Here is a 56638-nt window from a genome sequence, read left to right on the forward strand (position 1 = left end):
AGGTGGGCCGGACGGCCTGTGCGCAGGGACAGCGGGGGCCGCGATCGTGGTCGCAGGCATATGGTCGCCGCGATCCGCGGTGGGCACGGGCTCCGCCCAGGTCGGGGTGGGTGAGGACATGCGTCTGCCCTCCCGGTCGTGGGGTGGGAGGGCAGAGGGGGGAGCGGGTCAGCCGTTGCGCGGGCTGGGGAAGGCGGTGGGTCTTGCCTCGTCGCGGAGGGTGGGGCTGCCCGCGGTGGGCTGGGTCGGCATGGAGCGGGCCGCGGGAACCGTCGGAACCGTCGGAACCGTGGGGATGCCGGTGTTGACACTGACCGTGCGGGCCCCCGACGTCTCCGTGGCCCGCTCGGCGTCGGCAGTCGCCTGGGCCGCGGCGCGGCGGGCGCCGTAACGGCGGTGGACCGCCTGCTTGGTGACGCCGAGGGCGGAGCCCACCGCGTCCCACGAGAAGCCGAGCGAGCGGTCGAAGTCGACCGCGGCCGTCACCAGGGTCTCGACGCTGTCCCGCAGTTCCTGCGCGAGACGGACCGTGGGGGCGGGGGCGCGTCCGTAGACGACGAAGCCCGTGGAGGGGCCGGAGCGGCGCGGGCGGTAGACGTTGCCCAACTGGGCCGTCAGGGTGCGCAGTGCGTCCACCTGCCGGCGGACCCGCTCGATGTCCCGCACCAGCAAGTGCAGGCTGGCCCGAGCCTGGGCGTCGTGAGTTGCGTGGTCGGCCATGAACAAGCCTCTCGAACCGGCGTTGAAAAAGGATGGGGCCGTGATCGCGGCCCGTTGTGGTCAACTCTTTCTTGACCAACGCGTTTACGCTCCGCTGGTCACGCAGTGGGGGCGTACCGGCATATGCGTGCGCCGGGTGGGGGGGGTTCGCGCCTTGGTCGGGAACAGGGCCTCGCCGGTGGGGTCCCTCTCCGGCCGTGCGGCGGTCGGTGCTCGCCATAGAATTGTGCGCTGCCCGTCATCACCCGTCCGAGTCACCCCGTCCGAGAGGCCCTGTCCACCCATGAAGCTCGTCTTCGCCGGTACCCCCGAGGTCGCCGTTCCCGCTCTGGACGCTCTCATCGCCTCCGGGCGGCATGAGGTCGCCGCCGTCGTCACGCGGCCGGACGCGCCGGCCGGGCGGGGGCGCAGGATGGTCGCGAGCCCGGTCGCGGAGCGGGCCGAGGAGGCGGGGATCGAGGTGCTGAAGCCCGTCAAGCCGCGGGATCCGGAGTTCCTCGAGCGGCTTCGTGAGATCGCCCCGGACTGCTGCCCCGTCGTCGCCTACGGCGCCCTTCTGCCCCGAGTCGCCCTCGACATCCCCGCCCACGGCTGGGTCAACCTGCACTTCTCGCTGCTGCCCGCCTGGCGTGGGGCCGCTCCTGTGCAGCACTCGATCATGGCGGGCGACGAGATCACGGGAGCTTCGACCTTCCTCATCGAGGAGGGGCTCGACTCCGGGCCCGTCTATGGCACCGTCACGGAGGAGATCCGGCACACCGACACCAGTGGTGACCTGCTGACCCGGCTCGCCTTCGCCGGTGCGGGGCTGTTGGGCGCGACCATGGACGGCATCGCCGACGGCACGCTGAAGGCGGTACCGCAGCCGTCGGAGGGCATCACCGTCGCGCCGAAGATCACCGTGGAGGACGCGCGGGTCGACTGGACCGCGCCTGCCCTGCGGGTGGACCGGATCGTGCGGGGGTGTCACCCCTCGCCCGGCGCCTGGACGACCTTCCGCGGCGAGCGGCTCAAGCTCATCCAGGTCCAGCCGGTTCCCGGCCGGACGGATCTCGCCCCGGGCGCCCTCGCCGTCGGCAAGAACAGCGTCCACGTCGGAACCGGGTCGTACGGCGTCGAGCTGCTGTGGGTGCAGGCACAGGGGAAGAAGCCGATGAAGGCCGCGGACTGGGCGCGGGGCGTCAGGATCTCGGACGGGGAGACCCTCGGCGGGTGACGCGCCGGCGACGGCGTGGCTGGGCTGCCGACAGTGGCCGGTCCCTGGCTGGCGACGGCGACTACGAGTCGCAGGGCGCCGGTCTCCGGCACGGTCCGGTGGCGCCGGACGACCGTGGTCAGGACGGCGAGCGTGAGGGCGGGATGCCGGAAGGCGAGCCTGCCGGTCGGGTGGCGTCGGTCGTCGGAAAGCCGGGGGCCGGGCTCCTGGCGGTGGGCGGTGGTCGGCGGATCGGTGGGTGGTCGCGTCGGCGGCTGGTGGTGTGTGTCCTGGGGATGCTCGAGTCTTTTGCAGGTCGTGCGGGCAGGAGGCCTGGGTCGCGGGGGGTCGGTTGTGGGAGTGCCGGGGCCGGTCGGCGGTGGTCGGCGGTTTGGTGAGTGGTCGCGTCGGCGGCCGGTGGCCCGGCCCATCGGGGTGCCTGTGTCCGGCAGGTCGTGCGGGCGGGAGGCCGGAGTCCCCGTTGTCGGAGTGCCGCGGCCTGGCTCCGCCGCATGGCGGTGGTCGGTGGGATCGGGTGCGTGCCCGGCTCCGGCATGTGATGTCCCGCCTCGGGATCAGCCGGGGCCTCGAACGGTGACGTCGCCTCCCGCGGACGTACGCTTGGGGCGTCACCAGACCTTGAACCCGGAGCACCTTTTTCGTGAGCGACCAGCCCCGTCGGCCCCACAAAACCGGCAAGCCCTACCGTCGGCCCCAGAAGGACCCCGTCCGCATCCTCGCCTTCGAGGCGCTGCGGGCCGTGGACGAGCGGGACGCGTACGCCAACCTCGTCCTGCCGCCGCTGTTGCGGAAAGCGCGGGAGAAGGGCGGCTTCGAGGCGCGGGACGCTGCGCTCGCCACTGAGCTCGTGTACGGGACACTGCGCCGGCAGGGGACGTACGACGCGATCATCGCCGCGTGTGTCGACCGGCCGCTCCGCGAGGTCGATCCGCCGGTGCTCGACGTGCTGAGCCTCGGGGCGCATCAGCTGCTCGGGACGCGCATCCCGACGCACGCCGCCGTGTCCGCCTCCGTCGAACTCGCGCGGGTCGTACTCGGTGACGGACGCGCCAAGTTCGTCAACGCCGTACTGCGGAAGATCGCGCAGGAAGACCTCGACGGGTGGATCGCCAAAGTGGCTCCGCCCTACGACGACGATCCCGAGGACCATCTCGCCGTCGTCCACTCCCACCCCCGCTGGGTCGTCTCCGCGCTGTGGGACTCCCTCGGCGGCGGGCGAGCCGGCATCGAGCGGCTGCTGGTGGCCGACAACGAGCGGCCCGAGGTGACCCTCGTCGCCCGGCCGGGGCGGTCCACCGCCGAGGAACTGCTCCGCGAGGAGTCCGCTGTGGCGGGGCGCTGGTCGCCGTATGCCGTACGGCTGTCCGAGGGCGGTGAGCCCGGTGCCGTCGACGCCGTACGGGAAGGCCGGGCCGGGGTGCAGGACGAGGGGAGTCAGCTTGTCGCGCTGGCCCTCGCGAACGCGCCTGTCGAGGGCCGGGACGAGAAGTGGCTCGACGGGTGCGCGGGGCCCGGTGGCAAGGCCGCGCTGCTCGCCGCACTCGCCGCCGAGCGGGGGGCCATGCTGCTCGCCTCCGAGAAGCAGCCGCACCGGGCCGGACTCGTCGCCAAGGCGCTCGCCGGGAATCCCGGGCCGTACCAGGTCATCGCCGCGGACGGGACGCGGCCGCCGTGGCAGCCGGGGAGTTTCGACCGGGTGCTGATGGATGTGCCGTGCACGGGACTCGGGGCGTTGCGGCGTCGGCCGGAGGCAAGGTGGCGGCGTCGGCCCGAGGATCTGGAGGGGTTCGGGCCGTTGCAGCGGGAGTTGTTGAGCACCGCACTGGACTCCGTCCGGGTCGGCGGGGTCGTCGGGTACGCCACTTGTTCGCCCCACCTTGCGGAGACGCGGGCCGTGGTGGAGGACGTGCTCAAACAGTGGCCGTCCGCCGAACTGGTCGATGCGCGGCCGTTGTTCCCCGGCGTGCCGGAGCTGGGGGAGGGGCCGGACGTTCAGTTGTGGCCGCATGTGCACGGCACGGATGCGATGTATCTGGCGGTCATCCGTAGGACGGGGTGATCTAGTCGGGTGTCCGCCGCGCCGTCGTGGCCGGTCGCGCAGTTCCCCGCGCCTCTGGGGCGGTCGGCCCACCGTTGGCCAGTTTGCTGGGCCACCACACCTTCTCGCCCACGTCCAGGAACAGGGATGTGACCAGCACCGACCGCACGATGAACGTGTCCAGCAGGACGCCCAGCGCCACCGTGAAGCCGATCTCCGCGAAGGCGACCATCGGCAGGGTGCCGAGGGCGGCGAAGGTGCCGGCCAGGACCAGGCCGGCGGAGGTGATGACGGCGCCGGTCGCGGCCAGACCCGTGATCACGCCCGCGCGGGTGCCTCCGTGGGCCGCCTCCTCGCGGATGCGGGTGGTCAGGAAGATGTTGTAGTCGATGCCGAGGGCCACCAGGAAGACGAAGACGAACAGCGGGAAGTCCGTGGACTCGCCCGCGTAGTCGAACACGTGGCGGAAGGCCAGGGCGCTGAGGCCCAGGGCCGCCGCGAAGGACAGGATCACCGTCCCGATCAGCAGCAGCGGGGCGATCAGGGCGCGCAGCAGGCCGCACAGGATCAGCAGGACGACCGCGAGCACCAGCGGGATGATCAGGATGTTGTCGTGCGTGGTCGCCTTGTCCATGTCGAGCAGGGCGGCCGTACCGCCGCCTACCTGGGCGTCGGCGTCCGGGACGGCGTGGACGGCGTCCCGGACCCGTTCCACCGTCTGTTTTGCGGCCTCGCTGTCGGCCGGGGCGGTCATCGTCGCCTCGAAGAGGACCTTGCCCTCGTGCGACGGTTTCGTGCCCGGTGGCAGGCCGAGGGACGTGGGCACGACTCCCCGGGTTCCCGCGACCGCCTCGCCGACCTGCCGTGCCTGGGCCTGGTTGCTGACGACGACCAGGGGATCGCCGCTGCCCGCCGGGAAGTACTGCGCGGACACCTCCTGGCCGGTGATCGAGTCCGGTTTCCCGGTGAACGCGTCCGCGTTGCTGATGCCTTCGGCACGCAGCTGGATCAGGCCGAGCGAGCAGATCACGAGGGCCGCGGCCGTGGCGCTCCAGACCATCCGGGGGCGCAGGGCCATACGGCGGCCGGCGCGGGCCCAGAGGCCGGTCTCGATGCGGTCGGGGTCGCCGAAGTGCGGGATGGCCGGCCAGAAGATCCAGCGGCCGAAGATCACCAGCAGGGCCGGGAACAGGGTCGTCATCGCCAGCAGGGCGACCGCGACACCGATCGCGGCGACCGGGCCGAGGCCCCGGGTCGAGTTCATCTCGGCGGTCAGCAGGACCAGCATGCTCAGGACGACGGTCGCGCCGGAGGCGAGCACTGCCGGGCCCGCGCGGTGCAGGGCGAGGGCCATCGCCTCGTGGCGGTCCTCGTGGTGGTGCAGTTCCTCCCGGTAGCGGGCGACCAGCAACAGGGCATAGTCGGTCCCCGCGCCGAAGACGAGCACGGTCAGAATGCCCGCGCTCTGGCCGTTGACCGTCAGTCCCGCGTGCTCGGCGAGCAGGTAGATGAAGGCCTGCGCGGTGAACAGCGCGGCGACCACGGAGAGCAGCGGGACCAGGAGCAGGGTGGGGCTGCGGAAGGTGATGAGCAGCATGACGATGACGACGGCCATCGCCGACAGCAGCAGAGTCGAGTCGATGCCCTCGAAGGCCTCGGAGAAGTCCGCGGACGTGCCGCCGGGGCCGGTGATGTGCACGGCGAGGCCGTCGCCGCCCTTGCCCACGACGTCACGGATGGAGTCGACGGCGGGCGAGATCTCCTCCCAGCCCTTCTCGTCCATGGTGATCGGGACGAGGATCTGGGCCGCGCGCGGGTCGCTTTGCCGGTCGTAGATCGGGCCCCGGGTCTCCGAGCCGCGGATGCCGTGTGCGGTGAGCTGTTTGATCTCGGCCGTGTCCTTGGCGATCGCGGCCCGCTCCTGCGGTGTGAGGCCGCTCTCGCGCGCGTAGACGACGACCGCGGGGATCTGTTCCGGCCGGAAGTCCTCGGAGAGCTGGAGGACCTGGGTCGACTCCGCGGAGCCGGGCAGCCAGGAGGCCGCGTCGTTGTCCTGGGCGTCGGTGAGCTTGGAGGCGAGGGGCGCCGTCAGGAACAGCACCACCAGCCACAGCGCCAGCACTACCCACTTGGCACGTCGTCCGCAGACGACGTGCGCGATGCCTCGATTCCCGGTCATGGCCACCCCCGGCGCCACCAGTCGAGCCGATCAGCCGCCCAGCATGACACGCACAGGTCGTCCACAACATCCGATGAACGGCTTAGGTCTGGACCGGCGCGCTCCTTCGCGCCCCGGCATGGGAGGCTTGGGGCATGGCCGCGCAGATCAATCCCAGCATCCTGTCCGCCGACTTCGCCCGCCTCGCGGACGAGGCGAAGGCGGTCGAGGGAGCCGACTGGCTCCACGTAGACGTCATGGACAACCATTTCGTCCCGAACCTCACGCTCGGGGTGCCGGTCGTAGAGTCTCTGGCCCGTGCGACGGACACCCCGCTGGACTGCCATCTGATGATCGAGGCCCCCGATCGCTGGGCGCCCCAGTACGTAGAGGCGGGGGCTTCCTCCGTCACCTTCCATGTGGAGGCTGCCGCCGCTCCGGTCCGGCTCGCCCGGGAGATCCGGGCCAAGGGCGCCCGCGCCTCCATGGCGCTGAAGCCCGCGACGCCCATCGAGCCGTACGAGGACCTGCTCCCCGAGCTCGACATGCTGCTGATCATGACGGTCGAACCCGGTTTCGGGGGACAGGCCTTCCTCGACATCATGCTCCCGAAGATTCGCCGGACCCGCGAGTTGATCAGCAAGCACGGGCTTGAGCTGTGGCTCCAGGTCGACGGTGGCGTCTCGGCCGCCACCATCGAGCGCTGCGCGGACGCGGGCGCCGATGTCTTCGTCGCCGGGTCCGCGGTCTACGGGGCGTCCGACCCCGCCGAGGCGGTACGTGTATTGCGCAACCAGGCGGAGGGGGCGACCGCTAAGGCTTCGTGGGCGTGCGACCACTGAGCCAAGGGAACGTGAACGGCTTCGATCAGGGCTGATCAAGTGCGCCGGATCTGCAAGGATGAACGGCGAATCCAGAGTGTGAACAGCAGTGAGGAGATCGCCGTGTCGGGTATGTCGGCTGGCCGGTCAGCCATGCGGATGGGACCCGCTGAGCTGGTGCAGGCGGCGGCCATGGCCCGCCGCTTCTACCTCGAGGGCAAGTCCAAGATCCAGATCGCGGAGGAGTTCGGCGTCAGCCGCTTCAAGGTGGCCCGGGTCCTGGAGACCGCTCTCGAACGGGATCTCGTACGCATCGAGATCCGTGTGCCGGCCGAGCTGGACGCCGAGCGCTCAGACGCGCTCCGCGCCCGCTACGGCCTCAGGCACGCCGTCGTGGTCGAGTCCCCGGCCGAGGCCCAGGACTCGCCCGACCCCGAGAACCTGGGAGAAGTGGCCGCCGACCTGCTCGGCGAACTGGTCGACGAGGGCGACATCCTGGGCCTGGCCTGGGGTCGTTCCACCATCCACATGGCGGCCGCCCTCGACCGGCTGCCACCGTGCACGGTGGTGCAGTTGACGGGTGTCTACGACGCCGGGACCGCCGAGCGCGGTTCGGTGGAGGCGGTGCGGCGGGCCGCCCAGGTGTCCGGCGGGGACGCCCACCCCATCTACGCGCCGATGCTGCTGCCGGACGCGGCCACCGCGGCCGCGTTGCGCAACCAGACAGGGATCGCCCGGGCCTTCGAGTACTTCGACAAGGTCACGGTCGCCTGTGTCTCCATCGGTTCCTGGGAGCCGGGCATCTCGACGGTGCACGACATGCTCAGCGACGAGGAGCGCGGCCACTACGCCTCGCTCGGGGTCGCCGCCGAGATGTCCGCGCACCTCTTCGACGCGGAGGGGCGCAGGGTCGGGCGGGACCTGGGCGAGCGGTGCATCACCGTCAAGGCCGACCAGCTCCGCCGTATCCCCGAGGTCGTCGCGATCGCCGGGGGACAGCGCAAGGCGGCGGCGATCGACGCGGTGCTGCGGTCCGGACTCGTCACCAGCCTGGTGACGGACACCTCCGCCGCGGACTACCTGATGACGGCGGGGACGACTCCGAAGCCGGCACTCAACAGGTCGGACCCGGACGGGCCCTGACGGAAGGTCATGCGGGACGGCCGTGGCAGCATCGGGCGCATGCTGCTGCGGTTCGTCTCCCGAATGCTCCTGTGTGTCCTGGTCCTGACGGGGTGTTCGGCCACCGACCACGATCCCTCGCGGGGCGGCGGCCCGGCCACCGTCCAGGAGTCGAAGCTCCCGGCCGAGGCCCGGCAGACCCTCGAACTCATCGACAGGGGCGGGCCGTTCCCGTACGCCAAGGACGGCTCGGTGTTCGGGAACTTCGAGCGGCTGCTGCCCGCGCACCAGCGCGGTTACTACCACGAGTACACCGTCCCCACGCCGGGCTCGCGCGATCGCGGGGCCCGGCGCATCGTCACCGGGCAGGGCGGGGAGATCTACTACACCGATGATCACTACGACTCGTTCAGGGCGGTACTGAGATGACGGCACGCGTGGTCACGCTGGACCTCGACGGGGTCGCGGACAAGGCGGGCCTGATGGACCGCTGCGTCCGGGACCTGCGGCTGCCGGACTGGTTCGGCAGCAACTGGGACGCGCTGGCCGACGTCCTGTCCGACCCGGGCCTGTGGTCCGGGGACGGCTCCGAGGACGCCGGCGAAGAGGAGACCGTCGTCGTCGTACGGAACTGGGACCGGTACGCCGGGGCGCGGCCGGACGAGTGGGCGACCGCGCGCGAGGTGTTCTCGCAGGCGTCCGCCCTCACCGTGGCGCTCGCTCTTGGAGGTTCGTCCTAAGGCCCCTCCGGCCGGTCTGGACGATTCGCCCTTGGGTGGCGTTCCGCCCGGCATGGGACAATGAAGTACGTGCTCTTTCCCCCTGGCTGTCCTGTCCGGGGGCCGCCTCCGATCGACTGGGATGTGCAGCACGTGCGTTTCCTCAACGACATCCAGCCCCCGTACGACCTGACGTACGACGACGTCTTCATGGTCCCGAGCCGTAGCGCCGTCGGCTCGCGGCAGGGCGTGGACCTCAGCTCCCCGGACGGCACGGGCACCACGATCCCGCTGGTCGTCGCCAACATGACCGCCATCGCCGGGCGTCGCATGGCGGAGACCATGGCCCGCCGCGGTGGCCTCGTGGTGATCCCGCAGGACATCCCGATCGAGGTCGTCACCGAGGTCGTCTCCTGGGTGAAGAGCCGCCACCACGTCCTGGACACCCCGATCGTGCTGGCCCCGCACCAGACCGTCGCCGACGCGCTGGCCCTGCTGCCCAAGCGCGCGCACAACGCCGGTGTGGTCGTCGACGAGGACGGCCGGCCCGTCGGTGTCGTCACCGACCGGGACCTGACCGGGGTCGACCGATTCACGCAGCTCGCCGAAGTCATGTCGCGCGATCTGCTGCTCCTCGACGCGGACATCGACCCCCGTGAGGCCTTCAACCGCCTCGACGCGGCCAACCGCCGTTACGCCCCCGCCGTCGACCGGGAAGGCCGCCTCGCCGGCATCCTCACCCGCAAGGGCGCCCTGCGGGCCACGCTGTACACCCCGGCCGTCGACGCGAACGGCAAGCTGCGCATCGCCGCCGCCGTGGGCGTCAACGGCGACTTCGCGGAGAAGGCCAAGCAGCTGCTCGACGCGGGCGTCGACACCCTCGTCATCGACACCGCGCACGGCCACCAGGAGTCGATGATCACCGCGATCAGGACGGTGAGGGCGCTCGACCCGCAGGTCCCGATCGTGGCAGGCAACATCGTGGCCGCCGAGGGTGTGCGGGACCTGATCGAGGCCGGCGCGGACATCGTCAAGGTCGGTGTGGGGCCCGGCGCCATGTGCACCACGCGCATGATGACCGGCGTCGGCCGGCCGCAGTTCTCGGCGGTCCTGGAGTGCGCGGCCGAGGCGCGGAAGTACGGCAAGCACGTGTGGGCCGACGGCGGTGTCCGGCACCCGCGCGACGTCGCCATGGCGCTGGCCGCCGGCGCGTCCAACGTGATGATCGGGTCCTGGTTCGCGGGCACCTACGAGTCGCCGGGCGACCTCCAGCAGGATGCCAGCGGACGGCTCTACAAGGAGTCCTTCGGCATGGCGTCCGCGCGGGCGGTGCGCAACCGTACGTCGGAGGAGTCGGCGTACGACCGGGCCCGCAAGGCGCTGTTCGAGGAGGGCATCTCCACCTCCCGGATGTTCCTCGACCCGGCCCGCCCGGGTGTCGAGGACCTGATCGACTCGATCATCGCGGGCGTCCGCTCCTCCTGCACCTACGCCGGTGCGGGCTCCCTGGAGGAGTTCGCCGAGAAGGCCGTCGTCGGTATCCAGAGCGCGGCCGGCTACGCCGAGGGCAAGCCGCTGCACGCCAGCTGGAGCTGAGTCCGGCCGTTGTGCAGAGCCCCCGCCTGAAAATCGGGGGCCGTCCGCCTTCCCGGTCCGTACGGTCGTCGTATGGAGATCAGCGTCTGCCGGAGCGGCGATGTCGCGCTGCTGGACCGGTACATGGGATCGCCCGGAGCCACGTCCTTCCACGCCCGGCGGTTCGCGCGGCAGGAGGCGGGGGAGTGCACGTATCTCGTCGCCTGGCTGCGGGGGCGGCCCGTGGGGCACGCGGAGATGCGCTGGATCGGGTGTGCCGCACCCGAGGTCGCCCAGGACTGCCCCGAGATCGGCGGCCTCGCGGTCTGGCCCGAGGACCTGCGCTCACGCGGGATCGGCACCGCGCTGATCCGGGCCGCCGAGGAACTGGCCCGGGAGCGGGGTCTGACGACCGTGGGCATCGGGGTCGGGCAGGACAACCCGCGCGCGGCGGGCCTGTACGCACGGCTCGGCTACCGGCCGGTGACGAACTACCTGGACCGCTACTCGTACCAGGACCACGACGGCACGACCCGTGAGTGTGTCGACGCCTGCACGTTCCTCGTCCGAGAACTCTCGTCAGGCCACCTTGACGTCAAGCCTGCTTGACGCAAGCCTGGGGGCATGACGACACCCGAGAGCATCGAGCCGCAGTACACCCTGCTGACCGCCGTCTCCCGGCTCGACGAGCTGCGCATGCGGGAGGCGCTGGGCGGGGCCACGGACACCCCCGACCGGGCCGAACTGCTCGAACTCCTCGCCCTGAGCGAGGTCGTGGCCCGCAAGGCGTCCTACGGCCGTCAGCTGACCGTGCGCGCGGCCCGCGAGGCCGGCGCCTCCTGGTCGCAGATCGGGGCCGCGACGGGCACCAGCAAGCAGGCCGCGTGGGAGGCCCACACACGGTGGATCGACGCCCAGCGGGAGGCGTACGGCAAGCCCGGCCAGATGGGGTTCGACGAGGCGGACGTGGCCGAGGCGAGGGCCGTGGCCGGGGAGCCGGAGGACCGCTGACGAGGGCTGACGGGTGCCGGGCGGGGGCACGCGCAACGAACGCCCGCCCATCGGCCCGGAACGCAACGATCTTGCGACTGCGTGCAAGGTTGCTGCATTACGACTGTGACGTCCGGGCTCGTAGGGTGCTGCGCTGTACTCACCTGCAGCGACGAAGGAGTCAGCGCGTGCTCGACCAAGGTGCACCCACGCACCACCGCACCCAAGAAGCCCCCACGTCCCCGGGGCTCGGCGCGCGTCTCATGCGGCGCAAACCCGTGGAACGCCTGGTCGCGGAGGGCGGCCAGGGCGAGGGAGGGGCCCTCAGGCGCTCCCTCGGACTGTGGCAGCTGACGATGATCAGCATCGGCGCCACCCTCGGCACCGGCATTTTCGTCGTGCTGGGCGAGGCCGTGCCGAAGGCAGGTCCCGCCGTCACGCTCTCCTTCGTGATCGCCGGCCTCACGGCCCTCTTCTCGGCCATCTCCTACGCCGAGCTCGCGGGCACCATCCCGGTCGCCGGGTCCTCGTACTCGTACGCGTACGCAACCATGGGCGAACTGATCGCCTGGATCTGCGGCTGGTGCCTGGTCCTGGAGTACGGCGTCTCGGTCGCCGCCGTGGCCGTCGGCTGGGGCGAATACCTGAACGAGCTCCTCGACGGGACCATCGGTTTCACCGTCCCGGACGCGCTGTCCGCCCCGCCCGGCGACGGCGGTGTCTTCAACCTCCCGGCGCTGATCGTCGTCCTGCTCGCCATGGCCTTCCTGCTGGGCGGGGCCCGCGAGTCCGCCCGCGCCAACACCGTCATGGTCGTCGTGAAGATCGCCGCGCTGGTGCTGTTCTGCGCGATCGGCATCCAGGGCTTCCGCTCCGGCAACTACGCGCACTTCATGCCGCTGGGGATGGCCGGGGTCAGCGCGGCCGGTGCCACGCTCTTCTTCTCGTACATCGGCTTCGACGCCGCTTCCACGGCCGGTGAGGAGGCGAAGAACGCCCAGCGCGACCTGCCCCGCGCGATCATGCTGTCGCTGGTCATCGTGACCGCGCTGTACGTGCTGGTCGCCGCCGTCGCGGTGGGCGCGAAGCCCTGGCGGCACTTCAACGACTCCGAGGCCGCCCTCGCCCAGATCATGCGCGAGGTCACCGGGCAGAGCTTCTGGGGCACCCTGCTGGCGTTCTGCGCGGTCATCGCCATCGCGAGCGTCGTCCTGACCGTGCTCTACGGCCAGACCCGCATCCTGTTCGCGATGTCCCGGGACGGACTCGCACCGAAGGTGTTCGGCCGGGTCCACCCGAAGACCGGCGCGCCCCGGGCGAACACGGTGATCGTGTCCCTGTTCTGCGGGGTGCTGGCGGCGGCCATCCCGCTCGGCCAACTCGCGGACGCCACCAGCATCGGCACGCTCTTCGCCTTCGCCCTGGTCAACATCGCCGTCGTGGTGCTGCGCCGGACCCGCCCCGACATGCCCCGCACCTTCCGCGTCCCGCTCTCGCCGGTCTTCCCGGCGCTGGGCTTCGGCTTCTGCGTCTGGATGATGGGCAGCCTGTGCACCGTCACCTGGGTGGTCTTCGGCGTCTGGATGGCCGTGGGGCTCGTGTTCTACTTCCTGTACGGCCATCGCCGTTCCCGACTCGCAACACCCGAAGGCTGATCCACCCACCGTGCTGAACGATCTCGACGAACGCATCGTGCACGCCCTCGCCGAGGACGCCCGCCGCTCCTACGCGGACATCGGGCAGATCGTCGGCCTGTCCGCGCCCGCCGTGAAACGCCGCGTGGACCGGCTGCGCGCCACCGGGGCCATCACCGGATTCACCGTACGGGTGGATCCGGCGGCCCTCGGCTGGGAGACCGAGGGGTTCGTCGAGATCTACTGCCGGCGCAACACCTCCCCGGAGACCATCCAGCGGGGTCTGGAGCGCTACCAGGAGGTGGTGGCCGCCTCCACCGTCACCGGAGAGGCCGACGCGGTCGTCCAGGTCTTCGCCTCCGACATGCGGCACTTCGAACGGGTCCTGGAGCGGATCGCGGGGGAGCCGTTCGTGGAGCGCACCAAGTCGGTCCTGGTTCTCTCCCCGTTGCTGCGCCGCTTCTCCTCGGGCTCGCCTACCTGACCTGCTCGGCACGGCGCCGGACCGCCGCCAGCAGCCGCCCGGTGAGCAGGGCGTGCGCGCCGGAGGAGATGACCAGCAGCCGGTAGAGGGCACCGCCTGGTCCGGGAAACCGGGCCCGGGTCTCGGCCCGCAGCCGGGTGCGCCCCGGGGTGGCCTCCTCCAGGCGGAAGACCAGGGCGTACGTCGAGAAGTGGTGTCGTCCGACGAGGACCAGCTCCCGTCCCCGGGCCGCGTGGGCCACCCGGAACCCGGGGAAGACCGACCCCGCGGCGAGGGGCCGGGGCCCGGACGCCGTACGGTCGGCGACTCCGACGAGACGGGCGTAGCGGGTGGAGCGGGGTCGGCCGAAGGACTGTTCCAGGGTCTCGCCGAGCGCATCCCAGACCTCGACGGCCGTCGCCGAGGCGATCACCGCATGCTCGTCGACCGGAGGCAACATACCGATGTCCAACGGAACCTCCTCTCGGGCGGGAACCCTACTCCGCTGTCTTCCGCGCCAGCGCGTTGTTGCCGATCGAGTTGTGCACGCTGAAGCTCACCGCGTCCGAACGGTAGCGGTCGTCCGACCACTCGACCGGGCGTCCTTCACGGGTGGTGGTCACCCGGCGGACCCTCAGCAGCGGGCTCGTGCGGCGGACTTCCAGCAGCTCCGCGTCCTGCGCTCCCGCCGCCACGGCGTCGATGACGTGTTCCCCGTAGGCGAAGACCAACCCCGTGTCGTCGTACAGGCGTTGGGTGACCGAAGGGCACTCGGGCTCGATGGACTCGACGGTCGGGGAGATCCAGTCGGCGTACACCGTCCGCTCCAGCAACACCGGTTCGCCGTCCAGTCCGCGCACCCGTAGGACATGCAACACCGGTGTACCCATGGCCAGTTGGAGGCGCACCGAGTCCTCCTTCGTGGCCGGCCGGTACTCCTGTGCCACCACCCGGCCGGTCGCCGCACGGCCCATCGCGCGGGCCCATTCGGCGAAACTCCTGAGCTCCGCGAAGCTCTGGCTGCGACGGCTGGCCAGGACCACGCGACGGGCCCCCTGCCGGGAGCCGATCAGGCCCTCCGTGGTCAGCGCCGCGACCGCCTGGCGGACCGTCCCGCGCGAGACGCCGTAGTGCGCCGCGAGTTCCGTCTCGGCGGGCAGCAGACTGCCGACGGTGTACTCCTCGCGGTCGATCGCCCGACGCAGTTCGTCGGCGATCTCCTCGTGTCGCGCCCCCATGCTTCCCCTCTGAGTCGGTCTCTGTGCACAGCGTGACCAGGGTAGTCGACATTCCGTGGCATCCGGAGAGGGCTCAGATTGTGCGGGAATTCGGGGTCAGCGTTTCGCCAGTGTTTACCGGCGCGACACCAGCGGCAGCCTTACTGAGGCCAACTTGTTCAGACAAGTTATCCCTCTTGGCTCCTGCACCCTCGCGCGTCCCCTGGAGAAGCCGTGACCGTGTCCCTCCCGAGAACAGCCGCCCTCGGTGTCCTCGCCGCCCTCGCCCTGAGCGCGTGCGGCGCAGCTCCCGACAACGCGTCGACCACCGCCGACGGCAAGAACGCCGCCACCGCCACCTCGGCCGCCGACTTCGGCGGTATGGACAAGCTGGTCGCCGCGGCGAAGAAGGAGGGCACGCTCAACGCCATCGCGCTGCCCCGCGACTGGGCCAACTACGGTGCCCTCATCGACGGCTTCACGAAGAAGTACGGCATCAAGGTCTCCGTCGAGAACCCCGACGGCTCCAGCCAGGACGAGATCAACGCCGTGACCTCGCGCAAGGGGCAGACCCGGGCGCCCGACGTCCTCGACCTCGGCAGCTCCTTCGCCCTCAGCGCCGCCCAGCAGGGCCTGCTCGCGCCGTACAAGGTGGCGTCCTACGGCGACATCCCCACCGGGCAGAAGGACCCGCAGGCCCGCTGGTACAACGACTACGGCGGCTACATCTCCATCGGCTGCGACGCGAAGCGGGTCAAGACCTGCCCCACCACCTTCGCCGACCTGCTCAAGCCGCAGTACAGGGGCCAGGTCGCCCTCAACGGCAACCCCACCAAGTCCGGTTCGGCCTTCGGCGGCGTCTACGCGGCCTCGCTCGCCAGCGGCGGTTCCTTCGACGACATCCAGCCCGGCCTCGACTTCTTCGCCAAGATCAAGAAGAACGGCAACTACACACCCGTCGAGTCGACCCCGGCCACCGTCGAGAAGGGCGAGACGCCGATCAGCATCGACTGGGACTACCTGAACGCCGGGTACGCCGACGAGTTCAAGTCCAAGGGCGTCGACTGGAAGGTGTCGGTGCCCAGCGACGGCCAGTTCTCGCAGTACTACTCCCAGGCCGTCAACAAGGACGCGCCGCACCCCGCGGCCGCCCGCCTGTGGCAGGAGTACCTCTACAGCACCGAGGGCCAGAACCTGTGGCTCAAGGGATACGCCCGCCCGGCCCTGATGACCGCCATGGAGAAGGCCGGCACCCTCGACAAGACGGCCGCCGCCAAGCTGCCCAAGGTCTCCGGAACCCCGTCCTTCCCGACCGAGGCCCAGCAGGACAAGGCCAAGACGGTCCTCGGACAGGGCTGGGCGAAGGCCGTCTCCGGATGACGGCCACCGCCGTACGGGTGGACACGGCGCCCGCCGCTCAGGTGAAGCGGCGGCGCCGGTCCCTCGGCTGGATCGCCGTCGTCCCGCTGCTCGCGTTCGTCGCGGTCGCCTTCGGGCTGCCCGCGATCGCCATGCTGGACGGCGCGTTCACCGCCAAGGACCCGGCCACCGGAGCGACTTCGTACACCGTCGACAATCTGACGGCCTCCCTCAAGGGCGCGTATCTCACCGCGCTGCTCGGCAGCGTGAAGCTGTCGGCCGTGTCCGCCGCCCTGGCGACTGCTTTCGGTCTGCCGCTGGCCCAGGCCGTGGTGTCCTCCCGCTTCCGCGGGCTGCGCGAGGCGGTGCTCACCGCGTCCGGGGTCCTGGCCAACTTCGGTGGAGTCCCGCTGGCCTTCGCCTTCGTCGCCACGCTCGGCAACGCCGGCGTGCTGACCCGGCAGCTGGGCCTCACGGACAAGGGCTGGGACCTCTACAGCTTCTGGGGCCTCGTCATCGTCTACCTGTACTTCCTGATCCCGCTCATGGTGCTCACGATCACTCCCGCCCTGGACGGGCTGCGCACCCAGTGGCGCGAGGCGGCGCAGAACAACGGGGCAACGGGCGTGCAGTACTGGCGCTTTGTCGCCCTGCCCGTCCTGCTGCCCACACTTCTCGGCGGGTTCGTGCTGCTCTTCGGCAGCGCCTTCGCCGCGTACGCCACCGCCGCCGCGATGGTGGGCAGCTCCATCCCGCTGGTCACCCTCCAGATCGCCGACGCGATCTCCGGCAACGTGCTCGTCGGCCAGGAGAACGTGGCGCTCGCCCTCAGCCTCGACATGGTCCTGGTCGCGGGCCTGGTCATGGCCGTGTACCTGCCCCTGCAGCGGAGGAGTGCGCGATGGCTCGCCTGAACCTGTGGCGGTGGGGCGTGCTCGGCCTCGCCGGGCTGTACTTCCTGGTGCCGCTCGCCGCGTCCGTCGTCTTCACCGTCGACGTGCCCGGCCAGGGGATCACCTTCGACGCCTACACACAGATCTTCTCCACCGACGGTTTCGTCTCCAGCCTGCTGCTCTCGCTGGAGCTGGCCCTCGCCACCATCGCCGTCGTCCTGCTGCTGATGGTGCCCGCGATGGTCGCGCTGCGGCTCGGCGCGCCCCGGCTCAGGCCGTTCGTCGAGGTGGTGTGCTCGCTGCCGCTGGTCGTCCCGCCGATCGCGTTCGTCGCCGGCCTCGGCACGGTTCTCAAGTGGGGGCCCGACCACCTCTCCCGCACCCCGCTGTTCGAGACCTTCGTGGCGATCCAGAACCCGGACTTCCCCTTCGTCCTGGTCCTGGCCTACGTCGTGATGGCGCTGCCGTTCGTGTACCGGGCACTGGACGCCGGGCTCCGCGCCGTCGACATCCGCACCCTCGTGGAGGCCGCCCGCAGCTGCGGTGCCGGCTGGCCGCAGGCCCTCGTCCAGGCCGTGCTGCCCAATCTGCGCGGCGCCCTGCTCAACGCCTCCTTCCTCACGCTGGCCCTGGTGCTCGGCGAGTTCACCGTGGCCCAGCTCCTGGGCTTCCGGCCCTTCGCCGTGTGGATCGTCAACGTCAGCGGCTCGCAGGCCCAGTTGTCCGTCGCCGTGTCCGTGCTCAGCCTGCTCGTGACGTGGGTGCTGCTCCTCGTCCTGGCCGGCTTCGGCGGCCGTACCCGTACTACTTCCCGGGGATGATCCATGCTTGATACAGCGGCAACCGTCGAATTCCGTGGGATCAGGCGGGAGTTCGGCCCGACCGTCGCCCTCGACGGCCTCGACCTGACCGTCCAGCCCGGTGAGCTCGTCGCCCTGCTCGGTCCGTCCGGCTGCGGCAAGACCACCGCGCTCAGGATGCTCGCCGGCTTCGAACACCCCGACTCGGGGGAAGTGCTGGTGGACGGCGAGGACGTCACCCGGGTCCCGGCCCACCGCCGGGACGCCGGGATGGTCTTCCAGTCGTACAGCCTCTTCCCGCATCTCGACGCGCTCGACAATGTGGCCTTCGGACTGCGGATGCGCAAGGTCCGGACGGCCGAACGACGGTCCCGGGCCGCCGAGTTGCTGGACCTGGTCGGTCTCGCCGAGAAGGGCGGGCAGTTTCCGCACCAGCTCTCCGGCGGTCAGCAGCAGCGGGTCGCGCTCGCCCGGGCGCTCGCCCTGCGCCCTCGCGTGCTGCTGCTCGACGAGCCGTTGTCGGCGCTGGACGCCAAGGTGCGGCTCACCCTGCGCGAGGAGATCCGGCGGCTCCAGCAGGAGCTCGGCATCACCACACTGTTCGTCACCCACGACCAGGAGGAGGCCCTGTCCATGGCGGACCGGGTCGCCGTGATGCACGCCGGGAAGCTCGAACAGTGCGCGGCGCCGAGCGAGTTGTACGGCCGCCCCGCCACCGCCTTCGTCGCCGAGTTCGTCGGCACGATGAGCCGGATCCCGGGACGCCTCGCCGACGGCACGGTCGACGTGCTCGGGCAGCGGCTGCCGGTCGACGGCCCGGTGCCGTCCGCGACCGAGATCGACGTGCTGGTACGGCCGGAAGCCGTGCGCGTACGGGCCGAGGCCGACGGGAAGTCACGCGTGGTCGCCACGTCCTTCCTGGGCGCGGCCGTCCGCGTCACCGTCCGGCTCGCCGACGGCTCCGCCGTGAAGGCCGATCTGCCCGCGCACGAGGCCGCCGAGCTCACAGCGGGCGCCGCGGTGAGCGTGTCGCTGCCGGAACGGCCGGTGCTCGTGGCCGAACGTACGTCCTGATCTTCCAGAAAGAGGCACCCGTGAACCGACTCCCGCTCCAGGCCGTCCTGTTCGACATGGACGGCACGCTCGTCGACACCGAGCGGCTGTGGTGGGAGGCGGTGGAGCAGGTCGCCGGACGGGCCCTGACCGAGGCCGACCGGCCCGAGGTGCTCGGCCGCCCGGTCGAGTACACCGCCGCCTGGCTGGCCGCGATCACGGGCACGGTGGCCGCGGACCTCGCCGAGACCCTCCACCGGGAGTTCGCGGACCGCGTCCGCACCGGCATCGTGCCCCGCCCCGGCGCCCTCGCCCTGCTCGACGCCCTGGCCCGCGAGGGCGTCCCCACGGCTCTGGTGACCGCGTCCCCCCGGGCCGTCGCCGACACCGTGCTCGACGCGCTCGGCGCCGAGCGCTTCGCGGTCTCCGTCACCGCCGACGACACGCCCCACACCAAGCCGGCCCCCGACCCCTACCTCGCCGCGTGCCGGGCGCTCGGCGTCGATCCGGCGGTCTGCGTGGCCGTGGAGGACACGGAGACCGGCGTCGCCTCGGCGGAAGCGGCGGGCTGCGCGGTGCTCGCGGTGCCCTCGCTCGCCCCCATCGAGGCCGCGCCCGGCCGGACCGTACTGGCCAGCCTGGAGGGCGTCACCGTCGACAGGCTCCGCTCCCTGCTGCCGTACCGGCTCCGCGTGATGACCTGGAACCTCTGGTACGGCGGCACCAAGGTCCGCGACCACCGGGCCAAGCAGCTCAAGGCCATCGCGGAGACCGACGTGGACGTGGTCGGGCTCCAGGAGACGTACGGCGCCGCCGCCGGGGAACTCGCCGAGGCGCTCGGCTGGCACCACCACAGCGCGGGACCGAACCTCGGCATCATCAGCCGGCTCCCGATCACGGCCGTGCTGGGCGACCCGGACGTCGGCTTCTACGGGGCCGCCGGGGCCCGGATCGCCGTAGGGGATCAGGAGGTCGAGGTCTGGACGGCCCACCTCGACGCCGAGCACTACGGGCCCTACGAGTCCGAGCCGCTCGCCCATGAGGAGGTGCGCACCGGGCAGATGCGGGACACCCTGCGCCGGATCTCGGACGCGGTGCCCGTCGTCCTCGTCGGCGACTTCAACAGCCCCTCCCACGTGGATCGGCCGGATGTCGCGTGGCCGGTGACGAAGGCGGCGGAGGAGGCGGGCCTCGGGGACTCCTTCCGGCAGGCCCGTCCCGATGCCGTACGGGACCCGGGCCACACCTGGTCGCCGGTGCACGCGCACCCGGAGCCGCAGGACCGGATCGACTTCGTCCTGCACCGCGGCCTGCGGGTGCTCCACTCCCGCACGTACGTCAGCGGCACCCCGCGGACCTGGCCGGACGTCGAGGACAACGACTGGCCGTCCGACCACGCCGCGGTGATCACCACATTTTCGCTGGGCAGCGGGCCCGGGACTGTCTAACATCGGTGCCATGACCTGGCGACATTGATCCACCAGCCGTGCCTCCCGAGGGCCGCCTCGGACGCCGTACCGACGACGTCCGAACCGCCCTTCCGGGAAGGCCTCATGACACTCTCACCCGCACGTGTGCCCGCGACCGGCGTCCGCCGGCTGACGACCACGCTGTACGGCTACGCGTTCCTCGACGACCTCGTCCTGCTCTACCCGGTGTACGCGCTGCTGTTCGCCGACACCGGCCTGCCGCTCTGGCAGATCTCCTCGCTCTTCGCCCTGTGGTCGATCACGGCCGTCGTCCTCGAGGTGCCCTCCGGCGCCTGGGCCGACACCGTCTCGCGACGCAGACTGCTGTGGATCGGCCCGCTGCTCACGGCCGTCGGCTTCACGCTGTGGGTGAGCGTCCCGTCGTACGGGGCCTTCGCGGTGGGCTTCATGCTGTGGGGTGCCGGAGGCGCGCTCGGGTCCGGCGCCCTGGAAGCCCTCGTGTACGACGAGCTGGAGCGGCTCGGGGCCGCCGAGCGGTACGCGCGCGTGATGGGGCGGACCCGGGCCGCCCGTCTGCTGGCCACGGTCGTGGCGATGGGTCTCGCCGGGCCGGTCCTCGCGCTGGGCGGTTACGAGGCCGTGGGCGCGGCCAGCGTCCTGGCCTGTCTGCTGGCCGCGGTGACGGCGACCCGGCTGCCGGAACACCGGGTGCCGGCCGAGAAGGGCAGCACGCGCTGGGCGGCGACCCTGCGGGCCGGGGCCGCCGAGGCCCGTGGGGACCGGGCCGTCCGGGGCGCCCTGCTGCTGGTCCCGGCCGTCGCCGCGGTGTGGGGCGCGCTCGACGAGTACGTCTCGCTGCTGATCCGCGACCTCGGCGTGGCCGACGCGACCGTGCCCTACCTGGTCCTGCTGGTCTGGGCGATCGTCACCGTCGGCAGCCTGTTCGCCGGGCCGGCCGAGCGCCTGGGCACCCGGGGCCTCGCCGCCCTGATCGCGGCCGCCGCACTCGCCCTGGCCGTGGGCGCCGGGGTCCGCACCCCGCCGGCATCGTCCTCGTGGGCCTCGCCTTCGCGGGCTTCCAGCTGGCCGAGGTGCTCGCCGACGTCCGGCTCCAGCACCGCATCGACGACGCCCGCCGGGCCACGCTGACCTCGGTGGCGAGCCTGGGCACGGAACTGGTCACGGTCGCCGTGTTCGGTGTGTACACCCTGCTCGGGGCGTCCCTGGCGCACAGCACGGTGTTCGTGATCCTCTCGCTGCCGTACCTCGTGACGGCGCTGATGCTGGGCCGGGGCGGCGGCGCGCGCAACGAATCGCCGGGGGACCGCCCACGCACGCAATGAAACGCTTACCGGCGCGCAACGGCTCCTCCTTGTCCGCCCCGGTGAGCCGCCCGTACCGTCTAGGTGGCCCCTCTCTGTGGCCCCCACAACCACCTTCCGCCCCGGTGAGGATCACGCATGCGCACCGCCCTGCTCCAGAGCTCCGGCCGCCCCGGCTCCGTCGAGGGGAACCTCAAGGTCCTCGACGAGGCCGCGGGCCGGGCCGCCGCCGCGGGCGCCGCGCTGCTGGCCGCGCCGGAGATGTTCCTCACCGGGTACGCGATCGGCGACGACATCGCCCGCCTCGCCGAACCGGCCGACGGCGACTCCGCGGACACGGTCGCGGAGATCGCCGAGCGGCACGGGATCGCGATCGCGTACGGCTATCCCGAACGCGTCTCCGACGTGGTCCACAACTCCGCCCAGCTGATCTCCGCCGACGGTGTCCGTCTCGCGAACTACCGCAAGACCCACCTCTTCGGCTGCTTCGAGCGCGACCACTTCGAGCCCGGTGAACAGCCGGTGGTCCAGGCGGAGCTGGGCGGACTCACCGTCGGCCTCATGATCTGCTACGACGTCGAGTTCCCGGAGAACGTCCGCGCCCACGCCCTGGCCGGCACCGACCTCCTCCTCGTGCCGACGGCCCAGATGCACCCGTTCCAGTTCGTCGCCGAGTCCCTCGTGCCGGTGCGGGCCTGGGAGAGCCAGATGTACGTCGCCTACGTCAACCGGGTCGGTCAGGAAGGGGAGTTCGACTTCGTCGGGCTCTCCACGCTGGCCGGCCCCGACGGGGTGGCCCGGGCCCGCGCCGGACACGGCGAGGAGCTGGTGTTCGCCGACGCCGACCCCGTCCTGCTGGCCGCCTCCCGTGCGGCGAACCCGTATCTGACGGACCGTCGGCCCGGCCTCTACGGGTCCCTCGTCTGACGCTCGAACCACCCTCATCGCTTCACCCTCGTCGCTTCAAGGAGTCCGTACCCCATGACGTCCACCGTGCCCAACGCCGTCGAGCACGCAGACGCGCAGCAGCCGCCGATCACCATGTTCGGGCCGGACTTCCCGTACGCCTACGACGACTTCCTCGCCCACCCGGCGGGCCTCGGTCAGATACCGGCGACCGAGCACGGCACCGAGGTCGCGGTGATCGGCGGCGGTCTCTCCGGCATCGTGGCCGCGTACGAGCTGATGAAGATGGGTCTCAAGCCGGTGGTGTACGAGGCCGACCGGATCGGCGGGCGGCTGCGGACCGTCGGCTTCGAGGGCCAGGGCACCCAGGGACTCACCGCCGAGATGGGCGCGATGCGCTTCCCGCCCTCCTCGACGGCGCTCCAGCACTACATCGACCTCGTCGGCCTGGAGACCCGTCCCTTCCCCAACCCCCTCGCGGAGGCGACCCCCTCGACGGTCGTCGACCTCAAGGGCGAGTCCCACTACGCCGAGACGATCGCCGATCTCCCGCAGGTCTACCGCGATGTCGCCGAGGCCTGGAACAGGTGCCTCGAAGAGGGCGCCGACTTCACCGACATGAACCGGGCCCTGCGCGAGCGGGACGTGCCGCGCATCCGCGAGATCTGGGCACGGCTCGTCGAGAAGCTCGACAACCAGACCTTCTACGGCTTCCTCTGCGACTCCGAGGCGTTCAGGTCCTTCCGCCACCGCGAGATCTTCGGCCAGGTCGGCTTCGGCACCGGCGGCTGGGACACCGACTTCCCCAACTCCATCCTGGAGATCCTGCGCGTCGTCTACACCGAGGCCGACGACCACCACCGGGGCATCGTCGGCGGCTCCCAGCAGCTCCCGCTGCGCCTGTGGGCGCGGGAGCCGGAGAAGATCGTGCACTGGGCCCAGGGCACCTCGCTCGCGACACTGCACCAGGACGGCGAGCCCCGCCCGGCGGTCACCCGTCTGCACCGCACGGCCGGCAACCGGATCACCGTGACGGACGCGCGAGGCGACATCCGCACCTACGCGGCGGCGATCTTCACCGCCCAGTCCTGGATGCTGCTCTCCAAGATCGCCTGCGACGACTCGCTGTTCCCTATCGACCACTGGACGGCGATCGAGCGCACCCACTACATGGAGTCGTCGAAGCTCTTCGTGCCGGTCGACCGCCCGTTCTGGCTGGACAAGGACGAGGTCACCGGACGTGACGTCATGTCGATGACCCTCACCGACCGTATGACGCGCGGAACCTACCTCCTCGACGACGGCCCGGACCGGCCCGCCGTCATCTGCCTTTCCTACACCTGGTGCGACGACAGCCTGAAGTGGCTCCCGCTGTCCGCGAACGAGCGGATGGAGGTCATGCTGAAGTCGCTCGGCGAGATCTATCCCAAGGTCGACATCAGGAAGCACGTCATCGGCAACCCGGTGACCGTCTCCTGGGAGAACGAGCCCTACTTCATGGGCGCGTTCAAGGCCAACCTGCCCGGCCACTACCGTTACCAGCGGCGCCTGTTCACGCACTTCATGCAGGACGGCCTGCCCGAGGACAAGCGGGGCATCTTCCTCGCAGGCGACGACATCTCCTGGACGGCCGGCTGGGCCGAGGGCGCGATCCAGACCGCGCTGAACGCGGTCTGGGGCGTCATGCACCACTTCGGCGGCGAGACCGACGCGACCAACCCGGGTCCGGGGGACGTGTACGACGAGATCGCGCCGGTCGAACTCCCCGAGGACTAGACCCCGGCGGCGCGTGCCTGCTCGTACAGCTCGGCGGCGACGTCCTTGAGCTCCTGGGCGTCCCGTGTCCCGCCCTGGAGGTCGAAGAAGAACTCCTCGAGACCGATTCCGGCATGTGCGACGAGGTCCTCCACCATCTGATCGACGCTGCCCTGGAAGGGGGCCCGGTCCGGGCCGTCGTACGCCTTCGGGGTGTACTGCGCGTTCACCCGGACCGATGTCCGGATCGGTCGGGTACGGCCGCGCTCGGCGGCGAGGTCGCGCAACTGGCTCCACTCCTGGGCGAGTTGCCGATGCCCGGCCATGGCGATGGGCATCCAGCCGTCGGCCCGGTCGACCAGCCGGAGCATCGCCTTCTGGCTGAAGGAGGGCAGCAGGACCGGGATGGGACGGGCCGGCTTGGGGCCCACCGCGGCCGAGGCGATCCGCGTGTGGCGGCCCTCGTACCGCACCGGGTCCGGGCCCCAGACGGCCCGGCAGACGTCGATGATCTCGTCCAGGATCCGGCCGCGCTCGGCGAAGGGGCCCACGCCTGCGGCCGCGTACTCGTCCGTCGACCAGCCCGTGCCGAGGCCCGCCACGATCCGGCCGCCGCTCGCCGCGTCCAACGTGGCGAGGGCCTTGGCCAGGTGGAACGGGCCGTGCAGCGGGGCCACCAGGACACTGGTGCCGAGCTCCGCCCGCTCGGTCGCTGTGACGGCCAGCGTCAGTGTGACCAGGGGCTCCGGGACAGCGCGGTAGTGGTCGGGCCAGGGGACTCCCTCCATGCCGCCGAGGCCCTGCGTCGGGGGATCCGGGAACAGCGCGCGTTCGTAGCCCAGAGACTCTCGTAGCCGATCCGCTCGGCGGTGCGCGCCACGTCGGGCACGTCACGTCCGAGGTCGTACTGCCGTGCTTGGGGAAGGCTCAGGCCCAGTCGGATGGCCATGCGTACGCTCCTTTGCGTCGGGTCGCATCGAGCGGTTCACCGGCCAACGTAACCCGGGCGCACGTGAGTTGGGTCAGTCCGGCAACGGAGTGAGCAGCATGCGTCCCGCGAATCCCACCGCCGTGTCCAAGCGCTCGGTGAACTCCTCCGCCACGTCGGGCAGTCCGCGCAGCGCCCACAGGGCCCGCGCCGCGGTCCAGGTGGCCTCGCGGGCGCGCTCCAGGCTCCAGGCGCCGAGCAGATGCGTGAGCGGATCGGCGATCTGCAGGAGGTCGGGGCCCGGCATCAGATCTTCGCGGATGCGCTCCTCCAGCGAGACGAGGAGATCACCCACGCGGTCGAACTCGTCCTCCACGTCGGCTGGTTCGCAGTCGAGGCTACGACAGGTGTCCACGACGGCGAGCGCCAGGTCGTGGCCGATGTGCGCGTTGATGCCCGCGAGCGCGAACTGCAGTGGTCGTACGCCGGGATGACGGCGGAACTGGAACAGGGGCCGCCAGCAGGCCGGCGGACGGCGTTCGCGGGCGGCCGCGTCCACCGCCGCGAGATAACGCTCGGCGAACCGCACGTCCAGCGTGATTGCGGCCCGGGCGTCCGGGAACCGGCCTGAGTCGACGCACCGGTCGACCGCCTCGGTGACGGCGAGGTAGACGCGGTTGAAGACCGCTACGCCGTCCCGGTCGGGCAGGTCCTCCTCCAGGGCGCGCATACGGGAGACGACCGCGTCGAGGGGAGTGGTGAACTGTTCCAATTGCGCCATAACGGCAGGGTCCCAGTCCTAGGCTGGCCGGGGTGCCGGCGGGCCCGACGCTTCCCCATAACGGGGGAACGTGCCCGCCGCGTGAGGGGGACGACAGGGTGTCAGGCCTACGTGCCCAGCGACTGGCCGCACGCCGGGCCGCACGCAGGCGCGCCCTGGGTCGCGGCGTGATGGTCGCGGCGGCCTCCGTGGTGGTCGCCGTCGGCACCGCGACCGGGATGCTCTCCGCGCTCGACGACCGCGGCGGCTCCGACGAGGCACGGCCGGGGCTCGTCAGCGGCTCCCCCAGCCCGGACTCGCTGCCCGTCGTGCCCTCGGGGTCCGAGCCGGCCGCGCCCTCCGCCGCCGTCTCGCCCTCGGCGAAGGTGACCGCGTCCCCGTCCCCCAGGAAGGCGAGCCCCGGTCCGACGAAGGCCCGGCCCACCACCGCCACCCGCCTCTACCGTTATCCCTCCTCCCAGGTGCTCGACTGGGTGCAGGACAACCCGCGCGACCGGCGTGCCGCTGTCATAGAGTCCCGCATCGCCGACCGGCCGGCCGCGGTCTGGTTCGCCGACTACGCCCCGGCGACCATCACGTCCAGGGTCCGCGCGGTCACGTCGGGCGGTGCCGCGCAGGACCGGGTCCCGGTGGTCGTGGCGTACGCGATCCCGGACCGTGACTGCGGTGGCGCCTCCCAGGGCGGGGCGCCGGACCTCGGGGCATACGACGCCTGGATCGACAGGTTCGCGGCGGGGCTCGGCTCCGGCGAGGTCGTCGTGGTCCTGGAGCCCGACTCGATCGCTCAGTCGGAGTGCCTCTCGGCCGCTCAGAGGGCTGACCGCTTCGCCTCGCTGGCCCGCGCGGGCCGGGTCCTGAAGGCCGCGAACCCCGAGGCACGCGTCTACTACGACGCCGGTCACTCCGGCTGGCGTCCGGCGGCCGAGCAGGCGGCCCTGCTGAAGCAGGCGGGCGCCGCCTCGGCCACCTCCTCCGACGGGATCTTCAGCAACGTCTCCAACTTCCACACCACGGCTGCCGAGATCGCCTACGACCGTCAGATCCTCGACGCCCTGGACGGACCTCCCGGCCTGGGCGCCGTCATCGACACCAGCCGCAACGGCAACGGTGCCCCGCCCGACGGCGAGTGGTGCGACCCGGCCGGCCGGAAGATCGGCCGGGCACCGACCCTGAACACCGGCGAGCCGAGGATCGACGCCTACCTGTGGGTGAAGCTGCCGGGGGAATCGGACGGCTGCAAGGGCACACCGGGCACGTTCAGCCCGTCGTACGCCTATGACCTGGCCTCGCCGTAGACCTTCAGGACCGCCGGTCGGGAAGTGCCGCGGCCGTGGGGCTCAGCTTCGGTCGGTCGCGGTCCCCGGCGCGCAGAACGCCCGCGAAGGCGACGAGGCCGCCGGCCAGGACGGTCACCAGGACGAAGGAGACCGTCAGGTTGGTGGCCTGGGCCACCCCGCCCAGCAGGCTCGGCGCGATGAGCCCCGAGGTGTAGGTGATGGTCGCGACGCCCGCGATCGCCTGGCTCGGATTGGGCCCGCTGCGCCCCGCCGCCGCGAAGCACAGCGGCACGACCACCGCGATGCCGAGACCCATCAGGGCGAAGCCGGTCATCGCCACCGCCGGATGGTCCGCGACGACGATGAGCAGCCCGCCGCCGGCGGCCAGGACACCGCCCAGGCGGACCGTGCGGACCGACCCGAAGCGGTTGACCACGGCGTCGCCCACGATCCGGGCCACCGCCATGGTGAGCATGAAGCCGGTCGTGCAGGCGGCGGCCAGTCCCGCCGAGGTGTCCAGCCGGTCCTTGAGATAGACGGCCGACCAGTCCAGGCTCGCCCCCTCCGCGAACACCGCGCAGAAACCGACCGTACCGATCAACAGGGCCGACTTCGGGGGCAGTGCGAACCGGGGCGGCGGCTCCTCGTCCGCACCGGCCTGCACGTCGAGGACCCACCGGCAGGCCAGCACGCCGAGCACGGTGAGGCAGGCCGTCGCCAGCGCGAAGTGCACGCGTGCGTCCGCGCCCAGATGCGCGGCGAGCGTGCCGCCCGCCGAGCCGACAAGCGCACCCGCGCTCCACATGCCGTGCAACCCGGACATGATCGACTTGCCCAGCAGGTTCTCCACCTCGACACCCAGCGCGTTCATGACCACGTCGGCCATACCGGCGCTCGCGCCGTACACGAACATCGCCAGGCACAACGTGTAGAGATTGGGCGCGAGCGCGGGCAGAACCAGGGACAGCGTCCACATCACGATCAGCCCGCGCAGTGCGGCCCGGCTGCCGAAGCGGTGGCTGACCCGGGCGGCCAACGGCATCGCGCAGGACGCGCCGAACGCCGTGAAGGCCAGGGCGAAGCCCAGTTGACCCGCGCCCACCGAGGCATGGTCCTGGATCCACGGCACCCGCGTCGCGAACGAACCGGTCACGGCCCCGTGCACGGCGAACACGGCGGCCACGGCGTACCGGGCCCGCCGTACCTCTGCCGACGCGTGCACCACATCGCTCATTGTCGGGCCCCTCCCCGGATCCTCGTCGTCCCGATGCTGCCGCCGTAAACTATCAGGGACCCTGCCTGATAGATAGCGTACTTTCGGCACCGCGGATCTGAGAGGATGCCCGGCATGCCCGCATCCCCGAGCACCGCCCGGGCCATCAACGACCGGCTCGCCCTGCGTCTGCTCCAGCAGGAAGGCCCGCTGACGGCAGGGCAGTTGAAGCAGCTCACCGGACTGTCCAGGCCGAGCGTCGCCGACCTCGTCGAGCGCCTCGCCGCCGCCGGACTGATCCATGTGGTCGGGGAGTCGGGGGAGCAGCGCCGCGGCCCCAACGCCAGGCTGTACGGCATCGTCGCCGACCAGGCCCATCTCGCGGCTCTCGACGTCCGCACCGAGGGTGTCTCCGTCATCGTCTCCGACCTGCTGGGCCGGGTGCTGGCCGAGGCGTCGGTGCCCATCGGAGGGGACACGGGGACCGGGCCCGCGGTCGAGCGGGCGGTCGCGCTGGTCGAACGCGCGGCGAAGGAGGCGGGGGTGCCGGAGCTCCACACCGTCGGCATCGGCGCTCCCGGCCTCATCGACCCGGCCACCGGCGAACTCCGCGACTCCGGCGGCCTGCCCGAATGGCACCGGCGACTGGTGCTGGCGTTGCAGGAGCGGCTCCCGAAGACGCGCATCCACGTCGAGAACGAGACCAACCTCGCGGCGCTGGCGGAACAGCGCGAGGGTGCGGCGCAGGACCGGGACACCTTCGTCCTGCTGTGGCTCGGCCACGGCACGGGCGCGGCGGTGGTCCTGGACGGCGCTCTGCGCCGGGGCGCGTCGGGCGGCACCGGGGAGATCGGTTTCCTGCCGGTGCCGGGGACGGTGGGGCTGCCGTCCGCGGTGGACTGTGAGGGGGGCTTCCACTCCCTCGCGGGGTCGGCGGCGATCGTGAGACTGGCGGAGCGGCACGGGCCGGCGGTCGAGGTGGACGGGCACGAGCCGCCGGCCGCGCGCGTGGTGCGGGAGGCCGTGGCCGGGGGTGCGGCGGACTTCCTCGACGCCCTCGCGGACCGACTGGCCATAGGGGTCGCGTCGGTCGTGGCCATTCTCGACCCGGGCTGTCTGGTCCTGGGCGGCGAGGTGGGCCGGGCCGGCGGGGCGGACCTCGCGGCCCGGGTGGAGAGCCGGGTCCGCCGTATGTCACCTCTGGCCACGGAGGTGAGAGCGAGCACGCTGGGCGGAGAAGCGGTCCTGCGGGGAGCCCTGCTCACGGCGAGAGACAGGGTTCAGGACGACTTGTTCGCACCCCGCTAGGGTCGCGGGGCCCGCAGGTGGTTCCGTCGTCGCAGGCGAAGACCCGGCGGCGGGCAAGGGCCGTCGTCACCGCCGCCGGGCCCGTCTCTGCGGGTGTCCACGCAGGGCGACCCTAAAAAGGACTAGACCATTAGTCAATGCATCTGCGCCATCGGCCACTCGGGGTGAGCCGGACATGTCCATCGGTACTGCCTGTGAGCCACCCCACACCCTGCGCCCATATGGACGTCGATCAGGCGTGGCACACTGGCTCTGTACCAGAAGCAGCGCACTCCGGGGTCGGTGAAAGTCCGAACCGGCGGTTACAGTCCGCGACCCGACCGCTTCCAGCGGCCGGTTGACCAGGTGAAATTCCTGGACCGACGGTTAAAGTCCGGATGGGAGGCAGTGCGCGGCGGGCGGGCATTCGTGCGCGCCGCCGTATCGGTCCGTCCTCCGGGACGGGTGCGTCCGGCGTCGCCCCCGGTGTCCCTGCTCGTTCATTCTGTCGTCATCGACAGCCCCGGAGTCCGTGCCCAACGAGGCAGGGAGGACCCGGGAAGTGTTCACCGGAATCGTCGAAGAGCTGGGCGAGATCACCGCCGTCGAGAACCTCGGCGACGCCTGTCGCTTCCGACTGCGCGGCCCCGTCGTCACCGAGGGCGCGAAACACGGGGACTCCATCGCCGTCAACGGCGTCTGCCTCACCGTCGTCGACCACGAGGGCGACGAGTTCACCGCCGACGTCATGGCCGAGACCCTCGACCGGTCGAGCCTCGGCGCCCTGGGCGTCGGCTCCCGCGTCAACCTCGAGCGTCCCACCGCCGTGGGCGCGCGCCTCGGTGGGCACATCGTGCAGGGGCACGTGGACGGCACCGGCGAGGTCCTGGAGCGCAAGCCCTCCGAGAACTGGGAGATCATCAAGATCTCGCTGCCCGCGGACCTCGCGCGCTATGTCGTGGAGAAGGGCTCCATCACGGTCGACGGCATCAGCCTCACCGTCGTGGACGCCGGTCCGGACTACTTCACCGTCAGCCTCATCCCCACCACCCTCGCCCTGACCACGCTCGGCCTCAAGCAGCCCGGCGCCCCGGTCAACCTCGAGGTCGACGTCGTCGCCAAGTACGTCGAGCGCCTGCTCGCGAGCAGTCAGGGGGCGGGGAAGTGAACTCCCTCAACACCGAGGCCTTCACCCTGTTCGGCCAGCACATCCTCTGGTCGGACATGATCGGCAACATCCTCGGCCTCATCGCCCTCGCCCTCGGCTGGCGGCGCAACCTGTGGAGCTGGCCGGTGCAGTTCGCCTCCGGCCTCATCCTCTTCGGCGCCTTCTACGGCCACCTCACCGGCAGCGCCGGCAAGCAGGCCGTCGTCATGGTCGTCGCGCTGTACGGCTGGTGGCAGTGGAACCGCAACAAGGGCAAGTCCGGGGACGGCCACATCGCCCCGCGCTTCGCCACCTGGCGCGAGCGGGCCGCCCTGATCGGCGCCGCCGCCGTCGGCACCGTCGCGGTCGCCCTGCTCTTCAAGGCCTACCCGACCCTGTCCTGGGACCCCTGGCCGGACGCCTACATCTTCGTCGGCACCGTCGTCGCCATGTACGCCCAGGCCCGCGGCATGGTCGAGTTCTGGTTCGCCTGGCTCCTCGTCGACCTCGTCGGCGTCCCGCTGAACTTCGCCAACGGCTACGCCTTCTCCGGCTTCGTCTACGTCATCTACGGCGCGCTCGTCCTGTGGGGCATGCGCGACTGGTGGCTGCGCTCCCGTGAGTCCGAGCAGCCCGCCCTGGAAGGAGCGCCGGCATGACCGCCGCACCCATTCTCTACAGCACCGACGGCTTCGAGGACTTCGCGCTGGACCCGGTCGAGCAGGCCATCGCCGACATCGCGGCCGGCCGCCCCATCGTGGTCGTCGACGACGAGGACCGCGAGAACGAGGGCGACCTGGTCGTCGCCGCCGAGAAGGTCACCCCCGAGATCGTCGCCTTCATGATGAGCGAGTGCCGCGGCCTGATCTGCGCCCCCATGGAGGGCGACGAACTGGACCGGCTCAAGCTGCCGCAGATGGTCGACGACAACACCGAGTCGATGAAGACCGCGTTCACCGTCTCCGTGGACGCATCCGGTGCTCACGGTGTGACCACCGGGATCTCGGCCTCCGACCGCGCGACCACGCTCCAGCTCCTCGCGAGCGGCGCCGCCGAGCCCACCGACTTCGTCCGGCCCGGCCACATCTTCCCGCTGCGCGCCAAGGACGGCGGCGTCCTCACCCGCAACGGCCACACCGAGGCCGCCGTCGACCTCGCCCGGCTCGCGGGACTGCGCCCGGCCGGAGCGATCGTCGAGATCGCCGGCGAGGACGGCCGGATGCTCCGGCTGCCCGAGCTGATCCCCTTTGCCCGCAAGCACGGACTGACGATCATCTCCATCGAGGACCTGATCGCCTACCGCCGGACCAGCGAGCCCACCGTCCGCCGCGAGGCCGAGACCCGGCTGCCCACCGCCCACGGCACCTTCAGGGCGTACGGCTACCGCTCCACCGTCGACGGCGTCGAGCACGTCGCCCTGGTGCACGGCGAGATCGGCGACGGCGAGGACGTCCTGGTCCGCGTCCACTCCGAGTGCCTCACCGGCGACATCTTCAGCTCCCTGCGCTGCGACTGCGGCCCCCAGCTGGACGCCTCCCTGGAGCGCATCCAGGCCGAGGGCAGGGGAGTGGTGGTCTACCTGCGCGGCCACGAGGGGCGCGGCATCGGCCTGCTCTCCAAGCTGCGGGCGTACGAACTCCAGGAACAGGGCCACGACACCCTCGACGCCAACCTGGAACTCGGCCTGCCCGCCGACGCCCGCGACTACGGCGCCGGCGCGCAGATCCTGGAGGACCTCGGCGTCCACAGCCTGCGCCTGATGACCAACAACCCCGACAAGTCCGACGCCCTCCTGCGGCACGGACTCAAGGTCACGGGACGGGAGCCGATGCCCGTACAGGCGGGCGAGCACAACCTCCGCTACCTGCGCACCAAGCGGGACCGGATGGGCCACGACCTGCCCTGGCTGGACACCACCCCCGTGTCCACCTGCAGCAACCAGTAGCACAAGCACTCCGAGGAGACTGAAGAACGTGAGCGGCAAGGGCGCACCGGAGCTGTCCGTACGCAACGTGGGTGACCTGCGGGTCGCCGTCATCGCGGCGCAGTGGCACGAGAAGGTGATGGACGGACTGGTGGACGGCGCTCTGCGCGCCCTGCACGACCTGGGCATCGACGAGCCGACCCTGCTCCGGGTCCCCGGCAGTTGGGAGCTCCCGGTCGTCGCCAAGGTCCTCGCGGGCCGAGGCTACGACGCGATCGTCGCCCTCGGCGTCGTCATCCGCGGCGGCACCCCGCACTTCGAGTACGTGTGCCAGGGCGTCACCCAGGGCCTCACCCAGGTCTCGGTGGACACCGGCGTCCCCGTCGGCATGGGTGTCCTCACCTGCGACACCGAGGAGCAGGCCCTGGACCGCGCGGGCATCGAGGGCTCCAACGAGGACAAGGGGCACGAGGCGGTGACCGCCGCGGTGGCCACGGCGGCCACCCTCCGCTCAGTATCTGAACCGTGGCGTTAGGTGGTGCGGGCTTACGCGTAAAGTGGGCGCCACCATGTCCAATAAGACGTTCGAGGAGCTCTTCACCGAGCTCCAGCACAAGGCCGCCAACGGCGATCCCGCCACTTCCCGCACCGCAGAGCTGGTCGGCAAGGGCGTCCATGCCATCGGCAAGAAGGTCGTCGAAGAGGCCGCCGAGGTCTGGATGGCCGCCGAGTACGAGGGCAAGGAGGCGGCCGCCGAGGAGATCTCGCAGCTGCTGTACCACGTCCAGGTGATGATGGTCGCGCGCGGGATCTCCCTCGACGACGTCTACGCCCACCTCTAAGCCAGTCGCCGAAACAACCCCTGAGAGCAAAGGAAGCCGACCTCATGCTGCGCATCGCCGTCCCCAACAAGGGTTCCCTGTCAGGCCCCGCGGGGGAGATGCTGCATGAGGCCGGCTACCAGCAGCGCCGCGAATCCAAGGAACTGCGGATCGTCGACCCGGTCAACGACGTGGAGTTCTTCTACCTCCGCCCCCGGGACATCGCGATCTACGTCTCCTCCGGCCAGCTCGACATCGGCATCACCGGCCGCGACCTGCTGATCGACTCCGGAGCCGACGCCGAGGAGATCCTCCCGCTCGGCTTCGCCCGCTCCACCTTCCGCTTCGCGTCCAAGCCCGGTGAGGCGAACGGCGTCGAGGACCTGAAGGGCAAGACGGTCGCCACCTCGTACGAGGGGATCGTCGCGGGGCACCTCGCCGACCACGGCATCGACGCCTCCGTCGTCCACCTCGACGGCGCCGTCGAGACCGCCATCGAGCTCGGGGTCGCCGAGGTCATCGCCGACGTCGTCGAGACCGGCACCAGCCTGCGCAACGCCGGACTGGAGGTCTTCGGCGAGCCCATCATGAAGTCCGAGGCCGTCGTCATCCGCCGCACCGGCGCCGACGGCGAGGAAGCTGCCGAGTCGAAGGTTCAGCAGTTCCTGCGCCGCCTCCAGGGCGTCCTCGTGGCCCGGACGTACGTGATGATGGACTACGACTGCCGCGTCGAGCAGCTCGAGAAGGCCGTCGCGCTCACCCCGGGCCTCGAGTCCCCGACCGTCTCCCCGCTGCACAACGAGGGCTGGGTCGCCGTCCGCGCGATGGTCCCCGCCAAGGAGGCGCAGCGGATCATGGACGACCTGTACGACATCGGCGCGCGGGCCATCCTGACGACGGCCATCCACGCCTGCCGTCTCTGAGGGGCGCACCGCAGATGTCCTCCGAACCGCCCACCCTTCCCGTCACGTTCCGGCCGAGCCGCACGCGCGCGGTACTGCTCACCGCGGGCGCCGCGATCTTCGTGACGATCACGGTCATCGCGCTGCTCCTCGAGCAGCTGGGACCCGGTGAGCGCCTGAGCTTCATCTTCACGGCGGCCCTGCTCGCCGGCGTGCTGTTCCTGCTGGCCAGGGTGAAGGTCGTCGCCGACGAGTCCGGTGTCACCGTCCAGAACATCGCCGGCAGACGGCATCTGGAATGGGCCGAGATCATCCAGGTGAACCTCCGACCGGGCGATCCGTGGGTGTTTCTCAACCTCAGCGACGGCACCAGCCTGCCCGCCCTCGGCATCCAGCCGGGTATCGCGAAGCAGCAGGCCATCGCCGACGCGAAGGCCCTGCGCGCGCTCGCCGAGGCCCGCTCCACAGCCCGCTCCGACGAAGATCAGGGCTGACTCGGGGGCTTCCACCCTGCCGCAGTCGGCCATGTCTTGATTAATCTGTTGGCGGAGGCGTTTTCCTTGCGCCTCCGCCTCACGTTGTTCCTGCTACCCGAGGAGTGACTCCCTCCAGCGATGGACGGATCGTCCTGTAGTACCTGCGCCGCCCCCTCCCGGCATATCGAGGCGGCGGCATGACCATCCCCTTGCTGCTCCTCGGAGCGGCGTTTCTGCTGATTCTCGCCAACGGCTTCTTCGTGGCGGCCGAGTTCGGCCTCGTCACCGTCGAGGCCACGGATGCCGAAAGGGCCGCCGCGGAAGGCGACCGGCGGGCCCGTCGGGTCGCCGACTCGCTCAAGGAGCTGTCCTTCCAGCTCTCCGGCACCCAGCTCGGCATCACCATCACCTCCCTCGTCGTCGGCATGCTCGCCGAACCGGCGCTCGCGGAACTGCTGCACGGCCCGTTCACGGCCATCGGCATCCCCGAGGGCGCGGTCTCCGGCGTGGCCGTCGTCGTCGGCATGCTGCTGGCCTCCGCCGTGCAGATGGTGATCGGCGAACTCGTGCCCAAGAACTGGGCGGTGTCCAAGCCGATGCAGGTCGCCCGCTTCGTCGCCGGCCCGCAGCACGCCTTCGCCCGGCTGTTCCGGCCGGTGATCGCCGCCCTGAACGCGGTCGCCAACCGCCTCGTCCGCGCGCTCGGCATCGAGCCCGCCGACGAACTGGCCTCCGCCCGCACCCCCGGCGAGCTCGTCTCCTTGGCCCGGCACTCGGCCCAGGCCGGCACCCTGGAACAGGACACCGCGGACCTCTTCGTCCGCACCCTGTCGCTCGCCGAGCTGACCGCCCAGCACGTCATGACCCCGCGCGTGAAGGTCAGCTCGCTCCAGGCCTCGGCCACCGCCGAGGACGTCGTCAACCTCACCCGCGCCACCGGCCTGTCCCGCTTCCCGGTCTACCGCGAGAAGATCGACGAGATCGTCGGCATGGCCCACCTCAAGGACGCCCTGGCGGTCCCCGTCCAGGACCGTCTGCGCACCCCCGTCTCCCGCATCGCCCGCCCGGCGCTGCTGGTGCCCGAGACCCTCCCGGTCCAGCCCCTCCTCGCCCAGCTGCGCAGTGAGCAGCCCATCGCCGTCGTCGTCGACGAGTACGGCGGCACGGCCGGGGTGGTCACCCTGGAGGACATCGTCGAGGAGATCGTCGGCGAGGTCCGCGACGAGCACGACGGACAGGACGTCCCCGAACTCGCCGCCGCCCCGCCGGAGGACGGCCGCCTCACCTGGGACGCGGACGGCAGCTGCCGGGTCGACATCCTCCAGCGCATAGGCCTCGACGTGCCCGAGGGGCCGTACGAGACCGTCGCCGGGCTGGTCGCCGACCTGCTCGGCCGCATCCCCGCCGTCGGCGACCGGGCCGAGCTGCCCGGCTGGCGGCTCACCGTCCGCCAGGTCGGGCACTACCGCGCCGAGCGGGTCCGCCTGGTCCGTCTGGTCCCCGCGGTCAACGTCATGGAGGCCGCCCGATGAGCGTGCTCCAACTTCTCTTCGCGGCGCTGCTCGTGCTCGCCAACGGTTTCTTCGTCGGCGCCGAGTTCGCCCTCGTCTCCGTGCGCCGCAGCCAGATCGAACCGCTCGGCACGGCGCGGGCCCGGCAGGTGCTGTACGGCCTCGAGCGGCTCCCGCAGATGATGGCGGCGGCCCAGTTCGGCATCACGGTGTGCTCGCTGACGCTCGGTGCGGTCGCCGAACCGACGGTCGCCAAGCTGCTGGAGCCGGTCTTCGAGTGGATCCACCTTCCGCACGGCGTGATCCACCCGCTGGGGTACGTCATCGCCCTGGCCGCGGTGGTCTTCTTCCACCTCGTCATCGGCGAGATGGTCCCGAAGAACCTCGCGATGGCGGCCCCGGAGAAGGTCGCGCTGTGGCTCAGCCCGGGTCTGGTCTACTTCGCCCGCCTCTGCCGGCCGATCACCATCGCCCTCGGCGCCTGCGCCCGGGCCATCCTGCGGCTCTTCCACGTCGAGCCCAAGGACGAGGTCGAGGCCGTCTTCACGAGCGAACAGCTGAACCGGCTGGTCGAGGACTCCGGCCAGGCGGGCCTGCTGGACCCCGAGGAACAGGAACGCCTGGAGGACGCGCTGGAACTGGGCTCGCGCCCGGTGACGGACGTCCTGCTGAAGCACGAGTCCCTGGTGACGGTGCGTCCCTCGGTGACCCCGGGCCAGATCATCGAGCTCACCGGCCGAACCGGCTACTCGCGCTTCCCGATCGCCGCGGAGAACGGTGCCTTCATGGGGTACCTGCACGTGAAGGACGTACTGGATCTGGAGGACTCGCAGCGGGCGGTGCCCCAGCAGATCTGGCGGCCGATGACGAAGCTCCGCTCCGACCTGCCGCTGGATGACGCCCTCACGGTGATGCGGCGCGCGGCCACCCACTTGGCCCAGGTGGCGGACGGGACCGGGAAGGTGCTGGGTCTGGTGGCCCTGGAGGACGTACTGGAACTGCTGGTCGGCGAGGTACGGGACCCCGCGCACCGGGAGCTGCCGGAGGTGCGGGTGACCGAGCCCCGCAGCAGCGAGGAGGCTTTGGCGTCGTAGGAGTCGTTGTCGGCTGCGGGTTCGTGGCTCCAGCCCCCACCGGCCCGCAGCCGAACGACTCACATCGCCGACGGATCCTGCGGCCCCCGCCCCGACAAGACCTCCCCGTACGCCTGCATCAGGTCCGGCAACCGCAACGTCGACAAGTCGTCCCGGCTCAGCATCCCCGGATACGTCGACAACCGAAGATCCCGATACGCGCAGCTCTTCTCGTACAGCGTGCGCAGGAACCGCCCGTTGCCCAGTTCGTCGATCCACCCCTGGTCCACCACATGCCCGGCGATGGAGCGCAGCTCGTCCAGCGCTTCCTCGTCCCAGACGTCGCCGTTCTCCGCCGCCAGCACCTCGCCGATGGAGGTGAGCTCGAGCGGGCGGTACGAGGGGAAGTCGACCCGGGTCGTGAAGCGGGACGACAGTCCGGGGTTCGCGGTCAGCAGGCGGTCCATGCCCTCCGGGTAGCCCGCCAGGATCACGACGAGGTGGTCCCGGTTGTCCTCGGCCCGCTTCAGCAGCACCTGGAGCGCCTCGTCGCCGTACGCGTCCCCCTTGCCGTAACCGGAGTTGGAGAGAGAGTACGCCTCGTCGACGAAGAGCACCCCGCCGAGGGCCGAGTCGATGAGTTCGTTGGCCTTCACCGCCGTCTGGCCGAGGTACTCCCCGACCAGATCCGCCCGCTGCGCCTCGACGAGATGATCACCGCCGAGCAGTCCGAGGGCGTAGAAGACGCGGCCCAGGATGCGGGCCACCGTCGTCTTGCCGGTGCCGGAGGGGCCGGAGAAGACGAAGTGCCGCTTGGGCGGCTGGACGGGCAGGCCCTGCCCGGTGCGCAGCCGGGCCATGTTCAACTGGGCGGAGAGCGCCTTGACTTGGCGCTTCACCGGTTCGAGCCCCACCATGCGCTCGAGTTCGGCGAGCGCCTCCTCCAGTAAGACGGGATCGGTGGGCCCGGCGGGCAGCGGCCCCACGAGCGGGCCGGACCTCTCGCGTCCGGCCGGGTCGGTCATCGAGGGCAGGGGGCCGGTCGGCGGCTCCGGATCGGAGAGCTTCAGCTCCCGCCCCTCGATGCCGAACAACGGGTCCATCCCGTCGGGCCCCTCCAGCATGTCCTGCCCGAACCCGGTGAGCGTGATCGCCGCGAGGTCGGCGGAGTCGTCGTACCCGTCGCCCTCGGCGATCGCGGCGAGCCGGGCCGAGGTGTCCATGAAGGCGGGGTCGACGCGGTGCACGGCCCGGTACAGGGGGAGGGCGGCCGCGGACCGACCTGTGCCCTCGTGCGCCCTGGCCAGCCAGTACCGCAGTTCCTTGCGCTGGGGCTGTTCGCTGCGGCAGCGCATCAGGGCCGCCGACAGCAGCGGTTCGGCCTGGCCGTACATCTCCAGGCGGACCCGGGCCATGCCGCCGAACAGTCCGGCCTCGATGCCGAGCATGGCGTCGTCGATCAGCGGGTCGGTGTGCCGGACCAGTTGTTCCCAGTCCTTGACGAGATAGGCACGGCAGGCGTGCAGGAAGCGGACCTGGTGGTCGGTGTCCACCGGGGGCAGGCTCGCGAGGGCCCGGTCGAGTTCGGGGACATGACGGCCGTCCAGCCAGTGCGAGGCGTGCGCGAGGAGCAGGTCACGCGGGCTCTCCAGCACCGGTTGCACCCACCAGCCCAGCCAGTACCAGGAGTTGAGGGTGCGCCGGTGCCGGGCGCGCTGTTCGCCGAAACGCTCGCGGTGCCGGAACATCCGCAGCAGCGCGGTCGTCGTGTCGACGCGCAGCGCGTGCAGTCCGAGCCAGCCGTCGGCCATCCCGGGATCGATCCGCACCGCGGCCCGGAACTCCTCCTCGGCCTGCGGATAGGCGCCCATCGTGTAGGCGTCCACACCTCGCAGCCAGGCGAGGTCGGCCGGGGCCTCAGGGCCCTGCGTGCCGAAATCCATCACGTCCCCCACAAACCGTGCCCCCGTGGTTTCACCACCGGGCCGACGCCCGGTGGCCGCCTTCGTCCAACCGCTGTGCCGCGGACCGGAGTTGCAACGGTGCGCAGAGCAGTTGTCCGTAGGTCGCACCGAGGGCATCGTACCTGCGGTGGTGTCGCCCGCCGTAGGGTGCCGCACGGGCCGTTTGACGAGGTGGGAGCAGATGAGGCGCACGACGGATGGTGACCCAGGGTGAGCAAATCGCGCCTCACGGCGTCCAGAATTCCGTGTGAGGGCAGAACGAAGCCCCCGATCACGGGGGAACAACCGGGGGCTTCGCGACTGCGGGCGGCTTCGAACGGCCGCACATTCAGAACGTAAGACCTGTACGGCCCCTCGGTCAAGCGGAGTTGGGCGACTCAGGCAAGTTCCTACCGAGGGGTCTTCACGGCTTCAACACATCGCCGATGGGTCGTCACCCTGTGTGATCCCGCGGTCCGGTCCAACGGTCCCCGCAGGCCCGTTGGTGATCGCGTACCCCTTCTGACACTGCCGTACCAGGAGATCGGCGAAGGGCCGGGAGGGGTCTTCGGCGAAATGCCGCTGTTCCGCCGCGACCCATCCCTCCCAGAACTCCCGCAGCTCCGCCCCGTCCCGGGAGCGGCCGCGTGCCCATGACTCCTCGGGAGGCAGCTCCATCCACAGCAGCCCCGCCAGGTGCGGCCGCAGTGCGCGGCGGCCCGCGCCCACCCCCTCCAGAAGGATCACCGGCGCGGGCGGAAGGGCGCGGGACGGTCCGAAGCGTCGGGCATGCCAGTCGTAGACGGCGTAGTGCGCGGTCTCGCCGTGGCCGAGCGGGGTGATCACCTCGCTCAGCAGCCGCCCGGTCCAGTCGAACAGTTCGTCGTGGCTGGCGATGTCGTCGAGGTGCAGCACCAGTGCGCCGCCGAGGGCGTCGGCCAGATGCCCGGCGAACGTGGACTTTCCGGAGCCGGCGTGCCCGTCGACGCCGATCAGACGGACCGGACCACAGGACGGGGGCAGTCGGCGGAGCCGGGAGGCGAGGTCGTGGATGACGGTTCCTGGGGACGGACGAAGGGGCGGGCGAAGGAGCGGACGGGGCGTCGAGGCCAGTCTAGTGACGGCCCACCCCCGGCGGCGGAGCCACAGGTTCCCAGGTCATGCCAGTGGACGAGACCAATATTCGTGGGCGTGGCATGGGCCGAAGTGCTGGCAGGAGCATGCCGCCTGATCCATAGTTGGCGCACAACCGTGCAGCAGACCCGCCCCGACTCGGACACCCTGGGGGTCTTTCCACCCATGAGCAGAGCCGAACAGCCGTCCCGCAGAACCGTTCTGGCCGTCGCGGTCGCCGCCGCGGTGACCGGCAGTGCGGGCCCCGCCGCCGCCGGCAGCGCGGCCGACGCGGCACCCGACGAGACTGCCGCCCGCCTGGTCGACAACCACGCCTGGACCACGTACAGCGACTGGCGCAGTGGCACCGCGAAAGGCGCCCGTGCCGTCGCCGGCAGCCGCCCCGGCGTCGTGATCGGCGCCCCCGCGGGCACCACCGAGTACACCGACCCGCACACCGGGACCACCGCCACCTGGGAGTACGCGACCTGGACCTCCCCGGTCCACGAGCTCGCCGTGCCCTCGACCGAGGTGATCGCCTCCTGGAGCGCCCGCACCCCGGCCGGCAGCTGGATCCAGATCGAGCTCCAGGGGACGTACTCCGACGGCACGGCCACCCCTTGGTACGTGATGGGGCGCTGGGCGGCCGGCGACGGGGACATCAAGCGCACCTCGGTCGACGACCAGACCGACGGCAAGAGCACGATCTGGACGGACACCTTCGCCATCGACGACCCGTCGACGGGGCTGCGCCTGTCGTCGTACCGGCTGCGGCTGACCCTGTACCGCAAGCCCGGCACGAAGACCACACCGACCGTCTGGCGGCTGGGCGCGATGGGCTCGGACGTCCCCGACCGCTTCACCGTCCCGGCCTCCGCACCGGGCCTCGCCCGCGAACTGATCGTCCCGCGCTACTCGCAGGAGATCCACGCGGGTCAGTACCCGGAGTACGACAACGGCGGCGAGGCCTGGTGCAGCCCCACCTCGTCGCAGATGATCGTCGAGTACTGGGGCGGCCGGCTCACCGAGCAACAGCTGGCCTGGGTCGACCCGTCGTACGCGGACCCGCAGGTCTGCCACGCGGCCCGGTACACCTACGACTACCAGTACGCGGGCTGCGGCAACTGGCCGTTCAACGCGGCCTACGCGAGCACCTTCAAGGACCTGCAGGGCGTGGTGACCCGGCTCGGTTCGCTCACCGAGCTGGAGACGCTGATCGCGGCCGGTATCCCGGCCATAACGTCCCAGTCGTTCCTCAAGGAGGAGCTCACCGGGGCGGGTTACGGCACCTCCGGCCATCTGATGACCGTCATCGGCTTCACCGCCGAGGGCGATGTGATCGCCAACGACCCCGCCTCGCCCAGTGACGCGGCGGTGCGGCGCGTCTACAAGCGGCGCGAGTGGGAGAACATCTGGCTGCGCACCAAGCGGTACAACGCCGGCGGCAAGGTCGTCTCCGGCACCGGAGGCGTCTGTTATCTGTACTTCCCCGCCCGTCCGACCGCGCGCCAGCGCAAGGCGCTCGCGGCGGTGGGCGTGCGCTGAGCTGCCCCGGTACGGCCCCCGGCATCTGCCGGGGGCCGTTCTGCTGTGACCAAGGTCTCGGCCGCAAATGCGACCGGGAGTGGCAAGGTGGACGAATCGGCGGGGGACTCCGACCAGTACACCCGAGATCAGCGAGACGCCATGACCGCACACTCAGCCACAGCCGCCCGCGCCCGTACCGGCGGCCCCAAGGACGACGGCCCGAAGGTCCTCGAACATGTCGCGGGCTGGACCCTTGTCGCGGTGATCGCGATGCTGGTCACGCAGCTCGGTCTGCTGTGACCTGATCCGTAGGTGACTGACATACTGCGGATGTCCCGCCGCCAGCCCGAGACCAGGGTCGAAATTTGAATATCAGTGATCAGCGTGAAGCCCGGCCGCAGGCGCGCGGCACCGAGCGCTCGGTGGCTCGCCGCGCCGAACTCATCGCCATCGGGCGCAAGTTGTTCGCGGACACGTCCTACGACGCGCTCTCCATGGATGACATCGCCCGCCAGGCGCATGTCGCCAAGGGGCTGATCTACTACTACTTCCAGTCCAAGCGGGGCTACTACCTGGCGATCATCCAGGACTCCGTGGCCGACCTGGTCACCTACGCGGCGAGCGGCCTCGAAATGGGGCAGGTGGACCGCGTCCAGCGCACTCTGGACAGTTATCTGCGCTACGCCGAGCACAACCAGGCGGCCTACCGCACCGTCGTCAGCGGCGGTGTCGGTTTCGACACCGAGGTGCACGCCATCCGGGACGGGGTGCGCGACGCGATCGTCGCGACCATCGCCGACGGGGCGTACGGCCGTACCGACATCTCCCCGCTGGCCCGCATGGGTCTGCTCGCCTGGGTGTGCAGCGTCGAGGGCGCCACCCTCGACTGGATCGACGGTCCGCCCCAGCTCTCCCGCGACACCATGCGCGACCTTTTGGTGAAGACGCTCGGCGCCTCGATGCGTGCCATCGAGGAGATGGATCCGACCCACCCGGCTCCGGCACCGGCCCGCCGGGACGGCTGACGACCGGTTGGGGCGGAGGCTCGTGGTCCCCCGCCCCAAGTCCTGCTCAAGTCCGGCTAGTTGATCGCCCTGATCAGCTCTCCGCCCGAGGTGTCCCCGCTCAGCTCCCAGAAGAACGTGCCGCCCAGGCCCTGCTGGTTCTTGTACGTCATCTTCGTCGCGATGGTCGCGGGGGTGTCGTAACTCCACCAGTTGTTCCCGCACTTGGCGTACGCCGTGCCGCCCACCGTTCCCGTCGCCGGGCACGTGGACTTCAGCACCTTGTAGTCGTCGATGCCCTGTTCGTAGGTGCCCGCCGCCGGGCCGGTCGCGGTGCCGCCCGGCGCCGACTGGGTCACGCCGGTCCACCCGCGGCCGTAGAAGCCGATGCCGAGCAGCAGCTTCGAGGCCGGGATGCCGAGCCCCTTGAGCTTGGCGATGGTGGCCGAGGTGTAGTAACCCGCCCGCGGGATGCCGGAGTAGGAGTTCAGCGGGGAGTGCGGGGCGGTCGGTCCGGACGCGTCCCAGGCACCGAAGTAGTCGTACGTCATCGGGTTGTACCAGTTGACGTACTGTGCCGCGCCCGCGTAGTTCGCCGCGTCGATCTTGCCGCCGGCCGTGGCGTCCGCGGTGATCGCGGCGGTGACCAGCGACCCGCTCCCGAACTTCGCACGCAGCGCCGCCATCAGGTTCTTGAACGCCTCCCTGCCGCTGGTGTCACAGGTGTTGCCGCAGGCGTTGGGGTACTCCCAGTCGATGTCGATGCCGTCGAAGACGTCGGCCCACTTGGAGTTCTCGACCAGGTCGTAGCAGGACTGCGCGAACGCGGCCGGGTTGCGGGCGGCCTCGCCGAAGCCGCTCGACCAGGTCCAGCCGCCGAAGGACCAGAGGACCTTGAGGCCCGGGTGCTTCTTCTTCAACTCGCGCAACTGGTTGAAGTTGCCCCGCAGCGGCTGGTCCCAGGTGTCGGCCACGCCGTCGACGGACTCGGCCGCGGTGTACGTCCGGTCGGTCGCCGCGTAGGCGTCGCCCATCGCGCACTTGCCTGCGGTGACGTTGCCGAAGGCGTAGTTGATGTGGGTCAGCTTCGCCGCCGAGCCGGAGGTCTCGATGTTCTTGACGAAGTACTTCCGGTCGTAGGTGCCCCATTCGGTGAAGTAGCCGACGACCTTGGAGCCGGCGGCCTTCGGGCTTGCCTGGGGTGCGGCGGCGGTGGCGCTGCTCGCGCCCGCCAGCAGGCCCGCGCCGAGGACCGCGCAACACGCGGCGGAGATCAGCGCCCGGAAACGGGCGCGGTGGGGGAAGTGCATCGGTGTCTCCTCGTGGGGGAGAGGGGAACGCCAGCCGATTGGCATGAACGCGGAAAAGCGTTGGCCGGAACAGTAGGAGGACTAGACCACCGCGTCAATGGTTCGGACCAATCCGGGGCCGTTTTCTGGCCGCCTGTCAGCGCCCTGGGCTATCTTGAAGTAAGCGGTCGTTAACCAGTGACCGGGTGTCTCCGATCGGGCATACTCACAGGACGCAGCCGCTGGTCAGCAGCTTCCGTGACCCGGGAGACGCGAGCAGCGACCGGCGTCCAGTGATACCGGCGGAGCCGTCCCACCCCACGGCGTGCGTCCGTCAGCGCCCTAACAGGGAGGAGAGCGTCGCCATGCCCGACCGCGCCCCGCAGCCGGTGGACCGGCAATTGCCCACGGACGAGGCCCGGGATCTGATCTCGCTCGTCCGCGACATCGCGCAGCACGAGATCGCCCCGAAGGCGGCCGAGGAGGAAGGCGCCGGGCACTTCCCGCGCGAGGTCTTCACCCTGCTCTCCCGGACCGGCCTGCTCGGTCTGCCGTACGCCTGCGAACACGGCGGCGCCGACCAGCCGTACGAGGTCTACCTCCAGGTCCTCGAAGAACTCGCCGCCGCCCGCCTCACCGTCGGCCTCGGTGTCAGCGTGCACACCCTCTCCTCCTACGCGCTCGCCACCTACGGCACCAAGGAACAGCGGGTCGAGCACCTGCCCGCGATGCTCGGCGGCGGACTGCTCGGCGCCTACTGCCTCTCCGAGCCCTCGTCCGGTTCGGACGCGGCCTCGCTGCGCACCAGGGCGGTCCGGGACGGCGAAGACTGGGTGATCACCGGCACCAAGGCCTGGATCACGCACGGCGGCGTCGCCGACTTCTACACGGTCATGGCGCGCACCGGTGAGGAGGGGCCGCGCGGGATCACCGCGTTCCTGGTGCCGGCCGACGCGGAGGGTGTGAGCGCCGCGGCGCCGGAGAAGAAGATGGGCATGAAGGGCTCGCCCACCGCCCAGGTCCACTTCGACGGTGTGCGGGTCCCGGACTCCCGGCGCATCGGCGACGAGGGGCAGGGCTTCGCGATCGCCTTGTCCGCGCTCGACTCGGGGCGGCTCGGCATCGCGGCCTGCGCGATCGGCGTGGCTCAGGCGGCCCTCGACGAGGCGGTGGGCTATGCCACCGGGCGGCAGCAGTTCGGGCGGCCCATCGCCGACTTCCAGGGGCTGCGCTTCATGCTCGCCGACATGGCGACCCAGATCGAGGCGGGCCGGGCCCTGTACCTCGCGGCGGCGCGGCTGCGCGACGCCGGACGGCCCTTCGCCAAGCAGGCGGCCATGGCCAAACTGCACTGCACCGACACCGCGATGAAGGTCACCGTCGACGCCGTCCAGGTGCTCGGCGGCTATGGCTACACCGCGGACTTCCCGGCCGAGCGGTACATGCGCGAGGCCAAGGTCCTGCAGATCGTCGAGGGCACCAACCAGATCCAGCGGATGGTCATCGCCCGTCACCTGGCAGGTCCGGAGACCCGCTGAACTGACCCGGTCTGACCTGCGGCGCCGCGAGCCGGACCCACTCCGGGTCGTGGCGTCCCGGAAGGGTCCGGCCTCGGTTGGCCCAGGTGCGCATCAGGTCACGGTAGATGGGCGGGTCCTGGGGCGGCGGCGGGGCCGGACGGAAGGCGGACGGAGCCGACGGAACCGATTCTGCGACCGGTGCATACGTACGGGTCATACCGGGGCAACGCGGAAGCCGGTGGCCGGGTCACCGCTCCCCGCAATCGAGAGTGAGTTCGCGGACGTCCGGCCGGACATCTGGCCAGTCACAGCGGTCTGACATACCGTCAGCCAACTGCCGACAGGGAGGTTGGCCATGACCGACGACCGCCCCGTACCGCTCGACGAGTACCCCGTGCACCAGGTGCCCCTGTCCATGAAGTACGTCGCGACGGGGGACCGCAACGCCTACGACCGCTGCATCTTCCATGTCCTCGACCACGAGGGACGCGCCCTGCTGATCCTCGGGCTCGGTGTGTACCCCAACCTCGGGGTGATCGACGCCTACGCGACCCTGCGCCTCGGCGACACCCTGCACGCGGTGCGCGCCTCGGACGCCCTGCGGGACGACTCACGGACGAACCTCGGCGTCGGCCCGCTGCGCATCCTCGTCGAACGCCCCCTGCGCGACTTCGTGCTGAGCTGCGCGGCGGCTCCCGACGACCCGGACGGACTGTCGTACGAGATCACCTGGAGCGCCGACTTCCCGGCCCTCTGGGAACCGCACCACCTCCAGCGCCGGGGCGGCCGGCTCACCCTGGAGGGAAGGCGTTTCGCGCAGGCCGGTCACTGCGACGGCTGGATCCGGGTGGGCGGGCGCGAGCTGCGCGTGCGGGGCTGGACCGGGACCCGGGACCGCAGCTGGGGTGTGCGGCCGGTGCCGGGGGAGGAGGGCGGTCGGCTCGCCGAGGAGCATCCGACCGCGGGCTTTCACTGGATCTGGTGTCCGGTCCGCTTCGAGGACCGCTTCCTCATGGTCATCGTCCAGGAGGACGCCGACGGCCACCGCTCGCTCAACGACGCGACACTGGTCCGCCCGGGCCACCGCGATCGCCAACTCGGCTGGCCCCAGCCCGAGATCACCTACCGCCCCGGCACCCGCCACCCGGAACGCGCCCTAGTCCACCTCGGTGACATCCGCAAGCCCATGGAACTGGAGGTGGAGGTCCTCACCTCCTCACCGCTGGCGCTCGGCGCCGGCTACCCGCCTGCCGACGACTGGCAGCACGGCACCTGGCAGGGCCGCGACTGGACCGACCGCCGCACCTACGACCTCGCCGAGCCACACCCGCCGGCCGCGTTCGGCGTCACCGACCACGCGGCCCGTTTCCGGCTGGACGGCCGGATCGGCCACGGCATCTTCGAGCACGGATCATTCGGACGGCACGACCCGAGCGGCTTCACCGGCTTCGACTCGGTGGCTCCGTGAGGCAGTCCCGGAGACAAGGGAGTTGACGACGTGGCCACGGCACCCCGCCCCCGCACCACCACCCGCGACCCGGAGGAGCTGGCCCACCGCCTCACCGCCTGGCTCGGCACCCGCGTGCCCGGCGCGAAGGCCGTCGGTGTGACGGTCCCCGCCTCGAACGGCTTGTCCAGCGAAACCCTGCTCTTCGACATCGAGCACCCCGAACCGCCCCTGCGTTCCTGCGCGTTGAGGCTCGCAGCGGATCCGTCGGCGTACACGGTCTTCCCGGTCTACGACATGGTCCGCCAGTACCGCACGATGGAAGTGGTGGGCCGTTTCTCGGACCTCCCCGTCCCGAAGGCGCAGTGGCTGGAGGAGGACCCGGGCCCGCTCGGCGCACCCTTCTTCGTCATGGAACGCGTGCGGGGGCGCGTACCGCCGGATGTCATGCCCTACACCTACGAGGGAAACTGGCTGCACTCCGCCGGCGACACTGAGCGCGAGCACCTCGAGGCCGCCACCGTCGGGCTGTTGGCACGCCTTCACGACCAAGTCCCCGCGCGAGAAGCGGCGTTCCTGGAACTGCCCGGCGAAGGCGACGCGCTGCGCCGCCATGTCACCGCCCAACGCGCGTACTACGACTGGGTGGTGGACGGACTAGCCCGCTCACCCCTCATCGAAGAGGCCTTCGACCGGCTGGAGCAGCTGTGGCCGCCCGACCCGGGCCCACCCGTCCTCAACTGGGGCGACGCACGCATCGGAAACGTGATCTACGACGGCTTCGACCCGGTCGCCGTCCTGGACTGGGAGATGGCGGCCCTGGCCCCGCGCGAGGTCGACCTCGGCTGGACCGTCTATCTGCACCGCTTCTTCCAGGACCTGACGGTCGCCTTCGGCCAGCGCGGACTGCCCGACTTCCTGCGCCGCGACCGGGTGGAGGCCCGCTATGCCCGGCTCACCGGCCACACACCGCGCGACATGGACTTCTTCACGCTGTACGCCGCGCTGCGGCACGCGATCGTCATGCTGCGCATTGCTTATCGCCAGGCGTTCTTCGGCGAGGTGGACGTCCCGGCGGACCCGGACACACTGATCCTGCACCACGGCAGCCTGCGCGCCATGGTGCAGGGCAGCTACTGGGACTGAGCGAGAGGGCTCAGGCGGCCTGACGGCGCATCACCGGCACCCGCATGGGGCGCGAACCCGGGCCACCGACGTGCGAGAACGGCTGGGTCCGCCAGTCGAGTCCCTGAGGGAGCGTCAACAGGAGGGCGGTGTGCTGCTCCTGGGGCTCCGCCGACTCGTCCGCCGACCGGGCCTCGGAGGCCTTGCGGCCCGTACCGGCGCAGACGGTGAGGCCGAAGGGGTTCCACGGCGAGGCGCACAGCGCGTGCTCCGGCAGCACCTCCTCGTCCGCCAGCAGGGCGATGGGCTGTGCGCAGTCCGGGCAGATCACCCGGTACATCTCGAAGGTGTCGTACGCGTCGAAGTCGTCGTCGAGAGCGTCGTGTTCGACGCCCTCCGGCTCGGACTCGACAACCGCCTGGAGGCGCTTGGGCGCGGTACGACCAGGACGCTGAAGACTCTGCATTGGGTTCTCCCCCTCGGACTGGGCCGTGAAGGCGCTGCGGCCTCGACCACAGCAAGCACTTCCCGTCCCGTCATCGCGGTAATCACGAGAACATCACGGAGGCCGTTCGGTGGGTGTGGCCTTCGTCACATGCCGCTCGCAGATGCCTGTGGCGGTCGCTTTGTCCCCTCAGGCGGCTCACAGGCGCCTCTCGGTCACATCACGAACCGGGCATGACCTGGGGCGCTCAGCTATCCGAGGAGATCAGGCGCACTGTAGGTTCTTGCGCCATGGAGGAGCTGGACCGACAAATCGTGCAGCTGCTCGTCAAGGACGGGCGGATGAGTTACACGGACCTGGGCAAGGCCACGGGCCTGTCCACCTCGGCCGTGCACCAGCGGGTGCGACGGCTGGAGCAGCGTGGTGTCATCCGCGGGTACGCCGCGGTGGTCGACCCCGAGGCGGTGGGCCTGCCCATGACCGCCTTCATCTCGGTGAAACCGTTCGACCCCAGCGCCCCCGACGACATCGCGGACCGCCTTGCCGGTGTCCCCGAGATCGAGGCGTGTCACAGCGTGGCGGGCGACGAGAACTACATCCTGAAGGTTCGCGTGGCGACCCCGCACGAACTGGAGGAGCTGCTGGCGAGGCTCAGGAGCCTGGCGGGGGTCTCGACGCGTACGACGGTGGTCCTGTCGACCCCGTACGAGGCAAGGCCACCGCGCATCTGAACGAAGGGGGGACCGCGTCCACCCGCGCTCCGACGGCGTGCGGCCCCCTGCGAAACTGTCCCCATGAGCGAACCGAAGACCGTCCTCCTCCGCCGCGGCGAGGTCCACAGCCCCGCCGACCCGTTCGCGACAGCGATGGTCGTGGAGCGAGGGCAGGTCGCCTGGGTCGGTTCGGAAGGGGCCGCCGACGCCTTCGCGGACGGCGTCGACGAGATCGTCGACCTGGACGGCGCCCTGGTCACCCCCGCGTTCACCGACGCCCACGTCCACACCACCGCCACGGGCCTCGCCCTGACCGGCCTCGACCTCACCGGCGCCTCCTCCCTGGACGCGGCCCTGACGCTCGTACGGGACTTCGCGGCCGCCCGCCCGAACGACCGCGTCCTGCTCGGTCACGGCTGGGACGCCGCCCGCTGGCCCGGCGGACGCCCGCCCACGCGCGCGGAGCTCGACGAGGCGACAGGTGGCCGCCCGCTGTATCTGAGCCGCATCGACGTCCATTCGGCGGTCGTGACGACGGCACTCCTCGACATGACGTCCCTGGGGCTCCTGGACGGCCCTCTCACGGCCGACGCCCACCATGCCGTGCGCGCCACGGCACTCGGCTCCGTCACGTCCGCCCAGCGCACCGAGGCGCAGCGCGCCGCCCTCGCCCACGCCGCCTCCCTGGGCATCGGCACGCTTCACGAATGCGCAGGCCCCGAGATCTCCTCCGAGGACGACTTCACCGGGCTGCTGAGGCTCGCGAGCCAGGAGCCGGTCCCGAGGGTGGTCGGCTACTGGGCCGAGTGGGCCGATGAAGGCGTTGCCAAGGCGCGGCAGCTCGGTGCGCTGGGCGCCGCCGGAGACCTTTTCGTCGACGGCGCCCTCGGTTCCCACACGGCGTGCCTGCACGAGCCTTATGCCGACGCCGACCACACCGGGATCGCCTACCTGGACGCCGCCGCTGTGGCCGACCATGTCACCGCCTGCACCGAGGCGGGCCTGCAGGCAGGCTTCCACGCGATCGGCGACGCGGCGGTGGGCGCCGTGGTCGATGGCGTCCGCGCCGCCGCGGAGAAGCTCGGACTCGCCCGCGTCCGTGCCGCCCGGCACCGCGTCGAGCATGTCGAGATGCTCACCCCCGAGGCCGTCGCCGCCTTCGCCGAGCTCGGTCTGACCGCGTCCGTCCAGCCCGCCTTCGACGCCCTGTGGGGCGGCGAGGACGGCATGTACGCCCGGCGCCTGGGCCGGGAGCGGGCGAGCCGTCTGAACCCCTTCGCGGCCCTCCTGCGCGCCGGCGTCCCGCTTGCCTTCGGCTCCGACAGCCCCGTCACCCCGCTCGACCCGTGGGGCACGCTCCGCGCGGCCGCCTTCCACCGCACCCCCGGGCACCGCGTCTCCGTACGCGCCGCCTTCACCGCGCACACCCGCGGCGGCTGGCGGGCGATCGGCCGGGACGACGCGGGAGTCCTGGTGCCCGGCGCCCCCGCGGACTACGCGGTGTGGCGCACCGAGGAACTGGTCGTGCAGGCCCCCGACGACCGGGTCGCCCGCTGGTCCACCGACCCCCGCTCCGGCACCCCCGGTCTGCCCGACCTGACGCCGGGCCGTGACCTGCCCGTCTGCCTGCGGACCGTGGTCGGCGGACGGACGGTCTTCGTACGGCCGGGCGAGTGATCTCCGGGGGTGGCGCGGCACGGATCGCCCTCCGCCGCGCTGTCGCGCGACCTGCGCATCCTCCGCTCTGACCAGGGCTTTGGCGACAGACGTGCAGGTCAAACGACTGTTGACAGCCGACGGCAGGGGGCCGGTAGGTTCGGCCGGGTCCACCACCGGACGCCCGACCGGGGAATCTCCGCCCAGTCGTCGCAGCGCCGCTGGGTCAGGGACGGTGTGCCGCACCGGAACACCGCCACTGGGAGCCAGGCCCAGCGCTCGCGCCACGACGAGGGACGTTCCGTCCGGCCGGGGAGGTGTGACCCGGGTGGGGCCCGGGCGCTCAGTAGACAACGGCTTTCGGTCGACCCGCAGCCAGCGGGCCCCAGGTCGGCCCGAAGGGCGCCGGGCCCCCATCCGCAGCAAGGGCGGCGACTCCGCCATGATGGCCGAAACTATGAGTCTTACCCCACTCTTGAGAAAACGACACCAGCATACGAACGCCTTGTCACGTCATCGCAGGCCGTGCGCACTATGGTGGACGCCTGCGCAATGACTCGAAGGGGCAGCAGTGAACGACGGCGACGGGACCCACACGGGCCAGGAGAGGCGATTCGGCCCGCTCGGCACGGCGTTGGTGATCATTCCGACCTACAACGAGGCGGAGAACATCAAGGCCATCGTCGGCCGGGTACGCAAGGCCGTCCCGGAGGCGCACGTCCTCGTGGCCGACGACAACAGCCCCGACGGCACCGGCAAGCTCGCCGACGAACTGGCCGTCGAGGACGACCACGTCCAGGTGCTGCACCGCAAGGGCAAGGAGGGCCTCGGCGCGGCCTACCTCGCGGGCTTCCACTGGGGCCTGGAGCACGGCTACGGCGTCCTGGTCGAGATGGACGCCGACGGCTCCCACCAGCCCGAGGAACTGCCCCGCCTGCTGACCGCCCTCAAGAACGCCGACCTGGTCCTCGGCTCCCGCTGGGTGCCCGGCGGCCGGGTCGTGAACTGGCCCAAGTCCCGCGAGTTCATCTCCCGCGGCGGCAGCCTCTACTCACGCGTGGCCCTCGACCTTCCGCTCCGTGACATCACCGGTGGCTACCGCGCCTTCCGCCGGGAGACCCTCGAAGGCCTCGGTCTCGACGACGTCGCCTCCCAGGGCTACTGCTTCCAGGTCGACCTCGCCCGCCGCGCGGTCAAGGCCGGTTACCACGTCGTCGAGGTGCCGATCACCTTCGTGGAGCGTGAACTCGGTGACTCCAAGATGAGTCGCGACATCCTCGTGGAGGCCCTGTGGCGGGTCACCACCTGGGGTGTGGGGGAGCGGGTCGGGAGGATCACAGCACGGGGAAAGCGCGCACAGCCGTAGTCCTGCCGCCTCACAGCCGCGGCTGATCGTCCCCTTATCCCGTGCTGAGCCGCACCCAGGCACACTGGACGTATGACGACAGGCGCTCCGACTCCCACGTACCCCGCCCGGCCCCGCCGCTCCCGTATGCGCACGTTCCTGCCGCTGGGCCTGGCCGCCTGGCTGGTGCTGGAGATCTGGCTGCTGACCGTGGTCGCGGGCGCGGCGAGCGGTTTCGCGGTGTTCTTGCTGCTGGTCGCGGGCTTCGTGCTCGGCTCGGTGGTCATCAAGCGGGCCGGCCGCCGCGCCTTCCAGAACCTGAACGAGGCGCTCCAGCGGGGCGGCGCCCCCTCGAGCTCCGGCAGCAGTGGCAACGGCCTGATGATGCTGGGCGGCCTGCTTCTGATGATCCCGGGCCTGATCTCGGATGCCGTGGGCCTGCTCCTGCTGATCCCGCCGGTCCAGAAGGCCATCGGCCGGTACGCCGAGCGCACCTTCGACCGCAAGCTGCGCGAGGCCGTTCCGGGCACCCTGGGTGATGCCTTCCAGCAGGCCCGGATGCAGCGCCCCGACGGCAAGGTGGTCCAGGGCGAGGTCATCGTCCGGGACGAGCCGGGCGACGACACCCCGCATGAGCCACGACCGCCGCTCACGCGCTGAGGCGGCCGCGGGCACCCGCGGGCAGCACAAACCGCGGGCGCGGTACGTGAATCACGTACCGCGCCCGCGGTTACTTGTATGCGCTGTGTTCCCGCTCAGGCCGACTTGCGGCTGTCCCGGGGATGAACAGCGATGTTCATCGCGCCGGAACGCAAAACCGCCAGACGCTCCTCGAGGACCTCTTCGAGTTCCTCTCGGGTGCGTCGCTCCATCAGCATGTCCCAATGCGTACGCGCGGGCTTGGCCTTCTTCTCTTCAGGGCCGTCGCCGTCCACGAGGAGTGCCTGGGCCCCGCAGACCTTGCACTCCCACTCCGGCGGGATCTCCGCCTCGACCGAGAAGGGCATCTCGAAGCGATGTCCCTTCTCGCATGCGTACTCCACGGCCTGGCGCGGGGCCAGGTCGATGCCGCGGTCCGTCTCGTAGCTGGTCACCACGAGGCGCGTGCCGCGAAGAGCTCGCTCACTCATGAATCGTGCCTCCCGGGCTTGTCGCCCACAGGACAGGTGTCGCTGTCGTCGTCATCCGGTCAACGTCCGGTCGGCGGTAAAGATTCCCGTTCCGGGTCCCGTCCCGGGCAATGCATCGCCGTCGTAGCCGCCCCTTGTTGTACCCACCAGTGCCCGGTTTGTCACATCTGCAAGCAGATGTCACCCAGCGTTTCGGCATCTTTGACGCGCAGTAACGGTACGCCTGGCAGGCCAAACGCGTACACTACAGCGCTTTGGTGTTGAACGCTAAATCCTTTCGGGTACGGGATTGCCCGCGTCGCTGATCGCCCGCCGCACCGGAACCCGTGCGAGCAGGGCGAATCCGATGACGAAGAAGGCCACCAGCGAGATGATCGCGTCCCGATAACTTCCGGTTACCTGGTAGGTGATCCCGAACAGGAGGGGGCCCAGCCAGCTCATGCCGCGGTCGCTCATCTCGTACGCCGAGAAGTATTCGGCCTCCTTGCCGGGCGGGACGAGATGGGAGAACAGGGAGCGGGACAGGGCCTGGCTGCCGCCGAGGACGAGTCCGATGCCGGACGCCAGGACGAAGAACCACACAGGCGCGCCGGCGGGCAGGAAGTAACCCGCGCCCAGGACCACCGCCCAGGCGACCAGGGATCCGAGGATCGTGCGCTTGGCCCCGTACACCCGAGCGATCCGGCCGAGCGCGAGCGCCCCCGCCACCGCGAGCACCTGGACCAGGAGCACGGCCGCGATGAGCGTCGACTGCCCGAGACCCAGCTCTTCCGAGCCGTAGATCGACGCCTGGGAGATCACGGTCTGGATGCCGTCGTTGTAGACGAGGTACGCGAGCAGGAAGGCGAGGGTGAGCGGGTGGCGGCGCATGCCGCGGACGGTGGCCGCGAGCTGCCGGAAACCGGGTGCCGTCGCTTCCGTCGGTCCTTCTTCCAGGGAGTGGCGATCCCGCAGCCGGCGTAGCGGAATCAATGCGAAGGCGCCCCACCACAGTCCGGCCGATGCCAGGCAGATGCGGACCGCGGCGCTCTCGGAGAGGCCGAAGGAGTCGTGGCCCGTGTAGAGAACGAGGTTCGCGACCAGGACCAGGGCGCCCGCCGCATAGCCGAAGGCCCAGCCCTTGGAGGAGACGGCGTCGCGTTCCTCGGGCGGGGCGATCTGCGGGAGGTAGGAGTTGTAGAGCATGGTGCCGACAGCCGCTGCGGCGTTCGCGACGACCAGCAGGACGCCGCCGAGGAGATACCGGTCGCCGCCGAGGAAGAACATGCCGGTCGTCGCGGCGGCCCCGGTGTAGGCGGCGGCCGCCAAAAGCGGCTTCTTACGGCCGCTGCGGTCGGCGGCGGCCCCCACCAGAGGCATCACCAGCACGGCCACGATCACCGACAGGGACACCGAGTAGGCGAAGAAGGAACCGGCCCGCACCGGGACGCCCAGCGGATGGACGTAGCCGTCCGCGTCCGCCGCGTCCTTGGCGACCGACGTCAGATAGGGGCCGAGGAACACGGTGAGCACGCTCGTCGAGTAGACGGAGCACGCCCAGTCGTAGAAGTACCAGCCGCGCTGCTCGCGCCGCCGGTCGGCGGCCTCGTCCGCCGAGCCCGCCCGCACGGTGTCGGTGCCCACCCGTGCCCTCGCTTCCCCGTGAAGGTGCCGTGCGCGGCCCGGGGACGGGACGGGTCAGACCCAGACGCCCCGCTCCTCCATGACCTTGCGCAGTGTGTCGATGTGATCGGTCATGATGCCATCGACGCCCAGGTCCAGAAGCCGGTGCATGCGATCGGGTTCGTTGATGGTCCACACGTGCACCTGCAGCCCGCGCGCGTGGGCTGCGCGCACGAAGCGGTGGTCGACCACCTGGATGCCGGACTGGGCCTCGGGCACCTGGGCGGCGACGGCCGAGCGGCGCAGTGCCGCCGGGACGCCCCACGAGCGCAGCCGCAGGTTGAGCACACCCCGGGTGCCGTACGACGTCGCCAGGCGTGGGCCGGCCAGCCGCTGGGCGCGCATCACGCGCGCCTCGGAGAACGAGCCGACGCAGACGCGGTCCCAGGCGTCGGTGCGCTCGATGAGGTCCAGGAGCGGCTGGAGGGCGGGCCCGGCCTTGATGTCGACGTTCCAGCGGGCCTCGGGGAAGGTCTCCAGGAGCTCCTCGAACAGCGGCACCGGTTCCTTGCCCGCCACACGCGCGTGCCGCACGTCCGCCCAGGGCAGGTCGGCTATCCGGCCCGCCCCGTCGGTCACCCGGTCCAGGGTCGCGTCGTGGAAGGCGACCAGCTTGCCGTCCACGGTGGCGTGGACGTCGGTCTCCAGATACCGGTAGCCCGCCTCGATCGCCCGCCGGAACTGGAACGCGGTGTTCTCCAGGCCGTCCGCCGCCCCGCCCCGGTGGGCGAAGGGGATGGGGCCGGGGTGGTCGAGGTAGGGGTGGCGTATCCGCGAGGTCACGGACGCAGTATCGCTCCCCGCGGTTGCCCGGTGGCAACGACCGTGCTGCCGTCGGATGCCGGGAGGACGGCGAACACGCGCAGGAAGAGCTGGGCGAGAGGACCGATGGACACCGCGTAGAGGACGGTTCCGATGCCGATGGTGCCGCCGAGGACGAATCCCGTGACCACGACGGTCACTTCGACGGCGGTCCGCATCAGCCGGATCGAGCGTCCCGTCCGCCGGTGCAGCCCGGTCATGAGGCCGTCCCTGGGGCCCGGACCGAAGTCGGCGGCGATGTAGAGGCCGGTGGCCACGCCGTTGAGGACGATGCCGGCCAGCAGGAGAGGGATCCGTACGGCGAGACCGTGCACCTCGGGGACCGTGGCGAGGGTGGCGTCCATGGCGATACCGACCACGAAGACG

The 56638-nt window shown here is 71.0% G+C and carries 53 protein-coding genes, 2 pseudogenes and 1 riboswitch (1 of these 56 running past the window's edge); of the genes and pseudogenes, 40 read left to right on the forward strand and 15 right to left on the reverse strand.

Features of this window, described 5'->3' with window-relative positions; translation table 11 throughout:
- Positions 1-168: 168 nt before the first annotated feature.
- Complete coding sequence (locus AQJ46_RS26545; RefSeq protein WP_059207973.1) at positions 169-720, reverse strand: hypothetical protein; 552 nt, start codon at positions 718-720, stop codon at positions 169-171.
- A 283-nt stretch (positions 721-1003) separates the two neighbouring features.
- Here AQJ46_RS26545 and fmt point away from each other — a divergent pair, with 283 nt between their 5' ends.
- Positions 1004-1936 (forward strand): methionyl-tRNA formyltransferase, encoded by a 933-nt coding sequence (fmt, locus tag AQJ46_RS26550; protein WP_059207974.1) that lies wholly within the window; start codon positions 1004-1006, stop codon positions 1934-1936.
- A 640-nt stretch (positions 1937-2576) separates the two neighbouring features.
- Positions 2577-3995 (forward strand): RsmB/NOP family class I SAM-dependent RNA methyltransferase, encoded by a 1419-nt coding sequence (locus AQJ46_RS26555; protein ID WP_059207975.1) that lies wholly within the window; start codon positions 2577-2579, stop codon positions 3993-3995.
- A 1-nt stretch (position 3996) separates the two neighbouring features.
- Here the strand turns inward: AQJ46_RS26555 and AQJ46_RS26560 are convergent, their stop codons facing one another.
- A complete protein-coding gene (locus AQJ46_RS26560) occupies positions 3997-6153 on the reverse strand; it encodes an MMPL family transporter (protein WP_059208051.1) in 2157 nt (718 codons plus the stop codon).
- A 134-nt stretch (positions 6154-6287) separates the two neighbouring features.
- Between AQJ46_RS26560 and rpe the strand changes: the two genes are divergently transcribed.
- The 9 genes from rpe (at position 6288) to AQJ46_RS26605 (ending at position 13477) form a co-directional block, all read left to right on the forward strand.
- Positions 6288-6974, forward strand: a complete 687-nt coding sequence (rpe, locus tag AQJ46_RS26565; protein WP_057614142.1) for a ribulose-phosphate 3-epimerase — start codon at positions 6288-6290, stop codon at positions 6972-6974.
- A gap of 78 nt (positions 6975-7052) precedes the next feature.
- Entirely contained in the window at positions 7053-8096 is a 1044-nt protein-coding gene (locus tag AQJ46_RS26570) for a sugar-binding transcriptional regulator (RefSeq protein ID WP_059208052.1), read from the forward strand.
- A 39-nt stretch (positions 8097-8135) separates the two neighbouring features.
- Entirely contained in the window at positions 8136-8504 is a 369-nt protein-coding gene (locus AQJ46_RS26575) for a ribonuclease domain-containing protein (protein WP_059208053.1), read from the forward strand.
- Positions 8501-8815, forward strand: a complete 315-nt coding sequence (locus AQJ46_RS26580) for a barstar family protein (protein WP_059207976.1) — start codon at positions 8501-8503, stop codon at positions 8813-8815. The genes AQJ46_RS26575 and AQJ46_RS26580 overlap by 4 nt, the downstream gene beginning before the upstream one ends.
- Before the next feature lie 132 nt (positions 8816-8947).
- Complete coding sequence (locus AQJ46_RS26585; protein ID WP_057614532.1) at positions 8948-10390, forward strand: GuaB1 family IMP dehydrogenase-related protein; 1443 nt, start codon at positions 8948-8950, stop codon at positions 10388-10390.
- 72 nt (positions 10391-10462) lie between these two features.
- The gene (locus tag AQJ46_RS26590; protein WP_059207977.1) at positions 10463-10978 is read left to right on the forward strand and encodes a GNAT family N-acetyltransferase; all 516 of its coding nucleotides are present in this window, start codon (positions 10463-10465) and stop codon (positions 10976-10978) included.
- Positions 10979-10993: 15 nt separating this feature from the next.
- Positions 10994-11380 (forward strand): hypothetical protein, encoded by a 387-nt coding sequence (locus AQJ46_RS26595; RefSeq protein ID WP_057614138.1) that lies wholly within the window; start codon positions 10994-10996, stop codon positions 11378-11380.
- Positions 11381-11547: 167 nt separating this feature from the next.
- Positions 11548-13014 carry an amino acid permease gene (locus AQJ46_RS26600; RefSeq protein WP_059207978.1) on the forward strand — a complete coding sequence of 489 codons (1467 nt, stop codon included), beginning with the start codon at positions 11548-11550 and terminating at the stop codon, positions 13012-13014.
- A 10-nt stretch (positions 13015-13024) separates the two neighbouring features.
- Complete coding sequence (locus AQJ46_RS26605) at positions 13025-13477, forward strand: Lrp/AsnC family transcriptional regulator (RefSeq protein ID WP_007380661.1); 453 nt, start codon at positions 13025-13027, stop codon at positions 13475-13477.
- Here the strand turns inward: AQJ46_RS26605 and AQJ46_RS26610 are convergent.
- Both AQJ46_RS26610 and AQJ46_RS26615 read right to left on the reverse strand, forming a co-directional pair.
- Positions 13470-13928 (reverse strand): hypothetical protein, encoded by a 459-nt coding sequence (locus AQJ46_RS26610; RefSeq protein ID WP_225887401.1) that lies wholly within the window; start codon positions 13926-13928, stop codon positions 13470-13472. The genes AQJ46_RS26605 and AQJ46_RS26610 overlap by 8 nt on opposite strands.
- A 25-nt stretch (positions 13929-13953) precedes the next feature.
- Positions 13954-14694: a GntR family transcriptional regulator gene (locus tag AQJ46_RS26615; protein WP_059207979.1), complete on the reverse strand. Its 741-nt coding sequence runs from the start codon at positions 14692-14694 to the stop codon at positions 13954-13956.
- Between the two features lie 213 nt (positions 14695-14907).
- Between AQJ46_RS26615 and AQJ46_RS26620 the strand changes: the two genes are divergently transcribed.
- The 8 genes and pseudogenes from AQJ46_RS26620 to AQJ46_RS26655 all read left to right on the forward strand — a co-directional run bounded on the left by AQJ46_RS26620 (position 14908) and on the right by AQJ46_RS26655 (position 24212).
- Complete coding sequence (locus AQJ46_RS26620) at positions 14908-16053, forward strand: ABC transporter substrate-binding protein (RefSeq protein ID WP_059207980.1); 1146 nt, start codon at positions 14908-14910, stop codon at positions 16051-16053.
- On the forward strand, positions 16050-16946 hold the full coding sequence (locus tag AQJ46_RS26625) for an ABC transporter permease (protein ID WP_059207981.1): 897 nt from the start codon (positions 16050-16052) through the stop codon (positions 16944-16946). Before AQJ46_RS26620 ends, AQJ46_RS26625 begins: the two co-directional genes overlap by 4 nt.
- Positions 16934-17746 carry an ABC transporter permease gene (locus AQJ46_RS26630; RefSeq protein ID WP_059207982.1) on the forward strand — a complete coding sequence of 271 codons (813 nt, stop codon included), beginning with the start codon at positions 16934-16936 and terminating at the stop codon, positions 17744-17746. The genes AQJ46_RS26625 and AQJ46_RS26630 overlap by 13 nt, the downstream gene beginning before the upstream one ends.
- A gap of 3 nt (positions 17747-17749) precedes the next feature.
- Positions 17750-18799 carry an ABC transporter ATP-binding protein gene (locus AQJ46_RS26635; RefSeq protein ID WP_059207983.1) on the forward strand — a complete coding sequence of 350 codons (1050 nt, stop codon included), beginning with the start codon at positions 17750-17752 and terminating at the stop codon, positions 18797-18799.
- A 20-nt stretch (positions 18800-18819) separates the two neighbouring features.
- Entirely contained in the window at positions 18820-20226 is a 1407-nt protein-coding gene (locus AQJ46_RS26640) for an HAD-IA family hydrolase (protein WP_059207984.1), read from the forward strand.
- 105 nt (positions 20227-20331) lie between these two features.
- Positions 20332-21551: pseudogene (locus AQJ46_RS26645) on the forward strand (MFS transporter).
- A gap of 117 nt (positions 21552-21668) precedes the next feature.
- Positions 21669-22457, forward strand: coding sequence for a carbon-nitrogen hydrolase family protein (locus tag AQJ46_RS26650; RefSeq protein ID WP_059207985.1), 789 nt, complete (start codon positions 21669-21671; stop codon positions 22455-22457).
- A gap of 54 nt (positions 22458-22511) precedes the next feature.
- On the forward strand, positions 22512-24212 hold the full coding sequence (locus tag AQJ46_RS26655) for a flavin monoamine oxidase family protein (RefSeq protein WP_059207986.1): 1701 nt from the start codon (positions 22512-22514) through the stop codon (positions 24210-24212).
- On the opposite strand, the pseudogene AQJ46_RS26660 reads toward AQJ46_RS26655, so the two are convergent.
- Positions 24209-25140 (reverse strand): annotated as a pseudogene (locus AQJ46_RS26660) (LLM class F420-dependent oxidoreductase). The gene AQJ46_RS26655 and the pseudogene AQJ46_RS26660 sit on opposite strands and share 4 nt — an antisense overlap.
- Before the next feature lie 73 nt (positions 25141-25213).
- A complete protein-coding gene (locus tag AQJ46_RS26665; RefSeq protein WP_059207987.1) occupies positions 25214-25900 on the reverse strand; it encodes a DUF5995 family protein in 687 nt (228 codons plus the stop codon).
- Between the two features lie 170 nt (positions 25901-26070).
- Here AQJ46_RS26665 and AQJ46_RS26670 point away from each other — a divergent pair, with 170 nt between their 5' ends.
- Positions 26071-27195: a glycoside hydrolase family 6 protein gene (locus AQJ46_RS26670; RefSeq protein WP_059207988.1), complete on the forward strand. Its 1125-nt coding sequence runs from the start codon at positions 26071-26073 to the stop codon at positions 27193-27195.
- Positions 27196-27199: 4 nt separating this feature from the next.
- Here the strand turns inward: AQJ46_RS26670 and AQJ46_RS26675 are convergent, their stop codons facing one another.
- Positions 27200-28411 carry an MFS transporter gene (locus AQJ46_RS26675; protein ID WP_059207989.1) on the reverse strand — a complete coding sequence of 404 codons (1212 nt, stop codon included), beginning with the start codon at positions 28409-28411 and terminating at the stop codon, positions 27200-27202.
- Between the two features lie 114 nt (positions 28412-28525).
- Here AQJ46_RS26675 and AQJ46_RS26680 point away from each other — a divergent pair, with 114 nt between their 5' ends.
- The 10 genes from AQJ46_RS26680 to AQJ46_RS26725 all read left to right on the forward strand — a co-directional run bounded on the left by AQJ46_RS26680 (position 28526) and on the right by AQJ46_RS26725 (position 37552).
- Positions 28526-29698, forward strand: coding sequence for an ROK family transcriptional regulator (locus AQJ46_RS26680; RefSeq protein WP_059207990.1), 1173 nt, complete (start codon positions 28526-28528; stop codon positions 29696-29698).
- A gap of 264 nt (positions 29699-29962) precedes the next feature.
- Positions 29963-30093: riboswitch (FMN riboswitch) on the forward strand.
- A gap of 146 nt (positions 30094-30239) precedes the next feature.
- Entirely contained in the window at positions 30240-30845 is a 606-nt protein-coding gene (locus AQJ46_RS26685; RefSeq protein ID WP_059207991.1) for a riboflavin synthase, read from the forward strand.
- Positions 30842-31483 carry a nicotinamide mononucleotide transporter family protein gene (locus AQJ46_RS26690; RefSeq protein ID WP_059207992.1) on the forward strand — a complete coding sequence of 214 codons (642 nt, stop codon included), beginning with the start codon at positions 30842-30844 and terminating at the stop codon, positions 31481-31483. The genes AQJ46_RS26685 and AQJ46_RS26690 overlap by 4 nt, the downstream gene beginning before the upstream one ends.
- Entirely contained in the window at positions 31480-32769 is a 1290-nt protein-coding gene (locus tag AQJ46_RS26695) for a bifunctional 3,4-dihydroxy-2-butanone-4-phosphate synthase/GTP cyclohydrolase II (RefSeq protein ID WP_057614123.1), read from the forward strand. Before AQJ46_RS26690 ends, AQJ46_RS26695 begins: the two co-directional genes overlap by 4 nt.
- A gap of 28 nt (positions 32770-32797) precedes the next feature.
- The gene (ribH, locus tag AQJ46_RS26700) at positions 32798-33283 is read left to right on the forward strand and encodes a 6,7-dimethyl-8-ribityllumazine synthase (protein WP_057614122.1); all 486 of its coding nucleotides are present in this window, start codon (positions 32798-32800) and stop codon (positions 33281-33283) included.
- Between the two features lie 34 nt (positions 33284-33317).
- The gene (locus AQJ46_RS26705; protein ID WP_020117406.1) at positions 33318-33590 is read left to right on the forward strand and encodes a phosphoribosyl-ATP diphosphatase; all 273 of its coding nucleotides are present in this window, start codon (positions 33318-33320) and stop codon (positions 33588-33590) included.
- A gap of 44 nt (positions 33591-33634) precedes the next feature.
- A complete protein-coding gene (hisG, locus tag AQJ46_RS26710) occupies positions 33635-34492 on the forward strand; it encodes an ATP phosphoribosyltransferase (protein WP_057614121.1) in 858 nt (285 codons plus the stop codon).
- Between the two features lie 14 nt (positions 34493-34506).
- Positions 34507-34965 (forward strand): PH domain-containing protein, encoded by a 459-nt coding sequence (locus tag AQJ46_RS26715; RefSeq protein WP_059207993.1) that lies wholly within the window; start codon positions 34507-34509, stop codon positions 34963-34965.
- 179 nt (positions 34966-35144) lie between these two features.
- Positions 35145-36479 carry a hemolysin family protein gene (locus AQJ46_RS26720; protein ID WP_057614119.1) on the forward strand — a complete coding sequence of 445 codons (1335 nt, stop codon included), beginning with the start codon at positions 35145-35147 and terminating at the stop codon, positions 36477-36479.
- Positions 36476-37552, forward strand: a complete 1077-nt coding sequence (locus AQJ46_RS26725; protein ID WP_059207994.1) for a hemolysin family protein — start codon at positions 36476-36478, stop codon at positions 37550-37552. Before AQJ46_RS26720 ends, AQJ46_RS26725 begins: the two co-directional genes overlap by 4 nt.
- A 59-nt stretch (positions 37553-37611) precedes the next feature.
- Here AQJ46_RS26725 and AQJ46_RS26730 read toward each other — a convergent pair whose 3' ends face one another.
- The gene (locus AQJ46_RS26730; protein ID WP_059207995.1) at positions 37612-39474 is read right to left on the reverse strand and encodes an AAA family ATPase; all 1863 of its coding nucleotides are present in this window, start codon (positions 39472-39474) and stop codon (positions 37612-37614) included.
- 432 nt (positions 39475-39906) lie between these two features.
- The gene (locus AQJ46_RS26735) at positions 39907-40527 is read right to left on the reverse strand and encodes a uridine kinase family protein (protein ID WP_063803846.1); all 621 of its coding nucleotides are present in this window, start codon (positions 40525-40527) and stop codon (positions 39907-39909) included.
- 246 nt (positions 40528-40773) lie between these two features.
- Between AQJ46_RS26735 and AQJ46_RS26740 the strand changes: the two genes are divergently transcribed.
- The 3 genes from AQJ46_RS26740 (at position 40774) to AQJ46_RS26750 (ending at position 43139) form a co-directional block, all read left to right on the forward strand.
- Positions 40774-42132: a peptidase C39 family protein gene (locus tag AQJ46_RS26740; protein WP_059208055.1), complete on the forward strand. Its 1359-nt coding sequence runs from the start codon at positions 40774-40776 to the stop codon at positions 42130-42132.
- A 141-nt stretch (positions 42133-42273) separates the two neighbouring features.
- A complete protein-coding gene (locus AQJ46_RS26745) occupies positions 42274-42414 on the forward strand; it encodes an SCO1431 family membrane protein (RefSeq protein ID WP_107117340.1) in 141 nt (46 codons plus the stop codon).
- 65 nt (positions 42415-42479) lie between these two features.
- Entirely contained in the window at positions 42480-43139 is a 660-nt protein-coding gene (locus tag AQJ46_RS26750) for a TetR/AcrR family transcriptional regulator (protein ID WP_079072432.1), read from the forward strand.
- 56 nt (positions 43140-43195) lie between these two features.
- Here AQJ46_RS26750 and AQJ46_RS26755 read toward each other — a convergent pair whose 3' ends face one another.
- Positions 43196-44428: a glycoside hydrolase family 18 protein gene (locus AQJ46_RS26755; RefSeq protein ID WP_059207998.1), complete on the reverse strand. Its 1233-nt coding sequence runs from the start codon at positions 44426-44428 to the stop codon at positions 43196-43198.
- A gap of 344 nt (positions 44429-44772) precedes the next feature.
- On the opposite strand from AQJ46_RS26755, the gene AQJ46_RS26760 reads away from it, so the two are divergent.
- The 3 genes from AQJ46_RS26760 (at position 44773) to AQJ46_RS26770 (ending at position 48520) form a co-directional block, all read left to right on the forward strand.
- Positions 44773-45945 carry an acyl-CoA dehydrogenase gene (locus tag AQJ46_RS26760; RefSeq protein ID WP_059207999.1) on the forward strand — a complete coding sequence of 391 codons (1173 nt, stop codon included), beginning with the start codon at positions 44773-44775 and terminating at the stop codon, positions 45943-45945.
- A 337-nt stretch (positions 45946-46282) separates the two neighbouring features.
- Positions 46283-47395: a hypothetical protein gene (locus tag AQJ46_RS26765; RefSeq protein WP_059208000.1), complete on the forward strand. Its 1113-nt coding sequence runs from the start codon at positions 46283-46285 to the stop codon at positions 47393-47395.
- Positions 47396-47425: 30 nt separating this feature from the next.
- Positions 47426-48520: a phosphotransferase family protein gene (locus tag AQJ46_RS26770; RefSeq protein WP_059208001.1), complete on the forward strand. Its 1095-nt coding sequence runs from the start codon at positions 47426-47428 to the stop codon at positions 48518-48520.
- Between the two features lie 10 nt (positions 48521-48530).
- Here the strand turns inward: AQJ46_RS26770 and AQJ46_RS26775 are convergent, their stop codons facing one another.
- Complete coding sequence (locus AQJ46_RS26775) at positions 48531-48965, reverse strand: hypothetical protein (protein WP_059208002.1); 435 nt, start codon at positions 48963-48965, stop codon at positions 48531-48533.
- A gap of 269 nt (positions 48966-49234) precedes the next feature.
- Between AQJ46_RS26775 and AQJ46_RS26780 the strand changes: the two genes are divergently transcribed.
- The 4 genes from AQJ46_RS26780 (at position 49235) to fxsA (ending at position 53318) form a co-directional block, all read left to right on the forward strand.
- On the forward strand, positions 49235-49675 hold the full coding sequence (locus tag AQJ46_RS26780) for an Lrp/AsnC family transcriptional regulator (protein WP_004002750.1): 441 nt from the start codon (positions 49235-49237) through the stop codon (positions 49673-49675).
- A 63-nt stretch (positions 49676-49738) separates the two neighbouring features.
- A complete protein-coding gene (locus AQJ46_RS26785; protein ID WP_059208003.1) occupies positions 49739-51334 on the forward strand; it encodes an amidohydrolase in 1596 nt (531 codons plus the stop codon).
- Between the two features lie 550 nt (positions 51335-51884).
- Positions 51885-52679, forward strand: a complete 795-nt coding sequence (locus tag AQJ46_RS26790; RefSeq protein WP_057614107.1) for a polyprenol monophosphomannose synthase — start codon at positions 51885-51887, stop codon at positions 52677-52679.
- A gap of 72 nt (positions 52680-52751) precedes the next feature.
- On the forward strand, positions 52752-53318 hold the full coding sequence (fxsA, locus tag AQJ46_RS26795; protein WP_059208004.1) for an FxsA family membrane protein: 567 nt from the start codon (positions 52752-52754) through the stop codon (positions 53316-53318).
- A 95-nt stretch (positions 53319-53413) separates the two neighbouring features.
- On the opposite strand, the gene AQJ46_RS26800 is transcribed toward fxsA, so the two are convergent.
- From AQJ46_RS26800 to yczE, 4 genes are all read right to left on the reverse strand, one after another.
- The gene (locus AQJ46_RS26800; protein ID WP_003977404.1) at positions 53414-53788 is read right to left on the reverse strand and encodes an RNA polymerase-binding protein RbpA; all 375 of its coding nucleotides are present in this window, start codon (positions 53786-53788) and stop codon (positions 53414-53416) included.
- A gap of 267 nt (positions 53789-54055) precedes the next feature.
- Positions 54056-55411, reverse strand: a complete 1356-nt coding sequence (locus AQJ46_RS26805) for an MFS transporter (protein WP_059208005.1) — start codon at positions 55409-55411, stop codon at positions 54056-54058.
- 54 nt (positions 55412-55465) lie between these two features.
- Positions 55466-56233, reverse strand: a complete 768-nt coding sequence (locus AQJ46_RS26810; protein ID WP_059208006.1) for a glycerophosphodiester phosphodiesterase — start codon at positions 56231-56233, stop codon at positions 55466-55468.
- Positions 56230-56638, reverse strand: the 3' portion of a protein-coding gene (yczE, locus tag AQJ46_RS26815) for a membrane protein YczE (RefSeq protein WP_225887402.1). The gene runs 281 nt beyond the window's last position; the window shows 409 of its 690 coding nt (coding positions 282-690); the start codon falls outside the window, past its right edge; its stop codon occupies positions 56230-56232. Before yczE ends, AQJ46_RS26810 begins: the two co-directional genes overlap by 4 nt.

It is taken from the genome of Streptomyces canus (assembly GCF_001514145.1).
Classification (GTDB): domain Bacteria; phylum Actinomycetota; class Actinomycetes; order Streptomycetales; family Streptomycetaceae; genus Streptomyces; species Streptomyces canus.

Bases quoted from the DNA above. Each gene is read 5' to 3' on its own strand.
- AQJ46_RS26725 (WP_059207994.1), top strand. From the start codon at position 36,476: ATGAGCGTGCTCCAACTTCTCTTCGCGGCGCTGCTCGTGCTCGCCAAC.
- AQJ46_RS26705 (WP_020117406.1), top strand. From the start codon at position 33,318: ATGTCCAATAAGACGTTCGAGGAGCTCTTCACCGAGCTCCAGCACAAG.
- AQJ46_RS26800 (WP_003977404.1), bottom strand. From the start codon at position 53,788: ATGAGTGAGCGAGCTCTTCGCGGCACGCGCCTCGTGGTGACCAGCTAC.
- AQJ46_RS26765 (WP_059208000.1), top strand. From the start codon at position 46,283: ATGACCGACGACCGCCCCGTACCGCTCGACGAGTACCCCGTGCACCAG.
- AQJ46_RS26780 (WP_004002750.1), top strand. From the start codon at position 49,235: ATGGAGGAGCTGGACCGACAAATCGTGCAGCTGCTCGTCAAGGACGGG.
- AQJ46_RS26615 (WP_059207979.1), bottom strand. From the start codon at position 14,694: ATGGGGGCGCGACACGAGGAGATCGCCGACGAACTGCGTCGGGCGATC.
- AQJ46_RS26655 (WP_059207986.1), top strand. From the start codon at position 22,512: ATGACGTCCACCGTGCCCAACGCCGTCGAGCACGCAGACGCGCAGCAG.
- AQJ46_RS26720 (WP_057614119.1), top strand. From the start codon at position 35,145: ATGACCATCCCCTTGCTGCTCCTCGGAGCGGCGTTTCTGCTGATTCTC.
- AQJ46_RS26650 (WP_059207985.1), top strand. From the start codon at position 21,669: ATGCGCACCGCCCTGCTCCAGAGCTCCGGCCGCCCCGGCTCCGTCGAG.
- AQJ46_RS26760 (WP_059207999.1), top strand. From the start codon at position 44,773: ATGCCCGACCGCGCCCCGCAGCCGGTGGACCGGCAATTGCCCACGGAC.
- AQJ46_RS26575 (WP_059208053.1), top strand. From the start codon at position 8,136: ATGCTGCTGCGGTTCGTCTCCCGAATGCTCCTGTGTGTCCTGGTCCTG.
- rpe (WP_057614142.1), top strand. From the start codon at position 6,288: ATGGCCGCGCAGATCAATCCCAGCATCCTGTCCGCCGACTTCGCCCGC.
- AQJ46_RS26625 (WP_059207981.1), top strand. From the start codon at position 16,050: ATGACGGCCACCGCCGTACGGGTGGACACGGCGCCCGCCGCTCAGGTG.
- AQJ46_RS26665 (WP_059207987.1), bottom strand. From the start codon at position 25,900: ATGGCGCAATTGGAACAGTTCACCACTCCCCTCGACGCGGTCGTCTCC.
- AQJ46_RS26675 (WP_059207989.1), bottom strand. From the start codon at position 28,411: ATGAGCGATGTGGTGCACGCGTCGGCAGAGGTACGGCGGGCCCGGTAC.
- AQJ46_RS26580 (WP_059207976.1), top strand. From the start codon at position 8,501: ATGACGGCACGCGTGGTCACGCTGGACCTCGACGGGGTCGCGGACAAG.
- fmt (WP_059207974.1), top strand. From the start codon at position 1,004: ATGAAGCTCGTCTTCGCCGGTACCCCCGAGGTCGCCGTTCCCGCTCTG.
- AQJ46_RS26755 (WP_059207998.1), bottom strand. From the start codon at position 44,428: ATGCACTTCCCCCACCGCGCCCGTTTCCGGGCGCTGATCTCCGCCGCG.
- AQJ46_RS26680 (WP_059207990.1), top strand. From the start codon at position 28,526: ATGCCCGCATCCCCGAGCACCGCCCGGGCCATCAACGACCGGCTCGCC.
- AQJ46_RS26595 (WP_057614138.1), top strand. From the start codon at position 10,994: ATGACGACACCCGAGAGCATCGAGCCGCAGTACACCCTGCTGACCGCC.
- AQJ46_RS26560 (WP_059208051.1), bottom strand. From the start codon at position 6,153: ATGACCGGGAATCGAGGCATCGCGCACGTCGTCTGCGGACGACGTGCC.
- AQJ46_RS26630 (WP_059207982.1), top strand. From the start codon at position 16,934: ATGGCTCGCCTGAACCTGTGGCGGTGGGGCGTGCTCGGCCTCGCCGGG.
- AQJ46_RS26715 (WP_059207993.1), top strand. From the start codon at position 34,507: ATGTCCTCCGAACCGCCCACCCTTCCCGTCACGTTCCGGCCGAGCCGC.
- AQJ46_RS26695 (WP_057614123.1), top strand. From the start codon at position 31,480: ATGACCGCCGCACCCATTCTCTACAGCACCGACGGCTTCGAGGACTTC.
- AQJ46_RS26545 (WP_059207973.1), bottom strand. From the start codon at position 720: ATGGCCGACCACGCAACTCACGACGCCCAGGCTCGGGCCAGCCTGCAC.
- hisG (WP_057614121.1), top strand. From the start codon at position 33,635: ATGCTGCGCATCGCCGTCCCCAACAAGGGTTCCCTGTCAGGCCCCGCG.
- fxsA (WP_059208004.1), top strand. From the start codon at position 52,752: ATGACGACAGGCGCTCCGACTCCCACGTACCCCGCCCGGCCCCGCCGC.
- AQJ46_RS26745 (WP_107117340.1), top strand. From the start codon at position 42,274: ATGACCGCACACTCAGCCACAGCCGCCCGCGCCCGTACCGGCGGCCCC.
- AQJ46_RS26635 (WP_059207983.1), top strand. From the start codon at position 17,750: ATGCTTGATACAGCGGCAACCGTCGAATTCCGTGGGATCAGGCGGGAG.
- AQJ46_RS26730 (WP_059207995.1), bottom strand. From the start codon at position 39,474: ATGGATTTCGGCACGCAGGGCCCTGAGGCCCCGGCCGACCTCGCCTGG.
- AQJ46_RS26785 (WP_059208003.1), top strand. From the start codon at position 49,739: ATGAGCGAACCGAAGACCGTCCTCCTCCGCCGCGGCGAGGTCCACAGC.
- AQJ46_RS26670 (WP_059207988.1), top strand. From the start codon at position 26,071: ATGGTCGCGGCGGCCTCCGTGGTGGTCGCCGTCGGCACCGCGACCGGG.
- AQJ46_RS26740 (WP_059208055.1), top strand. From the start codon at position 40,774: ATGAGCAGAGCCGAACAGCCGTCCCGCAGAACCGTTCTGGCCGTCGCG.
- AQJ46_RS26590 (WP_059207977.1), top strand. From the start codon at position 10,463: ATGGAGATCAGCGTCTGCCGGAGCGGCGATGTCGCGCTGCTGGACCGG.
- AQJ46_RS26775 (WP_059208002.1), bottom strand. From the start codon at position 48,965: ATGCAGAGTCTTCAGCGTCCTGGTCGTACCGCGCCCAAGCGCCTCCAG.